The organism is Duganella flavida (assembly GCF_009857445.1).
Lineage (GTDB): Bacteria > Pseudomonadota > Gammaproteobacteria > Burkholderiales > Burkholderiaceae_D > Rugamonas > Rugamonas flavida.
The window spans coordinates 1-57,504 of sequence record NZ_WWCN01000005.1 but is presented as its reverse complement, the minus strand read 5'-3'; the positions used below and the strand labels follow the sequence as shown (position 1 = coordinate 57,504).

The 57,504-nt window shown below is 59.7% G+C and carries 51 protein-coding genes; 39 read left to right on the top strand and 12 right to left on the bottom strand.

The window, feature by feature from the left end; genetic code table 11:
• Nucleotides 1-42: 42 nt before the first annotated feature.
• The gene (locus GTP46_RS09015; protein WP_161006301.1) at nucleotides 43-2,403 is read right to left on the bottom strand and encodes a Tex family protein; all 2,361 of its coding nucleotides are present in this window, start codon (nucleotides 2,401-2,403) and stop codon (nucleotides 43-45) included.
• Between the two features lie 185 nt (nucleotides 2,404-2,588).
• Between GTP46_RS09015 and GTP46_RS09010 the strand changes: the two genes are divergently transcribed.
• From GTP46_RS09010 to tatC, 30 genes are all read left to right on the top strand, one after another.
• A complete protein-coding gene (locus GTP46_RS09010; RefSeq protein WP_161006300.1) occupies nucleotides 2,589-5,717 on the top strand; it encodes a DEAD/DEAH box helicase in 3,129 nt (1,042 codons plus the stop codon).
• Nucleotides 5,718-5,720: 3 nt separating this feature from the next.
• Complete coding sequence (locus GTP46_RS09005) at nucleotides 5,721-6,860, top strand: PAS domain-containing sensor histidine kinase (RefSeq protein WP_161006299.1); 1,140 nt, start codon at nucleotides 5,721-5,723, stop codon at nucleotides 6,858-6,860.
• A 50-nt stretch (nucleotides 6,861-6,910) separates the two neighbouring features.
• Nucleotides 6,911-7,591 (top strand): response regulator transcription factor, encoded by a 681-nt coding sequence (locus GTP46_RS09000; protein WP_008443102.1) that lies wholly within the window; start codon nucleotides 6,911-6,913, stop codon nucleotides 7,589-7,591.
• Between the two features lie 174 nt (nucleotides 7,592-7,765).
• Entirely contained in the window at nucleotides 7,766-8,458 is a 693-nt protein-coding gene (locus GTP46_RS08995; protein WP_161006298.1) for a transposase, read from the top strand.
• 225 nt (nucleotides 8,459-8,683) lie between these two features.
• Nucleotides 8,684-13,408, top strand: a complete 4,725-nt coding sequence (locus tag GTP46_RS08990) for a glutamate synthase-related protein (protein WP_161006297.1) — start codon at nucleotides 8,684-8,686, stop codon at nucleotides 13,406-13,408.
• 27 nt (nucleotides 13,409-13,435) lie between these two features.
• Nucleotides 13,436-14,899: a glutamate synthase subunit beta gene (locus GTP46_RS08985; protein ID WP_161006296.1), complete on the top strand. Its 1,464-nt coding sequence runs from the start codon at nucleotides 13,436-13,438 to the stop codon at nucleotides 14,897-14,899.
• Nucleotides 14,900-15,144: 245 nt separating this feature from the next.
• Complete coding sequence (locus tag GTP46_RS08980; protein WP_161006295.1) at nucleotides 15,145-15,960, top strand: ABC transporter ATP-binding protein; 816 nt, start codon at nucleotides 15,145-15,147, stop codon at nucleotides 15,958-15,960.
• Nucleotides 15,957-16,742, top strand: a complete 786-nt coding sequence (gene mlaE, locus GTP46_RS08975; RefSeq protein ID WP_161006294.1) for a lipid asymmetry maintenance ABC transporter permease subunit MlaE — start codon at nucleotides 15,957-15,959, stop codon at nucleotides 16,740-16,742. Before GTP46_RS08980 ends, mlaE begins: the two co-directional genes overlap by 4 nt.
• A gap of 25 nt (nucleotides 16,743-16,767) precedes the next feature.
• On the top strand, nucleotides 16,768-17,238 hold the full coding sequence (gene mlaD / locus GTP46_RS08970) for an outer membrane lipid asymmetry maintenance protein MlaD (protein ID WP_161006293.1): 471 nt from the start codon (nucleotides 16,768-16,770) through the stop codon (nucleotides 17,236-17,238).
• On the top strand, nucleotides 17,235-18,038 hold the full coding sequence (locus tag GTP46_RS08965) for an MlaA family lipoprotein (protein ID WP_161006292.1): 804 nt from the start codon (nucleotides 17,235-17,237) through the stop codon (nucleotides 18,036-18,038). The genes mlaD and GTP46_RS08965 overlap by 4 nt, the downstream gene beginning before the upstream one ends.
• Nucleotides 18,039-18,071: 33 nt before the next feature.
• Nucleotides 18,072-18,716, top strand: a complete 645-nt coding sequence (locus GTP46_RS08960; protein WP_161006291.1) for an MlaC/ttg2D family ABC transporter substrate-binding protein — start codon at nucleotides 18,072-18,074, stop codon at nucleotides 18,714-18,716.
• An 8-nt stretch (nucleotides 18,717-18,724) separates the two neighbouring features.
• Nucleotides 18,725-19,144 carry an STAS domain-containing protein gene (locus GTP46_RS08955; protein ID WP_161006290.1) on the top strand — a complete coding sequence of 140 codons (420 nt, stop codon included), beginning with the start codon at nucleotides 18,725-18,727 and terminating at the stop codon, nucleotides 19,142-19,144.
• Nucleotides 19,145-19,315: 171 nt separating this feature from the next.
• Nucleotides 19,316-20,230 carry an ABC transporter ATP-binding protein gene (locus GTP46_RS08950; RefSeq protein WP_161006289.1) on the top strand — a complete coding sequence of 305 codons (915 nt, stop codon included), beginning with the start codon at nucleotides 19,316-19,318 and terminating at the stop codon, nucleotides 20,228-20,230.
• Entirely contained in the window at nucleotides 20,227-20,994 is a 768-nt protein-coding gene (locus GTP46_RS08945; RefSeq protein WP_161006288.1) for an ABC transporter permease, read from the top strand. Before GTP46_RS08950 ends, GTP46_RS08945 begins: the two co-directional genes overlap by 4 nt.
• Before the next feature lie 15 nt (nucleotides 20,995-21,009).
• The gene (locus GTP46_RS08940; RefSeq protein WP_161006287.1) at nucleotides 21,010-21,246 is read left to right on the top strand and encodes a BolA family protein; all 237 of its coding nucleotides are present in this window, start codon (nucleotides 21,010-21,012) and stop codon (nucleotides 21,244-21,246) included.
• A gap of 2 nt (nucleotides 21,247-21,248) precedes the next feature.
• Nucleotides 21,249-22,499, top strand: coding sequence for a UDP-N-acetylglucosamine 1-carboxyvinyltransferase (gene murA / locus GTP46_RS08935; RefSeq protein WP_161006286.1), 1,251 nt, complete (start codon nucleotides 21,249-21,251; stop codon nucleotides 22,497-22,499).
• A gap of 3 nt (nucleotides 22,500-22,502) precedes the next feature.
• Nucleotides 22,503-23,168 (top strand): ATP phosphoribosyltransferase, encoded by a 666-nt coding sequence (gene hisG / locus GTP46_RS08930; protein ID WP_161006285.1) that lies wholly within the window; start codon nucleotides 22,503-22,505, stop codon nucleotides 23,166-23,168.
• Nucleotides 23,165-24,472 (top strand): histidinol dehydrogenase, encoded by a 1,308-nt coding sequence (gene hisD, locus GTP46_RS08925; protein ID WP_202414209.1) that lies wholly within the window; start codon nucleotides 23,165-23,167, stop codon nucleotides 24,470-24,472. Before hisG ends, hisD begins: the two co-directional genes overlap by 4 nt.
• Nucleotides 24,469-25,287, top strand: coding sequence for a DNA-methyltransferase (locus tag GTP46_RS08920; RefSeq protein ID WP_161006284.1), 819 nt, complete (start codon nucleotides 24,469-24,471; stop codon nucleotides 25,285-25,287). Before hisD ends, GTP46_RS08920 begins: the two co-directional genes overlap by 4 nt.
• Before the next feature lie 13 nt (nucleotides 25,288-25,300).
• Nucleotides 25,301-26,395, top strand: coding sequence for a histidinol-phosphate transaminase (gene hisC, locus GTP46_RS08915; protein ID WP_161006283.1), 1,095 nt, complete (start codon nucleotides 25,301-25,303; stop codon nucleotides 26,393-26,395).
• An 18-nt stretch (nucleotides 26,396-26,413) separates the two neighbouring features.
• Nucleotides 26,414-27,004: an imidazoleglycerol-phosphate dehydratase HisB gene (hisB, locus tag GTP46_RS08910; RefSeq protein ID WP_161006282.1), complete on the top strand. Its 591-nt coding sequence runs from the start codon at nucleotides 26,414-26,416 to the stop codon at nucleotides 27,002-27,004.
• A gap of 19 nt (nucleotides 27,005-27,023) precedes the next feature.
• Nucleotides 27,024-27,662 carry an imidazole glycerol phosphate synthase subunit HisH gene (gene hisH / locus GTP46_RS08905; protein ID WP_161006281.1) on the top strand — a complete coding sequence of 213 codons (639 nt, stop codon included), beginning with the start codon at nucleotides 27,024-27,026 and terminating at the stop codon, nucleotides 27,660-27,662.
• Between the two features lie 31 nt (nucleotides 27,663-27,693).
• Nucleotides 27,694-28,482 carry a 1-(5-phosphoribosyl)-5-[(5-phosphoribosylamino)methylideneamino]imidazole-4-carboxamide isomerase gene (gene hisA, locus GTP46_RS08900; protein ID WP_161006280.1) on the top strand — a complete coding sequence of 263 codons (789 nt, stop codon included), beginning with the start codon at nucleotides 27,694-27,696 and terminating at the stop codon, nucleotides 28,480-28,482.
• A 9-nt stretch (nucleotides 28,483-28,491) separates the two neighbouring features.
• A complete protein-coding gene (hisF, locus tag GTP46_RS08895; protein ID WP_161006279.1) occupies nucleotides 28,492-29,253 on the top strand; it encodes an imidazole glycerol phosphate synthase subunit HisF in 762 nt (253 codons plus the stop codon).
• An 11-nt stretch (nucleotides 29,254-29,264) separates the two neighbouring features.
• Nucleotides 29,265-29,693, top strand: a complete 429-nt coding sequence (gene hisI / locus GTP46_RS08890; RefSeq protein ID WP_092281005.1) for a phosphoribosyl-AMP cyclohydrolase — start codon at nucleotides 29,265-29,267, stop codon at nucleotides 29,691-29,693.
• Nucleotides 29,690-30,031, top strand: a complete 342-nt coding sequence (locus tag GTP46_RS08885; RefSeq protein WP_161006278.1) for a phosphoribosyl-ATP diphosphatase — start codon at nucleotides 29,690-29,692, stop codon at nucleotides 30,029-30,031. Before hisI ends, GTP46_RS08885 begins: the two co-directional genes overlap by 4 nt.
• Before the next feature lie 20 nt (nucleotides 30,032-30,051).
• Nucleotides 30,052-30,420, top strand: coding sequence for a histidine triad nucleotide-binding protein (locus tag GTP46_RS08880; protein ID WP_161006277.1), 369 nt, complete (start codon nucleotides 30,052-30,054; stop codon nucleotides 30,418-30,420).
• A gap of 81 nt (nucleotides 30,421-30,501) precedes the next feature.
• A complete protein-coding gene (tatA, locus tag GTP46_RS08875) occupies nucleotides 30,502-30,705 on the top strand; it encodes a Sec-independent protein translocase subunit TatA (protein WP_072783665.1) in 204 nt (67 codons plus the stop codon).
• A 25-nt stretch (nucleotides 30,706-30,730) separates the two neighbouring features.
• Nucleotides 30,731-31,228 (top strand): Sec-independent protein translocase protein TatB, encoded by a 498-nt coding sequence (gene tatB / locus GTP46_RS08870; protein ID WP_161006276.1) that lies wholly within the window; start codon nucleotides 30,731-30,733, stop codon nucleotides 31,226-31,228.
• On the top strand, nucleotides 31,229-31,984 hold the full coding sequence (gene tatC / locus GTP46_RS08865; RefSeq protein ID WP_161006275.1) for a twin-arginine translocase subunit TatC: 756 nt from the start codon (nucleotides 31,229-31,231) through the stop codon (nucleotides 31,982-31,984).
• Between the two features lie 11 nt (nucleotides 31,985-31,995).
• Here the strand turns inward: tatC and GTP46_RS08860 are convergent, their stop codons facing one another.
• From GTP46_RS08860 to GTP46_RS08845, 4 genes are all read right to left on the bottom strand, one after another.
• Nucleotides 31,996-32,238 carry a DUF1640 domain-containing protein gene (locus GTP46_RS08860; RefSeq protein WP_161006274.1) on the bottom strand — a complete coding sequence of 81 codons (243 nt, stop codon included), beginning with the start codon at nucleotides 32,236-32,238 and terminating at the stop codon, nucleotides 31,996-31,998.
• A 103-nt stretch (nucleotides 32,239-32,341) separates the two neighbouring features.
• Nucleotides 32,342-34,261: a DUF885 domain-containing protein gene (locus tag GTP46_RS08855; protein WP_161006582.1), complete on the bottom strand. Its 1,920-nt coding sequence runs from the start codon at nucleotides 34,259-34,261 to the stop codon at nucleotides 32,342-32,344.
• Nucleotides 34,262-34,348: 87 nt separating this feature from the next.
• Nucleotides 34,349-38,506: a DEAD/DEAH box helicase gene (locus GTP46_RS08850; protein WP_161006273.1), complete on the bottom strand. Its 4,158-nt coding sequence runs from the start codon at nucleotides 38,504-38,506 to the stop codon at nucleotides 34,349-34,351.
• Nucleotides 38,503-40,431, bottom strand: a complete 1,929-nt coding sequence (locus GTP46_RS08845; protein WP_161006272.1) for a S9 family peptidase — start codon at nucleotides 40,429-40,431, stop codon at nucleotides 38,503-38,505. Before GTP46_RS08845 ends, GTP46_RS08850 begins: the two co-directional genes overlap by 4 nt.
• 151 nt (nucleotides 40,432-40,582) lie before the next feature.
• Between GTP46_RS08845 and GTP46_RS08840 the strand changes: the two genes are divergently transcribed.
• The 3 genes from GTP46_RS08840 (at nucleotide 40,583) to GTP46_RS08830 (ending at nucleotide 45,545) form a co-directional block, all read left to right on the top strand.
• Nucleotides 40,583-41,659 (top strand): DUF4351 domain-containing protein, encoded by a 1,077-nt coding sequence (locus tag GTP46_RS08840; protein ID WP_161006271.1) that lies wholly within the window; start codon nucleotides 40,583-40,585, stop codon nucleotides 41,657-41,659.
• A gap of 60 nt (nucleotides 41,660-41,719) precedes the next feature.
• Entirely contained in the window at nucleotides 41,720-42,793 is a 1,074-nt protein-coding gene (gene hemE / locus GTP46_RS08835; RefSeq protein WP_161006270.1) for a uroporphyrinogen decarboxylase, read from the top strand.
• A 736-nt stretch (nucleotides 42,794-43,529) separates the two neighbouring features.
• Entirely contained in the window at nucleotides 43,530-45,545 is a 2,016-nt protein-coding gene (locus GTP46_RS08830) for a primosomal protein N' (RefSeq protein ID WP_161006269.1), read from the top strand.
• Here the strand turns inward: GTP46_RS08830 and GTP46_RS08825 are convergent.
• Nucleotides 45,542-46,432: an ArgP/LysG family DNA-binding transcriptional regulator gene (locus GTP46_RS08825; protein WP_161006268.1), complete on the bottom strand. Its 891-nt coding sequence runs from the start codon at nucleotides 46,430-46,432 to the stop codon at nucleotides 45,542-45,544. The two genes, GTP46_RS08830 and GTP46_RS08825, sit on opposite strands and share 4 nt — an antisense overlap.
• 97 nt (nucleotides 46,433-46,529) lie before the next feature.
• Here GTP46_RS08825 and GTP46_RS08820 point away from each other — a divergent pair, with 97 nt between their 5' ends.
• Together GTP46_RS08820 and GTP46_RS08815 are read left to right on the top strand one after the other, a co-directional pair.
• A complete protein-coding gene (locus tag GTP46_RS08820; RefSeq protein ID WP_161006267.1) occupies nucleotides 46,530-47,972 on the top strand; it encodes a dihydrolipoyl dehydrogenase in 1,443 nt (480 codons plus the stop codon).
• A 69-nt stretch (nucleotides 47,973-48,041) separates the two neighbouring features.
• Nucleotides 48,042-49,175 (top strand): HD-GYP domain-containing protein, encoded by a 1,134-nt coding sequence (locus GTP46_RS08815; protein WP_229258866.1) that lies wholly within the window; start codon nucleotides 48,042-48,044, stop codon nucleotides 49,173-49,175.
• Here GTP46_RS08815 and GTP46_RS08810 read toward each other — a convergent pair.
• Nucleotides 49,172-49,654 (bottom strand): SRPBCC family protein, encoded by a 483-nt coding sequence (locus GTP46_RS08810; protein ID WP_161006266.1) that lies wholly within the window; start codon nucleotides 49,652-49,654, stop codon nucleotides 49,172-49,174. The two genes, GTP46_RS08815 and GTP46_RS08810, sit on opposite strands and share 4 nt — an antisense overlap.
• Nucleotides 49,655-49,774: 120 nt before the next feature.
• Between GTP46_RS08810 and GTP46_RS08805 the strand changes: the two genes are divergently transcribed.
• Entirely contained in the window at nucleotides 49,775-51,853 is a 2,079-nt protein-coding gene (locus GTP46_RS08805) for a UvrD-helicase domain-containing protein (protein WP_161006265.1), read from the top strand.
• Nucleotides 51,850-52,059 carry a SlyX family protein gene (locus GTP46_RS08800; protein WP_161006264.1) on the top strand — a complete coding sequence of 70 codons (210 nt, stop codon included), beginning with the start codon at nucleotides 51,850-51,852 and terminating at the stop codon, nucleotides 52,057-52,059. The genes GTP46_RS08805 and GTP46_RS08800 overlap by 4 nt, the downstream gene beginning before the upstream one ends.
• Here GTP46_RS08800 and GTP46_RS08795 read toward each other — a convergent pair whose 3' ends face one another.
• Nucleotides 52,060-52,527 carry a heme-degrading domain-containing protein gene (locus GTP46_RS08795; RefSeq protein ID WP_161006263.1) on the bottom strand — a complete coding sequence of 156 codons (468 nt, stop codon included), beginning with the start codon at nucleotides 52,525-52,527 and terminating at the stop codon, nucleotides 52,060-52,062.
• 82 nt (nucleotides 52,528-52,609) lie between these two features.
• Between GTP46_RS08795 and GTP46_RS08790 the strand changes: the two genes are divergently transcribed.
• On the top strand, nucleotides 52,610-53,773 hold the full coding sequence (locus GTP46_RS08790) for a GGDEF domain-containing protein (protein WP_161006262.1): 1,164 nt from the start codon (nucleotides 52,610-52,612) through the stop codon (nucleotides 53,771-53,773).
• Nucleotides 53,774-53,780: 7 nt separating this feature from the next.
• Nucleotides 53,781-54,260, top strand: coding sequence for a hypothetical protein (locus GTP46_RS08785; protein WP_161006261.1), 480 nt, complete (start codon nucleotides 53,781-53,783; stop codon nucleotides 54,258-54,260).
• Between the two features lie 342 nt (nucleotides 54,261-54,602).
• Here the strand turns inward: GTP46_RS08785 and GTP46_RS08780 are convergent, their stop codons facing one another.
• The 4 genes from GTP46_RS08780 to GTP46_RS08765 all read right to left on the bottom strand — a co-directional run bounded on the left by GTP46_RS08780 (nucleotide 54,603) and on the right by GTP46_RS08765 (nucleotide 57,276).
• Nucleotides 54,603-55,091 carry a hypothetical protein gene (locus tag GTP46_RS08780; RefSeq protein ID WP_161006260.1) on the bottom strand — a complete coding sequence of 163 codons (489 nt, stop codon included), beginning with the start codon at nucleotides 55,089-55,091 and terminating at the stop codon, nucleotides 54,603-54,605.
• Nucleotides 55,092-55,115: 24 nt separating this feature from the next.
• Nucleotides 55,116-55,772, bottom strand: coding sequence for a DUF6624 domain-containing protein (locus GTP46_RS08775; RefSeq protein ID WP_161006259.1), 657 nt, complete (start codon nucleotides 55,770-55,772; stop codon nucleotides 55,116-55,118).
• Nucleotides 55,773-56,297: 525 nt separating this feature from the next.
• The gene (gene yidD / locus GTP46_RS30300; RefSeq protein WP_161006258.1) at nucleotides 56,298-56,807 is read right to left on the bottom strand and encodes a membrane protein insertion efficiency factor YidD; all 510 of its coding nucleotides are present in this window, start codon (nucleotides 56,805-56,807) and stop codon (nucleotides 56,298-56,300) included.
• A gap of 190 nt (nucleotides 56,808-56,997) precedes the next feature.
• Nucleotides 56,998-57,276, bottom strand: coding sequence for a hypothetical protein (locus GTP46_RS08765; RefSeq protein WP_161006257.1), 279 nt, complete (start codon nucleotides 57,274-57,276; stop codon nucleotides 56,998-57,000).
• Between the last annotated feature and the right edge of the window lie 228 nt (nucleotides 57,277-57,504).

Genomic DNA, 57,504 nt, shown 5'->3' with positions numbered 1-57,504 from the left:
GGAATACCGGCATTTTATAAGAAAATGCCGGTGCTCGTTATTTTACCCCCGCAGCTTGGCGAAGGCTGCGGCCATACTGCCGCCGATGGCCGGCTCGCGGGTCTGCTGCCGCTGTTGCTCCTTCTGCTGCTGGCCCATGGCGCGGCGGTCGTTACGGTCACCGCGCTGCTGCGGCTGCGAACCGGCTTGCGGCGCGCTGTCGGTCAGGCGCATGGTCAGGGCGATGCGCTTGCGCTTTTCATCTACTTCCAGCACTTTCACTTTCACCACCTGGCCGGCTTTCACCACCGAGTGCGGATCTTTGACGAAGGTGTTGGACAGGGCCGAGATGTGGACCAGGCCATCCTGGTGCACACCGATGTCGACGAAGGCGCCGAAGGCGGCCACGTTGGTCACCACGCCTTCCAGGATCATGTCCGGACGCAGGTCCTTGATTTCTTCCACGCCCTCTTTGAAGGTGGCGGTGGTGAATTCAGGACGCGGGTCGCGGCCCGGCTTTTCCAGTTCCTTCAGGATGTCGGTGATGGTCGGCACGCCGAACTTGTCGTCGGCGTACTTGGCCGGCTGCAGGGTCTTGATCAGCGCGGTTTCACCGATGACGGCCTTGATATCCTTCTTGATGTCGCCCAGGATTTTTTCGACCAGCGGGTAGGATTCCGGGTGGACTGCCGAGGCATCCAGCGGATTTTCGCCGCCCATCACGCGCAGGAAGCCGGCGGCTTGTTCGAAAGTCTTGTCGCCCAGGCGCGGCACGGATTTCAGTCCGGCGCGCGAGGTGAACGCGCCCTTCAGGTCGCGGTAGGTGACGATGGCCTGCGCCACCGACGATGACAGGCCGGACACGCGCGCCAGCAGCGGCGCCGAAGCGGTGTTCACGTCAACGCCGACCGCATTCACGCAATCCTCAACTACAGCATCCAGTGTGCGCGCCAGCTGTGTCTGCGAGACGTCGTGCTGGTACTGGCCGACGCCGATGGATTTCGGATCAATCTTCACCAGCTCGGCCAGCGGATCCTGCAAACGGCGCGCAATCGACACCGCACCACGCAGTGATACGTCCATATCCGGCAGCTCTTTCGAGGCGAATTCGGAGGCCGAGTACACCGACGCGCCGGCCTCGGATACCACGATCTTGCTCATTTTCTGCTCAGGGAAGCGCTTGAGCAGGTCTTGCGCCAGCTTGTCGGTCTCGCGCGAGGCAGTGCCGTTGCCGATCGAAATCAGCGACACATTGTGCTTCATGACCAGCTTGCCCAAGGTGTGCAGCGAACCTTCCCAGTCGTTTTTCGGCTGGTGTGGATAAATCACTGCGGTATCCACAACCTTGCCGGTGGCATCCACCACCGCCACTTTGACGCCGGTGCGCAGGCCCGGGTCCAGGCCCATGGTGGCACGCTGGCCGGCCGGGGCTGCCAGCAACAAGGCTTTCAAATTGGTAGCGAATACATTGATGGCTTCCAGCTCGGATTTCTCGCGCAGCGCGCCCATCAGTTCGGTGTCCAGATGCATGAAGCTCTTCACGCGCCAGGTCCAGCGCGCGGTGTCGGATAGCCATTTATCAGCCGGGCGGCCAGCGCTCTTGATGCCGAAACGGGCGGCGATGCGGCTTTCGCACGGATTGTGCGGTGCGTCCCACTTTGGTTTTTCCGCTTCGGTGTCGAGGCGCAAGGCCACGTCCAGCACGCCTTCGCGGCGGCCACGCATCAGCGCCAGGGCACGGTGCGACGGCACGCTGGCCAGCGGCTCGGAATAATCGAAGTAATCGGCGAACTTTTCGCCTTCCTCTTGCTTACCTTCAATAACTTTGGACTCAACAATGCCATGCTCTTGCACATATTCACGCAGGGATTGCAGCAAGGTAGCGTCTTCAGCAAAGCGTTCCATCAGGATTTGGCGCGCGCCATCGAGCGCGGCCTTGGTGTCGGCCACGCCCGGATTGTTGCCGTCGGTGGTGGTGAAAGCTTCGCGCAGATAGTTGGCGGCTTCGGTTTCCGGGTTCAGTTCCGGATTGCCCAGCAGGCCGTCGGCCAGTGGCGCCAGGCCCGCTTCGATAGCGATCTGGGCCTTGGTGCGGCGTTTTTGCTTGTACGGCAGATATAAGTCTTCCAGACGGGTCTTGTCTTCTGCGTGCATGACAGCATCTAACAACTCTGGTGTCATCTTGTTTTGCTCGGTAATCGATGCCACGATACTGGCGCGGCGGTCTTCCAGCTCGCGCAGGTAGCGCAGGCGCTCTTCGAGCAGGCGCAGCTGGGTATCATCCAGGCCTCCGGTCGCCTCTTTACGATAGCGGGCGATGAAGGGCACGGTGGCACCTTCGTCCAACAGGGCGATGGCGGCGGCAACCTGGGCCGGTTTGGCGACCAGTTCGAGGGCAAGACGTTGTTCGATGGAAGGCAACATGATGGTGATTCCTAGACAGACAAGCCCGGAATAATACGACATTGGCCGCTCAAAAGGACGGCGAACGTGGCGAAGCCCACGCTGACGAACAGGTTTTAGAAGAATTACATGAACACGAACGCTTCAATGGCGGATAATATTGCCTGTTGCTGTTTTTGAACTATCTTTGACCAACAATGCGACCTATGGATCTTACCCGCGACGACGCCCCTGCCGCCCCTGCTGCTCCAGCACCGGCTCCAACACGCCCAGCGCCGCCTGCGAATCAATTGTCGTACGCCGTAGCCACCTGGCTGCAGCGTGTGGATGCAGCCGCGCACCCCAAAGCCAAGTTGACTCCGCCGCCGGTCGAAAATGACCCCAAGCAAACCCAATACAAACTGATTTATGTGATGGCGCCCACCAGCGGCGGCCGTCACGTGGCCTTATGCCTGTACAAAGCCCGCCTCCGTCCGAACGGCGATGTGGCGGCGGCCAGTCCGGTCAGCGAGGTATTTTCGCTGCTGTCGACGCCACCGACTTTCATGACGCAAGCCGACGAAGACCTGATCCGCTTCTTCGTCGCTATGCGCAGTGGCCAGAATTCCCAGACCGGCTCGGCCACCGAACCGCGTGGCAAGATCGGCGCGGCGCTGCTGAATATGCTGGCCGAGCAGGACAAATTGTTGTGGGCAAACTCCTGGGCCGACGTCGGCAACGGGCTGGTCTATCCGCTGAAAGGCGGCGTACTGCGCGAAGCCAACCTGGCATGGCGCGAAGAGGGCAAGGGCTTGCGTCTGGGCTGGCAGGTCGCACCGCCGCCAGGCGCCAAGCACATCGGCGCTGACCAGGTCGATTACATGTTGCCGACCGATCCGCCGTGGTACATCGATAACCTGTCGTGCGGCGTGCTGCAATTGAATCAGGGCGGCACGCAAATCCCGTTGGCGGACCTGCAAGCACTGGTAGCGCAAGCGCCGCTGCTGACCAACAACGACAAGATGCGCGTCTCGCAGCTGTTGCTGGCGCATGGCCTGCAAGGCCTGATGCCGCTGCCGCAACCGCTGCCGCAGCGCATCCGCGACGACGTCAAGCCGCGCCCGGTGCTGACGCTGGATGCTGCCATGCTGGCCGACGGCTCCCTGCAACGCTGGAACGATTTTGCCGTGCTGTCCTTCGATTACGACGGCGAGCGCGTGTCGTTCGACCCGTCGCAGCGCGTGGTGCGTCAGAAGGGTGACGTTACCGAGATCATCCAGCGCGACATCGGCGCTGAAGACGACGCATTGGCCACACTAACCGAGCGCCACTTCCTGGCGCCGAGCACGCTGCCGCTGAGCGCCGTCAAAGGCGGCTTGCTGTTGCCGACCCAGGCTGAATGGCTGCGCTTTGCGCGCGACGGCATCAGTGCACTGAAAGACGCCGGTTGGAAGATCGAAAAAACCGTCAAGTACCGTTTCGACACGCAGGAAGTTGGCGACTGGTACGCGGAAGTGGAAGAAGACGAGGCCGATGGCGGCCGCGCCTGGTTCAACCTGGAACTGGGCATCATGGTCAATCAGGAGCGGGTACCGCTGCTGCCGGTGCTGGTGCAGCTGATCCGTAACGCGCCGAATGATTTCAATCCAAAAGTCATCGCCAACCACGGCGAGGAAGACCAGATGCTGGCCAATCTGGCCGACGGCACCCGCGTCGCCCTCCCATGGGGCCGCGTGCGCCCTATCTTGAACACCTTGGGCGAGTTGTATTTCAGCGACAAGATCAAGACCTCGCTGCGCATGGCCACGCTGGACGCGGCGCGCCTCGACGAGCTGGCCCGCAATGTGGAAATGCGCTGGACCGGCGGCGAAGAGCTGCGCGACATGGGCGCGCGCCTGAACCAGTTCGGCGCGGTGAAACGCGTCGCTACGCCGGCCGGCTTGCAAGCCACGCTGCGTGACTACCAGACCGATGGCCTGTCGTGGATGCAGTTCCTGCGTGAGTACGGCTTCGCCGGCATTCTCGCCGACGACATGGGACTCGGTAAAACCGTGCAAACACTGGCCCATATTCTCGTAGAAAAAGAAGCCGGCCGCCTGACCGCGCCAGCACTGGTGATTGCGCCAACTAGCCTGATGGGCAACTGGCAGGAAGAAGCCGCGCGCTTCGCCCCTGGCCTGAAAGTGCTGCTGTTGCAAGGCAAGGACCGCATAGGCCAGTTCGACCAGATCGACGAAGCCGACCTGGTGCTGACCACCTACGCCCTGCTGCCGCGCGACGAGGAAAAACTGCGCGAGCACGATTTCCACCTCGTGATTCTCGACGAATCGCACTACATCAAGAACACCCGCTCCAAGGCGGCTCAGAGCGCCGGCCTGCTGCGCGCGCGCCATCGCCTGTGCCTGTCCGGCACGCCGCTGGAAAACCACTTGGGCGAGCTGTGGTCGCAATTCCACTTCCTGTTGCCGGGCTTGCTTGGCGACGAGAAGGGCTTCAACACCGTGTTCCGTCATCCGATCGAACGCGCGGATGATCCACTGCGTCGCGCATTGCTGAACCGTCGCATCAAGCCTTTCCTGCTGCGCCGGACCAAGGACAATGTGGCGAAAGAGCTGCCGCCGAAAACCGAGATGGTGCGCAAGGTCGAACTGACCGGCGCCCAGCGCGACCTGTACGAAACCGTGCGTCTCGCCATGGACCAGAAAGTGCGCGAGGAAATCGACCGCAAGGGCGTGGCGCGCAGTCAGATCGTCATCCTGGAAGCGCTGCTCAAGCTGCGCCAGGTGTGCTGCGATCCGCGCTTGGTCAAGTCGACCACCAAGAAACAGCAAGCGGCTGGTTCGGCCAAGCTGACTGACCTGATGCAGATGGTGGAAGACCTGCTGGAAGAGAAGCGCAAAATCCTGGTGTTCTCGCAGTTCACCAGCATGCTGGAGTTGATCGAGGAAGAACTGGAGGCGCGCGACATCCCGTATGCGCTGCTGACCGGCGACACCAAGGACCGCAGCGCACAGGTGGCGGCCTTCCAGCAAGGCGCAGTGCCTATCTTCCTGATATCGCTGAAAGCCGGCGGCGTCGGCCTCAACCTGACGGCAGCTGACACGGTGATTCACTATGATCCATGGTGGAATCCGGCAGCGGAAAACCAGGCCACCGACCGGGCCTGGCGTATCGGGCAGGACAAACCGGTATTTGTGTATAAACTCATCGCTAAGGGCACGCTGGAAGAAAAGATCCAAGTCTTGCAGCAGAAAAAGTCCGATCTGGCGCAGTCCATCCTGGCGGAAGGCGAGTCGCAGAAAATGGCGCTCACGCAAGAGGACCTGCAACAAATCTTCGCACCTTTGGTGGAGTAATCAATGAGTGTATCGATAGCGGAACTCCAGGCAGCACTACAGCAATCCCAAGCCAACGAAGCCCGCTACCGGCTGCTGCTCGAACACAGCAGCGAAATCAGCTGGATGGCCGATTGCGCCACGCTTTCGCTGACTTGGTTGAGTCCAGCGGCCGAACGTCAGTTCGGCTACACGCTGGAAACGGCGCAGACGCTGGCTTCCAGCCTGCTCAAGGATTTGCAGGCGCGGCTCACGCGCTACGCCGAGGGCGATCTCAGCCGTCGTCGCTTGCTGCGTGAAACCGAGCTGGCCCATCGCGACGGCCACGCTGTGCCGGTGGAAATTGAATCAACATTGATCCTCGACGCGGCCGGCGTGCCGGCCACCGTGATCGGCGTGGTGCGCGATCTCAGCTCGCGCCGTGAGCTGGCGCAGCAGCAGAAAAAGTTCGCTTCCATGCTGTCGCACGAATTCCGTACGCCCTTGTCGACCATCGACGGCGCCGTGCAGCGGCTGGAAATGACCGGCGCCCACCATGACGAAGGCACGCGCAAGCGCTACCGCAAGATCCAGACCGCCGTCGACCGCATGCTGGCCATGCTGGACGAATACCTGTCGCCGGAGCGCATGGCCAGTATCGGCCGCGAGCGTCAGCCCAATGAAGTCAACCCATCCGTGCTGCTGCAAAGCGCGGCTGAACAGGCCCAGCGCCGCCGCAAGCAAATTACGGTGCAGACCACCGGCTTGCCGCAATGGATGCGCTGCGACCCGTCCGGCATGCGTTTGTGCCTCGACATCTTGCTGGACAATGCAATAAAGTACACAGGCGAGAATATTCCGATAGAATTGGTAGGAAGAATTGCCACGGAAGGTGGCGTCGAATTCCTGGTGCGCGATCACGGCGCCGGCATTCCGGAAGCGGAATTGCCGCATGTATTCGATAAAGCCTACCGTGGCAGCAACGCCGCAAGCGTGGCTGGATCCGGGCTCGGCCTGTACATGGCACGCTCGATCGCGGATGTCCACGGCGGCACAGTGAGCGCACGGAATGTTTCTGAAAGCGGCACGGAATTTCGGATTTGGTTGCCCGTGGCGGCCAATGCCGGGAAAAACCTTGCGCGAGAGGAAGGCAGCAGTGATAATTCCTTGGACGCAAGCTCATAGCAGGAGTGGCCTGAGCACGCTTGCGCACTAACCGATCGAATGGCGCATCAATGACGCAAATACTCATCGTGGAAGACAATCTCGACTACGCCGAAGAAATGGCGGAGTTCCTGACTGAACTTGAACACGAAGTACACATCACCAATAACGCCAGCGATATGTGGTCTGCACTCAGCCAGGGCAATGTTGGCGTGGTCGTGCTGGACCTTGGACTGCCGGACGAAGATGGCTTCAACGTCATCCCGCGCATGCGCCAGCTGTATCCACAAATCGGCCTGCTGGTGCTGACCGGCCGCGTGGCGTTCGACAACCGCATCCTCGGCTTGCGCCTCGGCGCCGACCATTACCTGACCAAGCCTATCAAATTCCCGGAATTGGCGGCGCACATTGAGGCGCTGGATCGCCGCGTTGGTCCGCAGGAAACGATACCGGCGCCGAGCAAGTGGACGCTCAAGGTCAGCGCCCGCCAGTTGGAGCTGCAGGGCATGGCGATTACCCTGACCGAGAAAGAGTGCAACTTCCTGCACTTGCTGACGATCAACACTCGTCCAGTACCGCGCCAGGTGATTGTGGCCGGCATCGGCGGCGATGATCCGGACGCCGGCCGCCGCGTCGACATGCTGGTCTACCGCCTGCGCAAGAAGGCTCGTACCGGCCTGGGCCAGGATCTGCCGCTGCGCAGCGCCTACGGCGAGGGCTACAGCCTGTCCGCCAGCTTCAATTTATCGTAGTGTCGTTCCCGCGCAGGCGGGAACCTATGCTGAGTATGGATTCCCGCTTCCGCGGGAATGACGGTATATAGGGACAGAGCCAGCGCGATTTTCTGTCTTGCGAATTTAATCGGGGACAGAGTCAAGCAACAAGGGTAGAATCGGGCTTCCGATCTACCCTTTTTTGTTATTTGTATGGCACGCCTGCCCCGCTTAATCGTTCCCCACCAGCCGCACCACGTCATTCAGACCGGCGCCAACAACCAGGACGTCTTCCTCGACGCCGAAGATTATCAGACCTTTCTCGGCTGGCTGCGCACCGCCGCCAAAACCTACAAAGTGGCGGTCCACTGCTACGTTTTGATGCCAAATCACCTGCATTTACTGGTTACGCCGACCGACGACACTGGTCTCGGTCAGATGATGCAGTGGGTCGGCCGCTATTACGTGCCCTATTTCAACCAAAAGTATTCCCGCAGTGGAACTTTGTGGAACGGACGCTACAAAACCTCGCTGATCGATGCCGATGCGTACTTTATGTTGTGCAGCCGTTACATTGAATTCAACCCGGTACGCAACGGCATGGTGGCGCGCGCCGAGGACTACCCGTGGTCCAGCTATTGTCACCACGCCGGCATCCGCCCGGACGGGTTGGTGACTGACCACGCCAAGGTTTGGGAGCTGGGTAACACGCCATTCCAGCGTGAAGCGGCCTATAGCGCGCTTTCCCAGCCGACGTTGAGCGCCGAGGAAATCACTTTAATCGGCAAATCCCTACTCAAAGGCTGGCCGCTGGGCTCGCAACAGTTCCAGACCGCCCTGCAGAACAAGGTAAAACGCCAGGTTTTACCGGCAAAACGCGGCCGGCCATTCAAAATAAAGTTATAACCCGGGGTCAGGTCCTCCATTTCTACACGAGCTCGGCCATTACGGCAGTTATGGCCGAGCTCGTGTAGAAATGGAGGACCTGACCCCGGATTTACTCTGTCCCCAATTAAAAAAATAAGCTTCTGAGGAAAATTTAATTCGACTCCGACCCTAATTGTTCTTGTTGAGGTTTACGCTGCATTGCACTAATCTTGGCCTTCGAGCCAATTAGTCCGGAGTTTAGCCATGAAAGCCCAAGGTCTTTACGATCCTTCCAATGAACACGATGCCTGCGGCGTCGGTTTCGTCGCCCACATCAAGGGCAACAAGAGTCACTCGATTGTGGAACAGGGTCTGCTGATCTTGAAGAACCTCGATCACCGGGGTGCGGTAGGTGCCGACCCGTTGATGGGTGATGGCGCTGGTATCCTGATCCAGATCCCGGACCAGTACTACCGTGACGAAATGGCCAAGCAAGGCGTGGAACTGCCGCCGCCAGGCGAATACGGCGTCGGCATGGTGTTCCTGCCGAAAGAAAACGCATCGCGCATCGCCTGCGAACAGGAAATCGAGCGCGCCGTGCGCGCCGAAGGCCAGATCGTGCTGGGCTGGCGCAATGTGCCGGTCGACCTCGACATGCCGATGTCGCCGACCGTGCGCGCCAAAGAACCAGTCATCCGCCAGATCTTCATCGGCCGTGGCGCCGACATCATGGTGACCGACGCGCTGGAACGTAAGCTGTACGTGATCCGCAAATCGTCGGGCCACGCCATCCAGGCGCTGAAACTGATCCACGGCAAAGAATTCTTCGTGGCCTCGCTGTCGGCCCGTACCATCGTCTACAAAGGCCTGCTGCTGGCGGACCAGGTTGGCGTGTACTACAAAGACCTGCAAGACGCGCGCTGCGTGTCGGCGCTGGCGCTGGTGCACCAACGCTTCTCGACCAACACCTTCCCGGAATGGCCGCTGGCCCACCCGTACCGCCTGCTGGCGCACAACGGCGAGATCAACACCGTGCGCGGCAACTTCAACTGGATGCGCGCCCGCGAAGGCGTGATGAAATCGGCCGTGCTGGGCGAAGACCTGCAAAAGCTGTTCCCGCTGATCTACGAAGGCCAGTCGGACACCGCCTGCTTCGACAACGCGCTGGAACTGCTGCTGATGGCAGGCTACCCAATCGCCCAGGCGATGATGATGATGGTGCCGGAAGCCTGGGAAAACCACGGCACGATGGACGACAACCGCCGCGCCTTCTACGAGTACCACGCAGCCATGATGGAACCGTGGGACGGCCCTGCCGCCCTGGCCTTCACCGACGGCCGCTACATCGGCGGTACGCTGGACAGGAACGGTTTGCGGCCTGCGCGTTATATCGTCACCGACGACGACCTGGTGGTGATGGCGTCGGAATCTGGCGTGCTGCCGATTCCGGAATCGAAAATCATCCAGAAATGGCGTCTGCAGCCAGGCAAGATGTTCCTGATCGATCTGGAAGCCGGCCGCATCATCGACGACAAAGAGCTGAAAGACACCTACGCCAACGCCAAGCCATACAAGGCATGGATTAACGCGGTGCGCATCAAGCTGAACGAAATCAAGCTGAGCGAAAGCCAGCTGGCGCACAACCGTGCCAAGGACAAGCCTGCCGCCGGCGAAAAAGCCGTGCCATCGCTGCTGGACCGTCAGCAAGCTTTCGGCTACACCCAGGAAGACCTGAAATTCTTGATGGCGCCGATGGCTGCCTCGGGCGAAGAAGCTACCGGCTCGATGGGTAACGACTCGCCGCTGGCCGTCATGTCCAACAAGCTGAAGCCGCTGTACAGCTACTTCAAGCAGTTGTTCGCGCAGGTGACCAACCCGCCGATCGACCCGATCCGCGAAGCGATGGTGATGTCGCTGGTATCGTTCATCGGTCCTAAGCCTAACCTGCTGGACACCAACAACGTCAACCCGCCAATGCGTCTCGAAGTGTCGCAGCCTATCCTGGGCTTCGACGACATGGAGCGTCTGCGCAATATCAGCCAGCACACCGGCGGCAAGTTCAAATCGTACGAGCTGGGCATCTGCTACCCGCTGGCCTGGGGCAAGGAAGGCGTTGAAGCCTGCCTGGCGTCGCTGTGCGCGGAAGCCGTGGACGCGGTTAAATCCGGCCACAACATCCTGATCGTGTCGGACCGTTCGATCGGCCCGGACCGCGTGGCGATCCCAGCCCTGCTGGCGACCTCGACCATCCACCAGCACCTGGTCAGCAAAGGCCTGCGCGCCTCGACCGGCCTGGTGGTGGAAACCGGCTCGGCCCGCGAAACCCACCACTTCGCGCTGCTGGCAGGTTACGGCGCGGAAGGCATCCACCCGTACCTGGCAATGGAAACCCTGGTGGAAATGGCCGCCGGCATGCCGGGCGACCTGTCGGCTGAAAAAGCTATCTACAACTTCACCAAGGCCATCGGCAAGGGCCTGATGAAGGTGATGTCGAAGATGGGTATCTCGACTTATATGTCCTACTGCGGCGCGCAGATCTTTGAAGCTATCGGCCTGAACAAGTCGCTGGTGGACAAATACTTCAAGGGCACTGCCTCCAACGTGGAAGGCATCGGTGTGTTTGAAGTGGCGGAAGAAGCGCTGCGCCTGCACAACCTGGCCTTCGGCAACGACCCAGTGCTGGCCAACCATCTGGACGCCGGCGGCGAATACGCCTTCCGTGTGCGCGGTGAAGACCACCTGTGGACTCCGGATGCGATCGCCAAGCTGCAACACTCGACCCGCTCGAACAACTTCTCGAGCTATAAAGAGTACGCACAAATCATCAACGACCAGAGCAAGCGTCACCTGACCTTGCGCGGCCTGTTCGAGTTCAAGATTGATCCGACCAAGGCGATTCCGCTGGATGAAGTTGAGCCAGCCAAGGAAATCGTCAAGCGTTTCGCTACCGGCGCCATGTCGATGGGCTCGATCTCGACCGAAGCCCACGCTACGCTGGCAGTGGCGATGAACCGCATCGGCGGCAAATCGAACACCGGCGAAGGCGGCGAAGATCCATCGCGCTACACCATGGAACTGAAAGGAATCAAGATCAAGCAGGGCGAGACTATGGCTTCGGTCATGGGTAAAGAGCAGATGGTGGTCGATATTCCTCTGCAGGAAGGCGACTCGCTGCGTTCGCGCATCAAGCAGGTGGCGTCCGGCCGTTTCGGCGTGACCGCTGCTTATCTGAACTCGGCCGACCAGATCCAGATCAAGATGGCCCAAGGTGCCAAACCGGGCGAAGGCGGCCAGCTGCCAGGCCACAAAGTGTCGGAATACATCGCCACCCTGCGCTTCTCGGTGCCGGGCGTGGGCCTGATTTCGCCGCCACCGCACCACGATATTTACTCGATTGAAGATCTGGCGCAGCTGATCCACGACCTGAAGAACGCCAATCCGCGTGCTTCGATCTCGGTCAAGCTGGTGTCGGAAGTTGGTATCGGTACCGTGGCTGCTGGTGTGACCAAGGCAAAAGCCGATCACGTGGTGGTGGCAGGCCATGACGGCGGCACCGGCGCATCGCCGTTGTCCTCGGTCAAGCACGCCGGCACCCCTTGGGAGCTGGGCCTGGCTGAAACCCAACAGACGCTGGTGCTGAACGGCCTGCGTAGCCGTATCCGCGTCCAGGCCGATGGCCAGATGCGTACCGGTCGCGACGTGGTGATCGCCGCCCTGCTGGGCGCTGATGAAATCGGCTTCGCTACCGCGCCGCTGGTGGTGGAAGGCTGCATCATGATGCGTAAATGCCACCTGAACACCTGCCCGGTCGGCGTTGCGACTCAGGATCCGGTGCTGCGCGCTAAGTTCTCGGGCAAGCCCGAGTACGTTGTGAACTACTTCTTCTTCGTCGCTGAAGAAGCGCGTCAGCTGATGGCGCAACTGGGCATCCGCACCTATGACGAGCTGATCGGCCGTGTTGACCTGCTGGACAAATCCAAGGCGATCTCGCACTGGAAAGCCAAGGGTCTGGACTTCAGCAACATCTTCTACCAGCCGGAAGTACCGAACGGCGATTCCGTCTACCACACCATGGAACAGGATCACGGCCTCGACAAGGCACTGGACCACAAGCTGATTGCGCAAGCCAAAGCGGCGCTGGAAAAAGGCGAGCGCGTGTCCTTCATCTCGCCGGTGAAGAACTTGAACCGCACCGTGGGCACCATGCTGTCGGGCGAAGTGGCCAAGCGCTACGGTCACGCCGGCCTGCCGGACGACACCATCCATATCCAGCTGCAAGGCACGGCCGGCCAGTCGGCTTGCGCCTTCCTGGCACATGGCATCACCATCGACTTGGTTGGCGAGGGTAACGACTATGTCGGCAAGGGCTTGTCGGGCGGCCGCATCATCGTGCGTCCGAATACCGAGTTCCGCGGCTGGGCAGTGAACAACATCATCATCGGTAACACGGTGCTGTACGGCGCGATTTCCGGTGAAGCCTTCTTCAACGGCGTGGCCGGCGAGCGTTTCGCAGTGCGTAACTCGGGCGCCACCACCATCGTTGAAGGCACCGGCGACCACGGTTGCGAATACATGACCGGCGGCACGGTCGTCGTGCTGGGCAACACCGGCCGTAACTTCGCGGCGGGTATGTCGGGCGGTATCGCCTACGTGTACGATCCGGACGGCGATTTCGAATCGCGCTGCAACACTTCGATGGTGTCGCTGGAGCCGGTGCTGACCACCAAAGAGCAGGAAGCGCAGAGCGCAACCTGGCATATCCAACACAAGGATATCGGCCGCGAGTCGGACGAAGTGATCCTGAAGCGTTTGATTGAGCGTCATTTCAAGCACACCGGCAGCACCCGTGCCCGCCTGTTGCTCGATAACTGGGCCGAGAGCCGTGGCAAGTTCGTCAAAGTATTCCCTAGCGAATACAAACGCGCACTGGCCGAAATGGCCGAAGACGTGGCGAACGAAGCCGCTTCCGTACAGCCTATCGCTGCTTGATCGAACAGAATATATTAAGGAACTATCGTGGGTAAAATCACCGGCTTCATGGAATTCCAGCGTCAGGAAGAAGGCTATCTGCCGCCAGCGACGCGCCTGAAAAACTACGCGGAATTCGTCATTCCGCTGACGAACGAGCAAGCCAAGGTACAGGGCGCACGCTGCATGGATTGCGGCATCCCGTTCTGCAACAACGGCTGCCCGGTCAACAACATCATCCCGGACTGGAACGATCTGGTTTATCGCGGCAACTACCGCGAGGCGCTGGACACCCTGCACTCGACCAACAATTTCCCGGAATTCACCGGCCGCATCTGCCCGGCGCCGTGCGAGGCTGCCTGTACTTTGGGCATCCACGAACTGCCAGTCGGCATCAAGTCGATCGAGCACAAGATCATCGACGAAGGCTGGGAGCACGGCTGGGTGGTGCCGCAACCTGCGGCCAAACAGAGTGGCAAGAAAGTTGCCGTGGTTGGTTCCGGTCCAGCCGGCCTGGCCGCAGCCCAGCAGCTGGCGCGCGCTGGCCACGCTGTGACCGTGTTTGAAAAATCCGACCGCGTCGGCGGCCTGCTGCGCTACGGTATTCCAGACTTCAAGATGGAAAAGTCGCACATCGACCGCCGCGTCAAGCAGATGGAAGCTGAAGGCGTGACCTTCCGCACCAGCGTGTTGATCGGCAAGGACTTCCCGGCCAACGTCAACAACTGGGCCAAGGAAACCATCTTCCCTGAAGACCTGCAGAAGGAATTCGACGCCGTCGTACTGGCTGGCGGTGCAGAAGCGCCGCGCGACCTGCTGGTGCCAGGCCGCGAGCTGAAAGGCGTGCATTTCGCCATGGACTTCCTGCCGCAGCAAAACAAGGTCAACGCCGGCGACAAGCTGAAAGACCAGATCAAAGCCACCGGCAAGCACGTGGTGGTGATCGGCGGCGGCGATACCGGCTCCGACTGCGTGGGCACCTCCAATCGCCACGGCGCCGCCTCGGTAACCCAGTTTGAACTGATGCCTATTCCGCCGGAGCAAGAGAACAAGCCGCTGGTCTGGCCATACTGGCCGACCAAGCTGCGCACCTCGTCCTCGCACGACGAAGGCTGCAGCCGTGACTGGGCGGTCGCCACCAAGCGCCTGGAAGGCAAGGGCGGCAAAGTTGAAAAACTGATCGCCTGCCGCGTCGAATGGAAAGACGGCAAGATGAGCGAAGTGCCGAACTCGGAATTCGAAATGAAAGCCGACCTGGTATTCCTGGCCATGGGCTTTGTGTCGCCAGTCGCCAACATCCTGGACGCATTCGCAGTAGATAAAGATGCACGCGGCAATGCCAAAGCCACCACGGATGGCGAAGGCTGCTACAAAACTTCCGCAGCCAAGGTGTTTGCTGCCGGCGACATGCGCCGCGGCCAATCCCTGGTGGTGTGGGCGATCCGCGAAGGCCGCCAGTGCGCGCGCGCGGTCGATGAGTTCCTGATGGGCAGTTCCGAGTTGCCGCGTTAAGCTCAACACACGGTAACCAGGCTCGGCCTGGCTCCCTGCCGGGTACGGATGGGCGATCCCCAGCCGTACCCGGTTTTTTTTTGAAAGTACCGTTTGCTGCACTGCATGAATGTAACAATTAGTGCTTGGTGTAAATTACTGACTTTGGGTTCAGTAGTGTTGTATTATCTGCTACTCAACGCCTCTCCCGGGGGCGTCTCCTGCAGAGATTGACCTTTCTGCACTACAATACGGCATTCCAAAAAATGAGTTCAGTCGTGGCTAATCTAGTCGAAATCCGTGATTTACACTTCACCTATGGCAAGCGCGCGATCCTGTCGGGCTTGAACATGGACTTCCCGCGCGGGAAGGTGATTGCGATCATGGGTGGCTCCGGTAGCGGCAAGACCACCGTGCTGCGCCTGATCGGCGGCCAGCTGCGTCCGCAGAAAGGCCATGTCAAGGTCCAGGGCCAGGTGGTGCACAAGCTGAATACCGCCGGCTTGTATCTGTTGCGTCGCAAAATGGGCATGCTGTTCCAGCATGGCGCCCTGTTCACCGACCTCAGCGTATTTGAAAATGTCGCCTTCCCGCTGCGTGAGCACACCGATTTGCCGGAAGAGCTGATCCGTAACCTGGTGCTGATGAAGCTGCAAGCCGTGGGCCTGCGCAATGCCGCCAAGCTGAAACCGGGCGAGATCTCGGGCGGCATGGCGCGCCGCGTGGCGCTGGCACGCTCGATCGCGCTGGACCCCGAACTGATTATGTATGACGAGCCGTTCGCCGGCCTGGACCCGATCTCGATGGGCGTGACCGCCAACCTGATCCGTAACCTGAATACGGCGCTGGGCTCGACCACGGTATTGGTGTCGCACGACGTCAAGGAGAGCTTCGCCATCGCCGACTATGTTTATTTCCTGTCGCAAGGCAAGATTGTTGCGAGCGGCACGCCGGCTGAGATGCTGGTGTCGACCGACCCGTATGTGAAGCAGTTCGTCAACGCGGAAGCGGACGGCCCGGTGCCGTTCCACTATCCAGGCAAGTCCCTGGCCGAGGATCTGGGCCTGGGAGTGCAAGTATGAGTCTGAAGAATTGGTTGTCCAAGCTGGGCGCGCCCCTGCGCGATTATGTTGAAAGCATCGGTTTCGGCGCCCGTACTTTTGGCTCCATGCTGGGCCTGTCGCCGGGCTTGCTGAAGCGCCCGCGCCTGGTAATTGAGCAGCTGCATTTCATCGGCAATTACTCGATGCTGATCATCACCCTTTCCGGCCTGTTCGTCGGCATGGTGCTGGGCCTGCAGGGTTATTACACGCTGAATAAGTACGGCGCCGAGCAGTCGCTGGGCTTGCTGGTGGCGCTGGGCCTGACCCGCGAACTGGGCCCGGTGATCACCGCGCTGCTGTTTGCCGGCCGCGCCGGTACCTCGCTGACCGCCGAAATCGGCCTGATGAAGGCTGGCGAGCAGCTGTCCGCCATGGAAATGATGGCCGTGAATCCGATCCAGCGTGTGCTGGCGCCGCGTTTCTGGGCCGGCGCCCTGTCGGTGCCGCTGCTGGCGTCTGTCTTCAGCGCGGTTGGCGTGCTGGGTGGCTGGCTGGTTGGCGTACAGCTGATCGGCGTCGATGACGGTGCGTTCTGGTCGCAGATGCAGGGCGGCGTCGACATCTACAAAGATATTTTCAACGGCTTTGCCAAGAGCGTGGTGTTCGGTATTGCGATCACTTTCATCGCCCTGTACCAGGGCTACGAAGCGCAGCCGACCCCGGAAGACGTGGCGCGCGCCACCACCCGCACGGTCGTGATCTCGTCGCTGATGATCTGGTGGCTGGACTTCATGATGACGGCGCTGATGTTCAGCAAATAAAAGATAAAGAAACTGAGGAATAATTATGCAACGTAAATCTCTGGATGTCTGGGTTGGTCTGTTCATCGTTGTCGGCGTAGTATCCCTGATGTTCCTGGCGCTCAAGGCCGGCAATATGGGCTCGCTGTCCTTCGGCAAGTCCTACGCGATCACCGCCAAGTTCGACAATATCGGCAGCCTGCGCCCGCAAGCGGCGGTCAAGGCCTCCGGTGTGGTGGTCGGCCGTGTGGGAGAGATCAAGTTTGATGACAAGAGCTATCAGGCACTGGTAACCTTGAACATGGAAGAAGGTTACAAATTCCCTAAAGACAGTTCGGCCAAAATCCTGACCGCTGGCTTGCTGGGCGAACAATACGTCGGCATCGAAGCCGGCGGCGACACTAATAATCTGGCGGCCGGCGACAAGATCGCCCGTACGCAATCGGCAGCCGTGCTGGAAGACCTGATCAACCAGTTCATCTACAGCAAGGCCGCAGACGGAAAGGACGAAAAATGATGGGTTCCACCAAATTGCGCCAAACCGCGCTGGCGCTGGGCGTCACCGCCCTGCTGGCCGGCTGTGCCGGTCCTAACCCGCGCGACCCGTACGAAGGCTTCAACCGCGCCATGTTTGATTTCAACGACACGGTCGATACCTACGCGCTGAAACCGGTGGCCACGGCGTATAAAAACGTCACCCCAGGCTTTGTGCAAACGGGTGTCGGCAACTTCTTCGGCAATCTGGGCGACGCTTGGAGCGCCATTAACAACTTGCTGCAAGGCAAGGGTGAAGATGGCATGTCGGACGTCGCCCGCTTTGCGCTGAACACCACGTTCGGTATCGCCGGCCTGTTCGACATCGCTTCCGAAGCCGGCCTGCAAAAGCACAAGGAAGATTTCGGCCAGACCCTGGGCGTATGGGGCGTGCCATCCGGTCCCTACGTGATGCTGCCGCTGCTGGGCCCGTCGACCCTGCGCGACACCGCCGCCCTGCCGGTCGACATCACCGGCGACATCTGGCGCTACAAAGAACCGATTTACATCCGCAACACCGGTACTGCCCTGCGTGTGGTCGACCAACGCGCCAGCCTGCTGGATGCCTCCACGCTGCTGGAAGATGCTGCGCTGGATCGCTATGAATTCATCCGCGACGGCTTCCTGCAGCGCCGCGAAAGCCAGATTCATCCGGACACCGACGATATGCCGCGCAAGCGTAAAAAAGATGACGATTCGGAAAGTTCCGCACCCGTGTCATCCGAATCGGCCCCAAAAGAGTTAAACTCCGGCACACCGGCTGCAAAACCAGACAGCCAGTGAGACCCGAAGAACCACTCATAAGGCATACAAAAGATGAACTTCATTAAAAAATTTATCGCTTTAGCAACTGTCGCCGTAGCGGTTAGCGCTCACGCCGCCGTGCCTGCCAACGAGGCGCCGGACGCGCTGGTGAAACGCATCAGCCAGGACGTGATCGATACCGCCAAGACCGACAAGGCGATCCAGGCCGGCGACACCAAGAAGGTGATCGATCTGGTGGAAAGCAAGATCCTGCCATACGTGGATTTCCAGCGCATGACCGCGCTGGCCGCCGGCCGCTTCTGGCGCGATGCTACTCCGGAGCAGCAAAAAGCTCTGACCGAACAGTTCCGTTCGCTGCTGGTGTTCACCTACTCGGGCGCGCTGTCGCAGATCAAGAACGAAACCGTGGAATTCAAGCCGCTGCGCGCTGATCCAACCGACACCGAAGTGGAAGTGCGTTCGCAGGTCAACATGAGCCGCGGCGAACCGATCCCGCTGAACTACCGCGTTGCCAAGGGCCCACAAGGCTGGAAGATTTACGACATCAACGTGCTGGGTGCCTGGCTGGTGGAAACCTACAAAGGCACTTTCGCGTCGGAAATCTCGAAAGGCGGCATGGACGGCCTGATCAAGGCGCTGACCGAGAAAAACAAAAAACTCGCCAGCAAGCCACTGAAAACCAACGCACCGAAGTAATACACGCCATGAACGCCGTTACTGAACCCATCGACAACCTGCAGTCGCTCACGTCCCTGACCGTGCTCAACGCCACCGCGGCGCTGGAGCGCGGCTATGCCGCCATTCAGGCCGGCCAGACCGCGTTCGACCTGCGCCATGTGTTGACGGTGGATTCGGTGGCGGTGTCGGTGATGCTGTCGTGGCAGCGCGCTGCGCAAGCCAAGGGCATCAAGCTGGAACTGAAAAACCTGCCACCGGCGCTGCAAAGCCTGACCAAGCTGTACGGTGTGTGCTCGCTGCTGTTCCCGACTGACGTCAAGCTCGACTCGGAAGGCGTTGCGTACCGCAATCCGGCGCTCGACGAATTTTCACCGGTGAAAGCACCGGAATCGGTCTTCAGCAAGAAGACCCAGGTTGGCGACGACTCCGCCCACCATCACCATTGACCCCCGCCCCACTCCGCCGCTCGCAGTAATAACTGCGTAAATCCCCGGTCCGGCTCGGACCGATTGAATTTCCAATATAATTGAACGTTGCCACAGCCGAAGAGCCGTGGCGTTCCGCAGCATCTTCCCGCGCGCCGGCTTTGCCGCCGCAACCTTATAGATAAGTCAAGAATGACAGCGATCCAAATTAGCAATGTCGAGAAGCGCTACAAGTCGCTCCAGGCACTAGGCGGCGTGTCCCTCACCATTGAAGAGGGCGAATTTTTCGGCCTGCTGGGCCCGAACGGCGCCGGCAAAACCACGTTGATTTCCACCATTGCCGGCCTGATTCGTCCGGACGCCGGTTCGGTCAAGATCCACGGCCACGACGTGGTCAGCGATTTCCGCGCCGCCCGCAAGAAGCTGGGCGTGGTGCCGCAGGAACTGGTGTTCGACCCGTTCTTCACCGTGCGCGAAACGCTGCGCTTGCAATCGGGCTACTTTGGCCTGAAAAACAACGACGCGTGGATCGACGAGGTGATGCACAACCTCGACCTGACCAACAAGGCCGACACCAATATGCGCGCCCTGTCCGGCGGCATGAAGCGCCGCGTGCTGGTGGCGCAGGCGCTGGTGCACAAGCCGCCCGTGATCGTGCTCGATGAGCCGACCGCCGGCGTCGACGTGGAACTGCGCCAGACGCTGTGGAAGTTCATCTCGCGCCTCAATCGCGAAGGCCACACCGTGGTGCTGACCACCCACTACCTGGAAGAAGCGCAGGCCATGTGCAAGCGCGTGGCCATGCTCAAACTGGGCAAGGTGGTGGCACTGGATAGCATGGCGTCGCTGATCCGCCGCATCTCCGGTTCGCAGCTGATCGTGAACCTGACGCACGGCGATATTTCGGATGACCTGCGCCATCTGGTCACGCATCCGGAAGCGTCGGAGCAAGGCAAGAAGTACAGCCTGCGCATCAATGAATACGCTGAAGTCGAACAAATCCTGAAACGCCTGCGCGAGTCGGGCGCCGTGATCGACGAAATGCAACTGCAACAAGCGGATCTGGAAGATATCTTCATCCAGATCATGGAAAAAGGTACCGTATGAACTTCATCTCCGCCGGCTTCCGTACCCTGGTCTTCAAGGAGACCCTGCGCTTCTGGAAAGTAGCAACGCAAACCATCGCCGCGCCTATCCTGACCGCCATGCTGTACCTGCTGATTTTCGGCCACGTGCTGGAAGGGCGCGTCAACGTTTACGATGGCGTCAGCTACACCTCGTTCCTGATCCCGGGCCTGGTGATGATGAGCGTTTTGCAGAACGCTTTCGCCAATTCGTCGTCCTCGCTGATCCAGTCCAAGATCACTGGCAACCTGGTGTTCGTGCTGCTGACGCCTTTGTCGCACTGGGAGATTTTCTCGGCCTATGTGATCGCCGCTATGGTGCGCGGCATCGTGGTGGGCTGCGGCGTGTTCTTCGTGACCGCGTGGTTTGCCCACATGTCGTTTGCCGCGCCGCTGTGGATCCTGGTGTTTGCGCTGCTGGGCGCCGCCATCCTCGGCACCATGGGTTTGATCGCCGGCATCTGGGCTGAGAAGTTCGACCAGCTGGCCGCGTTCCAGAACTTCCTGATCGTGCCGCTGACCTTCCTGGCCGGCGTGTTCTATTCGATCCATTCGCTGCCGCCGGTATGGCAGGCAGTCTCGCATTTGAATCCGTTTTTCTACATGATCGACGGCTTCCGTTACGGCTTCTTCGGCCAGTCCGACGTCAATCCGCTGGTGAGCGTGGCCATTGTTTCGGCCTTCCTCGTCGTGCTGGCGTTCCTGGCGATTCGTTTGCTGCGCAGCGGATATCGTCTGCGCCACTAATTAGGGAATTTAAAAATGGCTACCACTCCAGAACTGATCCACGGCTATATCTCGGCCGGTCTCGAATGCACCCACCTCGAAGTGGAGGGCGATGGCCAGCACTTCCAGGCCGTCATTGTGTCGCCTGCGTTTGCAGGCAAGCGTCCAATCCAGCGCCACCAGCTGGTGTACGCTGCGCTGGGCGACCGCATGCGCGAAGAAATCCACGCACTGTCGATGAAAACCCTCACCCCTGATGAATACCAAGGATAAGCATGGACAAGCTTCTGATTCAAGGCGGTAACCGCCTGCAAGGCGACATCACCATCTCCGGCGCGAAGAATGCTGCACTGCCTATCCTGTGCGCAGGCCTGCTCACCGCCGGCGACGTCGAGCTGTCCAACGTGCCGCACCTGCACGACGTATCGACCATCCTGAAACTGCTGGGCGAGACCGGCCTGAAGGTCACCCAAGACGGCGACAAAGTTACGCTGAATGGCAGCGCCATCACCAAGCTGGAAGCACCGTACGATCTGGTGAAGACCATGCGTGCGTCGATTCTGGTACTGGGCCCGCTGCTGGCGCGCTTCGGCGAAGCCAAGGTCTCGCTGCCGGGCGGCTGCGCGATTGGTTCGCGTCCTGTCGACCAGCACATCAAGGGCCTGCAAGCGCTGGGCGCTGACATCACCGTTGAAGGTGGCTACATTTACGCCAAGTGCGCCAAGCTGAAAGGCGCACGCATCGTCACCGACATGATCACCGTGACCGGCACCGAGAACTTGCTGATGGCCGCCACCCTGGCCGAAGGTGAAACCGTGCTGGAAAACGCCGCCTGCGAGCCTGAAGTGACCGACCTGGCACACCTGCTGGTGGCGATGGGCGCCAAGATCGAAGGCATCGGCACCAACCGCCTGGTGATTCAAGGCGTGAGCGAACTGCATGGCGCCAAACACGCCGTGATTTCGGACCGTATCGAAGCCGCGACCTTCCTGTGCGCCGTTGCGGCCACCGGTGGCGATATCACCATCCGCAACACCCGCGTCGATATCATGGATGCTGCGTTGGACAAGCTGCGCGAGATCGGTCTGCAACTGACCATCGGCGACACCTGGATCCGCGCGCAGATGGACAAGCGTCCGCACGCCGTGACCTTCCGCACCACCGAATACCCTGGCTTCCCGACCGACATGCAAGCGCAATTCATGGCGGTGAACACCATCGCCGAAGGCGCCAGCCGCGTGACGGAAACCATTTTTGAAAACCGCTTCATGCACGTCCAGGAGATGAACCGCCTGGGTGCGCAAATTGAAACCGATGGCAACACCGCCTTTATCAAAGGCGTGGAACAGCTGGTTGGTGCGCCTGTTATGGCGACCGACTTGCGTGCATCTGCTTCGCTGGTGATCGCTGGCCTGGCTGCGCGCGGTGAAACGCTGATCGACCGCATCTATCACCTGGACCGCGGCTACGACCAGATGGAAGTCAAACTCTCCGCCGTAGGCGCTAACATCAAGCGAATCAAATAAATCATGAGCTCTTTCCAAGCCGACTCCCAGCAGCTGATTCTTGCGCTGTCGAAGGGCCGCATTTTCGAAGACACCATGCCGTTGCTGGAAGCAGCCGGCATCACCGTCACCGAAAATCCGGAAACTTCGCGCAAGCTGATCCTGCCGACCAATGACCCGAATGTGCGCGTGCTGATCGTGCGCGCCACCGACGTGCCGACCTATGTGCAGCATGGCGCGGCGGACTTCGGGGTGGCTGGCAAGGATGTGCTGCTGGAGCACGGCGGCGAAGGACTGTACCAGCCGATCGACCTGCGTATCGCCGAGTGCCGCATGTCAGTCGCGGTGCGCAACGGTTTCGATTACGAGACTGCGGTGCGTCAAGGTGCGCGCCTGCGCGTGGCCACCAAGTTCGTCGAGACCGCGCGCGCGCACTTCGCCAAGAAGGGCGTGCACGTTGACCTGATCAAGCTGTATGGCTCGATGGAGTTGGCGCCGCTGGTCGGCCTGTCGGACGCGATTGTCGACGTGGTCAGCACCGGCGGCACGCTGCGCGCCAACGATCTGAAAGAGGTCGAGGCCATCATGGATATTTCGTCGCGCCTGATCGTGAATCAAGCTGCACTGAAGATGAAACGCGAGCGCCTGCAACCGATTATCGAAGCATTTGAACGCGCATCCAAAAAATGATTACCAAGCTCGATTCCAGCCAGGCCGATTTCAAACAACGTCTGGACACCCTGTTGGCTTTTGAAGCCAGCACTGACGATGCTATCGAAGGCGCGGTCGGCAAAATCCTCGCTGACGTGAAAGCACGTGGCGACGCCGCCGTCCTCGAATACACCAATCGCTTCGACCGTATTCCAAACGGCGGTGCCACCAGCATGGCAGCGCTGGATGTCTCGCAAGAAGAACTGCAAGCCGCACTGGCCGCCATTCCCGACGCACAGCGCAAGGCATTGGAAGTCGCCGCAGACCGCGTGCGCGTATTTCACGAACGCCAGAAGCAGGAACTGAACGGCTTCACCTACACCGAAGCCGATGGCACGGTGCTGGGTCAGCGCGTAACGCCGCTGGACCGTGTGGGCATCTACGTCCCGGGCGGTAAAGCTGCCTACCCATCGTCGGTGCTGATGAACGCGATTCCTGCGCACGTCGCCGGCGTCGAAGAAATCATCATGGTGGTGCCAACGCCGGACGGCGTGAAGAACCAGATGGTGTTTGCCGCTGCCGCCATCGCTGGCGTGACCCGCGTGATCACCATCGGTGGCGCGCAAGCCGTGGCCGCACTGGCTTACGGCACCGAGACCATTCAAGCCGTCGATAAAATCGTCGGTCCTGGCAACGCCTACGTGGCGTCGGCCAAGCGCCGCGTGTTCGGCACCGTCGGCATCGACATGATTGCCGGCCCGTCGGAAATCCTGATCGTCTGCGACGGCACCACCGATCCTGACTGGGTGGCGATGGACCTGTTCTCGCAAGCAGAGCACGACGAGCTGGCGCAAGCCATCCTGCTGTGCCCTGATGCAGATTACATCGCGCAAGTGGAAGCCAGCATCGCCAAACTGCTGCCAACCATGCCGCGCCAGGAAGTGATCAAGACTTCGCTGGGCGATCGCGGTGCGCTGATCAAAGTGCGCGATATGGATGAAGCCTGCGCCATTGCCAATAGCATCGCCGCCGAACACCTGGAAATCTCCGCCGTCGAGCCGCAGCAATGGGCCGACAAGATCCGCCACGCCGGCGCCATGTTCCTCGGCCGCTTCTCGTCCGAATCGCTGGGCGACTACTGCTGCGGTCCGAATCACGTGCTGCCAACCTCGCGCACCGCGCGCTTCTCGTCGCCGCTGGGCGTGTACGATTTCCAGAAACGTTCGTCCATCATTCACGTCAGCGAAGCCGGCGCGCAAACGCTGGGCAAGGTCGCGGCGGAACTGGCTTACGGTGAAGGCTTGCAGGCACACGCCCGCAGCGCGGAGCTGCGCCTCAAATGAGTGATTGGCTTAATCAGGTCTTCTGTGAGGATGCGCTGGCCGGTTTGGCGCGCATCCCCGATGGTTCTATCGACCTGATTTTGACCGACCCACCGTACAACTTGGGCAAAGACTACGGCAATGCCTCGGACCAGCAGTCGGTAGACGACTACCTGCTCTGGACCGAGCAGTGGATAGACGCCGCCCTGCCCAAGCTGAAGCCGAATGGCAGCTTGTACATTTTCCTGACCTGGCGTTTTTCGCCGGAGATTTTCGTCATGCTGAAAAAGCGTATGACGATGATGAACGAAATTATCTGGGATCGCCGCGTGCCGTCGATGGGCGGTAGCGTGCGCAGTTACTCGTCGGTGCATGACACCATCGGTTTCTTCGTCGGCCGCAAGGATTACTACTTCGACCTCGACGCCGTGCGCATTCCCTACGATGCCGAGACCAAGAAAGCCCGCACGCGTTCCATCTTCATCGGCGCGAAATGGCTGGAAGTGGGCTACAACCCGAAAGATTTGTGGAGCGTATCGCGCCTGCACCGTGAGCATCCGGAGCGCGCCGATCATCCCACGCAAAAGCCGCTGGAGATTATCGAGCGCATGGTCAAGGCCTCGTGCCCGCCGGACGGCGTGGTGCTCGACCTGTTCATGGGCAGCGGCACCACGGCCATTGCTGCCAAGCGTACCGGCCGCAATTACGTGGGCTTCGAACTGAATCCAGATTATTGCGCGATCATCGCCGAACGTCTGGCGATGCCCGAAGTACCGGCGCCGCCGCCTAAGAAAAAGCCCGTGCCGCGGGCCAAGCGAAGTTTAGTCAACTCATAGGAGCTTAAGTAAGATGTCCCCCATCGATCTGCTGGTTAACAGCACCATCCGCCCCGACGTAAGAGCTGTAGCCAGCTACCACGTCGCTGATGCGAGTGGTTTCATCAAGTTGGATGCGATGGAGAACCCTTACCACCTGCCGCATCATCTGCGGGAGGACCTGGCCCAGCGCCTGGCCGACGTGGCGCTGAACCGCTACCCGGCCGCCGCCTACAGCACCATCAAGCAGCGCATCATCGACAAGCTGGGCGTACCGGCCGGCTATGACGTCATTCTCGGCAACGGCTCGGATGAACTGATCTCCATCCTGTGCATGGCCTGCGCCATGCAGGACCGCCGCGCCACCGTGGTCGCGCCGACGCCGTCGTTCGTGATGTACCAGCGCTCGGCGCAATTCGCCGGCATGGATTACGTTGGCGTGCCTTTGAAAGCAGACCTCACGCTCGACCTGCCGGCCATGCTGGACGCCATCGCCAAACACAAGCCGGCGCTGGTGTTCCTTTCGTACCCGAACAACCCAACCGGTAACTTGTTCACGGAAGAAGATATCGTCGCCATCATCAAGGCGCTCGATGGTTTCGGCCTGGCCGTAGTGGACGAGGCTTACGAGCCATTCGCCCAGCAGACCTTTATGAATCGCCTGCCTGAATTTCCGAATCTGGTGGTGATGCGCACCGTGTCCAAGCTGGGACTGGCCGGCATACGCCTCGGCTACATGTCGGCAGCCCCGCAATTGCTGGCCGAATTCGATAAAGTGCGGCCTCCATACAACATCAACGTGTTGACCCAGGTTGCGGCCGAATTCGCGCTCGACCACGTGGAGGTGCTGAACCAGCAGGCAGCCGCGTTACGCGCCGCACGCGCCGATCTGACGGCTGCATTGGCCGTCATGCCGGGCGTGGAGGTATTTCCGTCGGCGGCGAATTTTATCTTGATTCGCGTGCCCGATTCCGACGCCAGCCACGCAAAACTGCTGTCTCACAAGGTATTAATTAAAAATGTGAGTAAAATGCATAGTGTGCTGGCAAACTGTTTACGCATTACCGTTAGCACTCCGGAAGAAAATTCCACCTTCCTCGATGCCTTCGCCGCATCGCAGGCAGCCTGACACCATCGCGAGCTTTTCATGAACCGCACCGCAGAAATCATCCGCAACACCAACGAGACGCAAGTCCGCGTATCCATCAACCTGGACGGCACCGGCAAACAGAAACTGAATACCGGCGTGCCTTTCCTCGATCACATGCTGGACCAGATCGCCCGCCACGGCCTGTTCGACCTCGACGTCGAAGCGACTGGCGATATCCATATCGACAATCACCACACGGTAGAAGACGTCGGCATCACGCTGGGCATGGCAGTGGCCAAGGCCATCGGCGACCGCAAGGGCATTGTCCGCTACGGCCACTCCTACGTCCCGCTGGACGAAGCGCTGTCGCGCGTGGTGCTGGATTTCTCGGGCCGCCCAGGCATCGAATATCACATCCCGTTCACGCGCGCGATGATCGGCACCTTCGACGTTGACCTGACGCTGGAATTCTTCCGCGGCTTCGTCAACCACGCGCTGGTGACCCTGCACATCGACAACCTGCGTGGCACCAACGCCCACCACCAGTGCGAGACCGTGTTCAAGGCCTTCGGCCGCGCGCTGCGCATGGCGTCCGAGCTGGACCCACGCGCTGCCGGCACCATCCCGTCGACCAAGGGCACCCTGTAACGGGTTGATAAAAAACGTTATGAAAAAAATCGTAGTAGTTGATTACGGCATGGGTAATCTGCGCTCGGTTGCGCAGGCCCTGCGCGCCGTGGCGCCGGAAGCCAATGTGCTGATCTCCGGCGAAGTGGCCGACATCGAATCGGCCGACCGCATCGTGCTGCCTGGTCAGGGCGCAATGCCGGACTGCATGCGCAGCTTGCGCGAGTCCGGCGTGCAGGAAGCCTTGCTAGCCGCCTCGAAAACCAAGCCGCTGATGGGTGTGTGCATCGGTGAGCAAATGCTGTTTGACGTCAGCGAGGAAGGCAATGCTGCCGGCCTCGGCCTGTTGCCGGGCAAGGTGGTGCGCTTCCAGCTGGATGGCCAGCTGCAGGAAGACGGCTCGCGTTTCAAAGTCCCGCAAATGGGCTGGAACCAAGTCCAGCAAACGGCGTCTCATCCGATGTGGCAGGATATTCCGGACAACGCCTATTTCTACTTCGTGCACAGCTATTTCGCCCAGCCGGAGCAGTTGGCGCACACTGTCGGCCAAACTGTCTACGGTGCGCCGTTCAGTTGTGCCGTGGCCCGTGATAATATTTTTGCGACCCAGTTCCATCCGGAGAAAAGCGCCGCGACCGGACTGCAGTTGTACAAGAACTTTGTCCACTGGAACCCTTGATTTCTTTTTTTAATTTTTAACTTAAACCATCATGCTGCTCATTCCTGCTATCGACCTCAAAGACGGTCACTGCGTTCGCTTGAAACAAGGCGATATGGAACTCGCCACCGTATTTTCCGAAGATCCGGCCGAGATGGCCCTGCATTGGCTGAAGCAAGGCGCGCGCCGCCTGCACCTGGTTGACTTGAACGGCGCTTTCGCCGGCAAGCCAAAGAACGAGGCTGCCATCAAGTCCATCCTGAAAGCGGTGCAAGACTTCGCGGAAGAAAACGACATTGAAGAAATCCCGGTACAGCTGGGCGGCGGTATCCGCGACCTCGACACCATCGAGCGCTACCTGGACGCCGGCATCACCTACGTCATCATCGGCACCGCTGCGGTGAAAGAGCCGGGCTTCCTGCACGATGCATGCGGCGCCTTCCCTGGCCACATCATCGTTGGCCTGGACGCCAAGGACGGCAAGGTTGCGACCGACGGCTGGAGCAAAATGTCAGGCCACGAAGTGATCGACCTGGCCAAGAAATTTGAAGCCTACGGCGTGGAATCGATCATTTACACCGACATCGGCCGCGACGGCATGATGGGTGGCGTGAACATCGAAGCCACCGTCAAGCTGGCGCAAGCCGTGAAGATCCCGGTGATCGCTTCGGGCGGCCTGCACAACCTGGCCGACGTGGAAGCCCTGTGCGCAGTGCAGGACGAAGGCATCGAGGGCGTGATCTGCGGCCGTTCGATTTACGAAGGCACCATCGACCTGGCATCGGCGCAAGAACGCGCCGATGAGCTGAGCGGTGACCTGGCCGAAGAAGACGAAGCTTAAGAGTAACCCATGCTAGCTAAACGCATCATCCCCTGCCTCGACGTGACCGATGGCCGCGTCGTCAAAGGCGTCAACTTCACCGAGCTGCGCGATGCCGGCGATCCGGTGGAAATCGCGCGCCGCTACGACGAGCAGGGCGCCGATGAACTGACCTTCCTCGACATCACCGCCACCAGCGATAACCGCGGCCTGATCCTCGACATCATCGAAGCGGTGGCGTCGCAGGTCTTCATTCCGCTGACCGTGGGCGGCGGCGTGCGCGAGGTGGCCGATGTGCGCCGCCTGCTGAACGCCGGCGCGGACAAGGTCAGCATGAACTCGTCGGCGGTGTCGAATCCGCAGCTGGTGTTCGATGCTTCGCAAAAGCACGGTTCGCAGTGCATCGTGGTGGCGATCGACGCCAAGCAGGTATCGCCGGGCAAGTGGGAAGTGTTCACCCACGGCGGCCGCAAGGCCACCGGCATTGACGCCATCGAGTGGGCCAAGAAAATGGAACAGCTGGGCGCCGGCGAAATCCTGCTAACCAGCATGGACAAGGACGGCACCAAGTCCGGCTTCGACCTGGGCCTGACGCGCGGTGTGTCCGACGCTATCAGCATTCCGGTGATCGCTTCCGGTGGCGTGGGCGGCCTGCAAGACCTGGCCGACGGCGTCAAGCTGGGCAAGGCCGACGCGGTGCTGGCAGCCAGCATTTTCCACTACGGCCAGCACACGGTGCAGGAAGCCAAGCGTTTCATGGCACAACAGGGCATTCCGATGCGCCTGGTTTAAGAGAATAAAAAATGAGTACTCCAAGCATCCAGCCGAAGGCGGCCTGGTTGAAAAAAATTAAGTGGGACGAGCACGGCCTGGTGCCGGTCATCGCCCAGGAAGCGGGCAGCAACGATGTGCTGATGTTCGCCTGGATGAACCGCGAGGCGCTGGCCAAGACGGTGGAGCTGGGTGAAGCCGTCTACTGGAGCCGCTCGCGCAAAAAGCTGTGGCACAAGGGCGAAGAGTCCGGCCACACGCAGAAGGTGCTGGAAATCCGCCTCGACTGCGATGAAGACGTGGTGCTGCTGAAAATCGAGCAGGCTGGCGGCATTGCTTGCCATACCGGCCGCCACTCCTGCTTCTTCCAGAAGTTTGAAGGAGACGAGCACGAAGGCGACTGGCAGAACACCGAGCCGGTGCTGAAAGATCCCAACGACATTTACAAGGCAGGCAAATGAGCACCATTCTTGACCGCCTGGCCGACGTGATCGAATCGCGCAAGCCGGCCAATGGCGGCGATCCCGCCACCTCCTACACCTCCAAGCTGTTTGCCAAGGGCGACGACGCCATCCTGAAAAAGATCGGTGAGGAAGCCACTGAAACCGTGATGGCCGCCAAGGATGCGCGCGCCGGCGGCGACAGCGGCAAGGTGCTGTACGAAGTGGCCGACTTGTGGTTCCATACGCTGGTGCTGCTGGCCCAGTTCGACCTGAAACCGCAGCAAGTGCTCAATGAACTGGCGCGCCGCGAGGGCGTGTCCGGCATCGAGGAAAAAGCATCCCGTAAAGATGCGTAAAGAATAATCGGAGCCATCGAGTGGAAAACTGCATTTTTTGCAAAATAGCCGAAAAGAAAATCCCTTCGACCACCGTGTACGAAGATGACGACCTACTGGCTTTCAAGGACATCAATCCTGCCGCGCCGGTGCACCTGCTGGTGATTCCGAAAAAGCACTTCGGCACCCTGCAGGACGCTGCTGGCGAGCCTGAACTGCTGGGCAAGATGTTGGCCTTGGCCCCTCGCTTGGCAGAAGAATCCGGCTGCGCGGTCGGCTATGATGCCGACGGCAAGCCGACGCTCGGTTACAAGACGCTGATTAACAGTGGGCCGGATGGCGGGCAGGAGGTGTACCATTTACACCTGCACGTGATCGGCGGCGCGCATCCGTGGCGCGGCCAGCGCTAGGTCACTACATTTACCGGAGGCACTGCGCTTCGCTTATACTGTGGCAGCAGTCCTGGAATCAAACGAATTTAGGGGAATATGATGGGTTCTTTTAGTATTTGGCACTGGCTGATCGTTCTGGTGATCGTCATGCTGGTTTTCGGCACCAAGAAACTGGGTAATATGGGTTCGGACATCGGCAAGGCCGTCAAAGGTTTCAAGGATGGCGTGAAAGGTGCGGACGAAGACAAGCCAGCCGCTCCGGCACCGGGTACCATCGACGTCGACACGAAAGAGAAGAAGTAAGCATTCGCTTACGTAATCACTTCTTATGATCGATCTCGGTCTTACCAAACTTGCTGTCATCGGCGTGGTTGCGCTGGTCGTCATCGGTCCTGAAAAGCTGCCCAAGGTGGCGCGCATGGCCGGGACTTTGTATGGCCGCGCCCAGCGCTACCTGAACGAGGTGAAATCCGAGGTCTCGCGCGAAATCGAGCTGGAAGAGCTGCGCAACCTGCAAAAAGATGTGCAGGATGCTGCCCAGGCCATCAAGTCGGACGTGGAAAATTCGATTTCGCAGAACATGTCGGAAGTGGAAAGTGCTTTCAACGACAGCACACCTGCTTACGAATCGGTTTCGTTCAACAACGTCACCACGGAAGATGTGTCGCGCAAGGCGCGCGAGTTCCGCCGCAAGAAGCTGGTGCGCAACTCGGCCATTCCCAACTGGTACAAGCAGCGCCACGGCGGCAAGCTGCACGTGACCTCGGGCGCGGCGCGGGTAGCGCGCTTCCGTCCGCGCGGCCCTACCACTAGCTCCTTCTTTTAAATGACCACACCAAACCCGGGCGAAGAGACCTTTATCTCTCACCTGATCGAACTGCGTGACCGCCTGGTCAAGGCCTCGATCGGCATTGCGCTGATGTGCATCGGCCTGATGATCTGGCCTGGGCCTTCGCGTATTTACGACATCATCGCCGAGCCGATGATCCGCTCGCTTCCAGTGGGCTCGAAGATGATCGCCACCGGCGTGATTTCGCCGTTCCTGGTACCGATGAAGGTGACCTTGGTGATTGCCATCATTCTGGCTTTGCCTTGGGTGCTGTACCAGCTGTGGGCGTTTGTGGCGCCGGGCTTGTACGCGCATGAGAAGCGCTTGATTGCACCGCTGGTGATTTCGTCATCGCTGCTGTTCATGTCCGGCGTGGCGTTCTGCTACTTCCTGGTGTTTGGCCGGGTGTTCCAGTTCATTGCCGAGTTCTCGCCGACGTCGATTGCGGTGATGCCGGATATCGAAAACTACCTGGATTTCGTGATGTCGATGTGCCTGGCGTTTGGCGCGACGTTTGAAGTGCCGGTAGTGGTGGTGATTTTGGTGCGCATGGGCCTGGTGAGTGTGGCCAAGCTGAAAGAGATCCGCCCTTACGCCATCGTCGGCGCCTTCGTGATTGCCGCAATTGTCACGCCGCCGGATGCCGTCTCAATGTTCTCGCTGGCGATCCCGATGTGTCTGCTGTTCGAACTGGGCCTGCTGGTCGCCCCAATGTTCGTCCGCCTCTCCACCGCTCCAGAAGAAAAAGCCTGACCGGCCAAGTCCTACTTCGGAGCGCTTAGATCCTGCTGAAGTGACTCCACTTTGAGTCTCAGCATGTCGAGGTCATGCTTGATGCTTTCTAAGCGAGCAGGAAAGTCGGTCTTAGGGACCAGCGCATCGCACTGCGCTGATAGCGCTTGGGATAGCACTTCATTTAAGGACCGGGCTTGCGCGACAGCATGCTCATATGGCACGCCTGCATCAGTTAATTTCTTAACATAGCTGAGTGTATCGAACATGGCCATGATTTTGATACCTCCTCGATATGAGAGTATCAGAGAACGGCTGTGAGGCAGCCGTTCTCCATCGTATCGAATCACATGCCCATCGCTTTGAGCGAGCGCAGGATTACTGCGTCATCAAGCCCTTGATGACGCGCACTGGGGCGCTGCCGTAGCTGAGGAATTGTTCGTGGAATTCCTTCAGGTTGAACTTGGCGCCCAGTTGCTGTTTGCGCTGCTCGCGTAATTCCATGATCTCGCTGTAGCCGCTGAAGTAGCTGGTCAGCTGCACCGACGATACTTGCACGCGGTGCCATTTCTCCACCGCCTCGCTGCGCGTCTGGAAGGCCTGGCGCGTCAGCAGATCAATTGCCTGCTCTTCCGTCATGCCCAGCACGTGCACGCTGTAGTCGAGGATGGTGTTGGTCACGCTGCGCAAGTTCCACTTCGAGTACATCAGCCACATCTCCGGCGCGTTGTCGCCGTAGCCGGACTCCAGCATCATGCGCTCGCCATAGACCGCCCAACCTTCCACCATCGCGCCATTGCCGAAGATCGACTTCACGATCGATGGCGAACGGTTGGCGTACACCAGCTGCGCGTAGTGGCCCGGAATCGCTTCGTGAATATTCAGGATTTGCAGAATCCAGTAGTTGTACTCGCGCAGGCTGCTCTCGGCCGCTTCCGCCGTGGCGCCATCAAGCGGCGTCACGTTGTAGAAAGTGCGGTCTTGCGGACGATACGGCCCCGGTGCATCGATGCTGGCGCCTGCCACACCTGCGGCATAGGCCGGTGTCGCGCGCACTTCCAGCGGCTTCTTCGGATCCAGGGTCAGCAGGTTATGGCTGATCACCCAATCCTGCAGCGTTGGAATCTGGCGTTTGATCTCGTTGACGAAATCCTCGCGCGCCACATGGCGTGCCGACAGCTTGTCGATCACCATGCCGATCTTGGCAAAGCGGTCGGTAGGCTTGGCGGTGCTACCCATGGTCTTGTCCCACAGTTCATCGGAAAGCTTGTCCATATTGGCCAGCAGCTCTTCGCGCGTGGCCAGCGCCTTTTGATAGGTCTGCTCGGCGGTGCTGGCCGACTGGATATCGTAGGCAAACTTTTGCTCGTACAGCTCTTTGCCGAGGCGGAAGCTGCGACGGCCCTTGGTGTCCATCTGCTTGTCCATCTCGGTCAGGAAAGCGACGTAGCCATCCACCGCGTTCAGCGCCGCATTCACGCGCTGGGTGAATTGCTGCTTTTCCAGCGGCGTCAGGATGGACGCTTGCGCTGCCTTGTCCACTTCGGTCAGCAGAGTCTGCACGCCCGGCGCTTGCTTGATCGCCAGACGGGTGTGCTCGCGGGTTGGATTAACGATGTTGGCGCGCGCCGCATCGTAGTAAGCCGGAATGCTGGCAATGCGCTTGAGCAGCGTGCGCAGGCGTTGCGGCTGGGCAGCGTATTCGGTGTTCAGGATCAGGTCGAGCGGGCCGGCGACGTTGTAGCTGGCTGGATTCCATTCCCACTCGCGCAGCGTAGTCAGGCGGAAGCGGTCGCTATCGAGCTTGTTGATCAGCAGGCCGAGGTCGGTGCGCTGCTTGGACGACAGCTTGCTGGCATTGACGGCGGTGAACTTGCCTTTCCACTCGCCGATGAAGGCCAGCTCTTTTTCCTGCTCGGCCTTGTCGAACACGGTCAGCGTGGCGGCGGTGTCGTACTTGCCGGCGTAGATCGCGCTTTCCGAATCGATGCGCCACAGGGCGTTGAGGAACTGGTTGCTCAGGTTGTCGAACTGGCGGTCTTGCCAGCGTTCGGATGCGACTTTCAGCGCAGGCACGGCGGCCGCTGCGGCAACGACCTTGGTCTTGCCGGAGGTTTTAGCCGTGGCCTTGCCTTTGCTGGCCTTGGTCGCGCTTTTGCCGGACTTGGTGCTTTTGGACTTGCTCGAAGTGGTGCTGGCCTTGGCGCTGCTTTTCTTGTGGTGGTGCGTGGTGGCGCCGGCTGGCGCGGCGGCGAGGGCGGCCATCAGCGCAGCCAAAGCAAATTTTGTCTTAATCATCATATACAGCCTTGTATCAGAAGCGGTGGAGATTATCACTAATCGGCCCGCTTGAGAGCGTTCGATACAAGCCGACTTATTCTGGTTTTATTTTTTTAAGCCTTCTTGCAGCATCGCTAACATTTCGCCGGCCGACATGCGGCCGCTGACATCGCTGCCCTCGAGCAGGCTGTCGGCCAGATCGCGCTTGTGCTGGTGCAGGTCGACGATGCCTTCCTCGATAGTGTGGCGCGCAACGAGACGGTAAATGGTCACCGGCCGCAATTGGCCCATGCGGTGGGCGCGGTCCGATGCCTGGTCTTCCACCGCCGGATTCCACCACGGGTCCATGTGGATCACGTAGTCGGCGGCGGTGAGGTTGATGCCGACGCCGCCCGCTTTCAGCGAAATCAGGAACACATCGCCCTCGCCGGCCTGGAAGGCATCGACGCGCTTTTTGCGCTCGGCCATCGGGGTCGAACCGTCGAGGTATTGGTAGCTGACGCCTTGCGCGTCCAGATGCTCGCGGATCAGCGACAGGTGGTCGACGAACTGGCTGAACACCAGCACCTTGTGCTTGTTGTCCAACAGGTTTTCCAGCAGGTGCGCGAAGGCCGACAGCTTGCTGCTGGCTAGCTTGAGTTCCGGCGCAATCAGGTTCGGATTGCAGCAGGCGCGGCGCAGCTTCATGATCTCGGCCAGGATCTGGATCGATTTCTTCTCGGCCGGGCCTTCCACCTTTTCGAGATTTTCCAGCGCGGCGCGGCGCAGCGATTCGTACAGCGCCGTTTCGTCAGCCGATAGGTCCACTTCCAGCGTGATCTCGGTGCGCGACGGCAGCTCGGTCAGCACCTGTGACTTGGTGCGGCGCAGGATGAAGGGATGGATCAAACGGCGCAGGCGCTTGCGCGCGCCGAGTTCGGCGCGATGGTCCTGCGGCTTTTCAATCGGCGCGGCGAAGCGCAGGTTGAATTGCTCGATGCTGCCCAGCAGGCCGGGATTGATAAAGCGGAACAGGTTCCACAACTCGCCGAGATGGTTCTCCAGCGGCGTGCCGGTGACGGCGATGCGGAACTCGCCCTTCAGCGCCATCACGGCAGCAGAGCGCTTGGTGGCGCTGTTCTTGATGGCCTGCGCTTCATCCAGCACGATGGTGTTCCACTGCACTTTCGCAAACAGCTCAGACTCCAGTTGCAGCAGGCCGTAGCTGGTCACCACCACGTCGTAGGCGTGCAGGTTGCCGAGCATTGCGGCGCGGTCGCCGGAGCCGAACAGCTGCATGTTGAGGGTCGGCGCAAAGCGCGCAGCTTCGCTCATCCAGTTCATGCAGACCGAAGTCGGCGCGATCACCAGCGTAGGGCCTTGCGGTGCACGCGACAGCATCAGCGCCAGTGCTTGCAGCGTTTTGCCGAGGCCCATGTCATCGGCCAGGCAAGCACCCACGCCCCAATGCGCAAGGCGCGACAGCCAGTTGTAGCCTTCCACCTGATAATCGCGCAGCTCCGCTTGCAGGGTGCTTGGCAGTTCAGGCGTGTAGGTCTCCTGCTCCAGCATGCGCGACAGGTGTTCCTTCCATAGCTTGTCCGATTTGAGGCCACCAACATCATCCGCCAGTTCTTCCAGCGCAAACGAGGCTAGTGGATGCAGGCGGATGCCGTCCTTGGTGATCTCACCGTAGGCTTGCACCTCTTGCAGGCGGCGATACAGTTCATCGGTCAGCGCCATGTAGCGGTTCTCACCCAGCTCCACGAAGCGGCCATGGCTCTTCTCCATCATTTGCAGCAGCGTGCGCAGGTCAATGACTTTGCCCTCGTCCACTTGCAGTTCGCCGCTGGCGGCAAACCAGTCCTTGTTGCTCTTGATGGCGAGGCGCAGCTGTTTGGTCTCGACCTTGTTGGTCACGCGGAAGCTCTCGCCTTCCGGCCACGCGATGACGATGCTGGCCGGGTCCAGTTCCTGCAGTTCCACCAGCAGTTGCAGACAGAGGGCCGGTTGGCCCAGCAGCCATTCGCCGTGATCCTGTTCGGCCGATTCCAGCACCGGGCACTTGGCGATCAAATCGCGTTCGGCATCGCGTTCATCGATCAATTTGCGGCGCGTTTGTACCGGCTTGCCACCGATGTCGGCGATCACGCTGTCGGCGCCATCGCCCGGCTTGTAATAAGCGCCGTTGACCAGCGGGCGTACCAGGATTTGCATCTTCAGTCCGTGCTGGTAAGGCAGCAGGTGCAGGTGCAAGCGCATGTCGGCTTCCATTTGCTCCATGTCCGGCGCGGCGCCGCCGATATCGGATTGCACCGTCACCATTGACGAAATGGCGCTGATGGCTGACAGCACCTGCTGCTCCGCATGCGACGGCACGTTGAGCGCATCACCGACGATGGCGGCGATCTTGCGGTGTTCCTCGAGGATGTTCACCACGCGCAGGCGCGTCGGCGTTTCCTTGGTGATGACTACTGAGGAATTATCGTCCGGGATCGGCGGTTGCAAACGCAGTTCGAGGTTGCCCGGGCTGCGCTTGACCAGCAGTTCCGGCTCGCCGGCCAGCATTTCCACGCGCATGTCCGGCAGGTCGGACCAGAACAGCAGCGGGTGGCCGACCAGGGATGGTGCGGCGCGCTGTGGATCGATCTCGTAAGTGAGGCCGGTGGACTGGTAGCCGCGATGCGCCACGGTGATGGCTTCCGCTGCGCGGATATCCTGCGGCGTGAGGAAGTTGAACTGTTCGGATTCAAAGCGCAGACGCTTCAGACCAACGGCGCGGCCCTTGCTCCACAAGCCGCGTGCATCGCGCTTTTGCTCGACCGGCGAAATGTCGGTCAGGCCGTTGCGGTTGTCGTAGGTGAGCAGCCATACGAGGCGCGTGCTGCCTGCAGTATCGGCGGTTGTCGGCTGCTGCAGGTTGATGAGTGCCGTGAGCTGGCGTTGCCAGCCTTCCTGCCGCTCGAACCACGTAGTCATGTCGGGGAATCCGAGGCGCGAGCGCAGCGCCTGCGCATGGACCTGCATCTCATTGTCGCCCAATTGGCCGAGCAGCGCGGCGGCCTGGCCGGCGATGAACAGGTAGCCAGCGCGTTCGGCGCTCTTCACCAGATCCTGCAACTGCTCTTTGCGTTCCTGCAGTTGCGGCAGCGATAGCCAAAAGTAAAGCAGGAACTGGAACATCTGCGTTTGCAGGCCCGGCTCCCACGGCAGCGCGGAGACGGTATCGACTTGCATCACGCCGGCGCGGATCTGGCGCAGCAGATCAATCATTTGGTGCACCGAGCTGTCGTGATTCTTCGGCAGTTTGACGGCGATTTCAAGATAGGATTCCGCCGCTTTCAAATGACGCGGATCGCCGCTGCGTAGCGCCGACAGCAGATACAGGTTGCCACCCATGCCCGCAAACAGCTGCTTGCGCTTGCCCGTATCGCGGCGCAAGGTTTTCAACGCCACGTCAAAGCCGACGATGGCGGCGCTGCCCGCGCCGCGCAGCAGCACCACGATGCTGGCGAGGTACTGGCTTTGCGCGCCGGTGGTGCGTTCGAGGTAGCGCTTGGCGTCATCGAGGCGGCCGCACAGCAGCGCGTCTTCCGCCATCGCCATGCGCAATTCGCCGTTGATGTCGCCGTGACGACGCTGCATGTGCATCTCGCAGTATTCGCGCAGCACGGGTGTGGTGTACGGCTCTTGCTGGGCGTGCTGCATCAGCACTGCCAGTATGTCATCTTGCAGCAGTGGGCTGACCAACGCGATCATGCCCGCTTCGAACGGCTTGCCGAAGATATCGACAATCGGATGCAACTGCGCGGCTTCGTAGCTGCCAAGGCAGAATGCCAGCACCGACTGGATCTGCTGTGGACCATGGCCGCGCAGAAGGCCCATGCGCAGGCGCGCCATGCCGGCGCGGTAGCTGCGCGGTTCCATGCTGTTCCAGGTCTGGCGCATCGGCACCAGTTCAGCGTAGGCCGCGCACAGGTCTTCCATCGCGTGGGTGCCGATGGCGGAGCGGATTGCCGGCCAGCGCAGTTTCGGATTACAGATAAAGCCGCGTCCCGTCACCACGCTGATGAAAGCCAGCCGTTCAAGCTTGGACATGGCGTCGTCCAGCGTGGAGACTGTGTATTGCTTGCCGTCGTCGTTGTATTCGATGCGCGCGTGGTGCAGGTGATCAAGGATGGCGGTGCGGCCCATAGGCTCGCCGACCAGCGCAAGCAGCGCCAGTATCGCTTTTTCGTTGTGAGGCAGCGCGTCGAATTCAGCGAGCAGCTTGGGATCGGTCATGCGTGGTTCAGCTTAAAGATGTTTTGATAGAAGTTCAGTTCCGCTTCCAGCGTGCGGATGATGTTTTCGGCCTTGCGGAAGCCGTGGCCTTCGCCTTCCAGTTCCACGTATTCGACCGGGATGCCGCGCTTCTTCAGGGCGTCGACCATCATTTGCGATTGCTGTGGCGGTACTACTTTGTCGTCCAGCCCCTGGAAGAAGATCATGGGGCGTGACAGCTTGTCGGTATGGTTGATCGGTGAGCGTTGGGCGTAGACGGCGTCCGCCTGTGCTTTCGGCGCGATCAGGTATTCGTTGTAGTGCGACTCGAATTTGTGCGAGTCCTGATCCAGGCCTTTCAGGTCGGAGACGCCGTAGTAGCTGGCGCCGGCCTTGAAGACATTGTGGAAGGTCAGTGCACACAGGGTGGTGAGGCCGCCGGCGCTGCTGCCGCGGATGATCAGGCGGTCGGCGTCGGCCAGGCCGCGTTCGGCCAGCGCCGTGGCGCCGTTGACGCAGTCTTCCACATCGACGATGCCCCATTGGCCTTTGAGCAGATCGCGGTAGGCGCGGCCAAAGCCGGTGCTGCCGCCGTAGTTAACATCGAGGACGCCGAAGCCGCGGCTGGTCCAGTACTGGGTTTTCAGGTTCAGCGTGTTGACCGTCATGCCGGTTGGGCCGCCGTGGCCGATCACGATGACAGGCGGCTTGCTGCCTTCCGGCGCTTGCACGTCGCCGTTGCGCGGTGGGTAGTAGAAGGCGTGCGCGGTGCGGCCGTTGCTTGGGTAGCTGATGCTGGTTGGGACGGAGAGGTTGGCTTCTTCCGGCAGGTCTTCAATTGATTGCGCGAGGATTTCCACGCCTTCTTCGGTGAAGTCGATGCGCGCCAATTCCATTGGAATGGTCGGGCCGCCGGCCAGCATGGCGATGTAGCCGCTAGCCACGCGCAGTTCGCGGATTTCTTCGTAAGGGTTGGCGATGCATTCCAGCTTGCCGCTGCCCGGCAGCAGGCGCGCCAGGCGGCTCACGCCCTTGTCGATGTAGGTGCAGATGATTTCGCTGGCCGAGCGGAAGCCGTACATGCTATTGCCGAAAGTCCAGTGCGGGGTGGCGAATTCGGCTTCCATCGGGCACAGACCTTCGGTGCGCTGGCGGTCACGGCACAGACGGTACAGATTCCACCAGCCGCTGCGGTCGGAGACGAAGTGCAGCAGGTTGTCGGGCGACCATTCGGGCTGGCAGATGGATTCCTCGGCGCCGCCGGCGATGCGTTTAGGCGTGGAGAGCGTGCCGTCGTCGTTAAAATCGGCTAACCAGAGAGTGGTGCCTTGCCATGGCATGGACGGATGGTCCCAGCTTAGCCAGGCCAGCGAACGGCCATCCGGCGACACGCGCGGCGACGAATAAAAATCCGCACCCTGCACCAGTACCGTCTCGACGCCCGCCGCCGCGCCCGCGCCAAGGCTGATCGCGCAGATCGTGTTGGTTGGCTGCGCGTGCTCGTCGTCCCCGTGCAGCTCGCGCACGGCGATCAGGCGCTGACGGTCGCGGTTCATGGCGAAATCGGCGAAGCGCTGCTTGCCGGCCTGCGTCACCTGCACCGGCGCCTCGCCGGCAATCATCTGGTAGACGCAGTTGTCCTTGAAATGGGTGAAATACACCGTCTCGCCATCCACCGCATAGGCGCCGCCGCCATACTCGTGCACCCGTGAGCGCACATTGAACGGCGCCGGAGTCAATTCCCCGGTATTCACACCATGAAAACGCAATAGCGTATTACGCCCCGCTTCCGCCGCCCGGCCGGCCAGCCAGAAAATATCACTGCCATCAGCCCCGCCCAGCATCAGCGACGACAACGGCGTCGCCCCGGCCGCCACGCGCGCTGCGCTGATAGTCGATGGCCAAGCGCCAAACGGGGCAATAGTGGCAGGTACGTGAGAGGTCATGAAAGCGGCTCCAGAAAGGGTCGTTGCGCAGTGCTAGGCATGATAGAGAAAGGCCAGCGAAAAAAAAAGCTTCTTCGCAGGTTTCCGGGAATCCGGTAGTACTTTGCATTTTGTCATATGGCAGTGCATGACCTTGCCGCAGACTGGGTAGATGCTCAATACCGCTCCGCCTGCTCGTTACGATTTGCCCTGGAAAGCCGCGTTGTCGCATGCTTTACGCCCCTTCATGGACTTTTACTTTCCCGACTTCAGCGCGCGTATCGACTGGCGGCAGCGACCACGTTTTCGCGATAAGGAACTGGCGCGGAGCGGCTTTGGCGCCAAGCCGGACCTGATGGTGGCCGACAAGTTGGTCGAAGTGTGCCTGCACGAGGGCGGTGGGCGGCGAGTGCTGATCCACATCGAAATTCAGGCGCAGCGCGACACCTTGCTGGGACGGCGCATGCGGGATTATCACGATCGCATCAGTGAGGCGTATGGCTTGCCCGTAGTCAGCCTGGCGTTGCTGGCGGACGAGCACCCGCATTGGCGTCCGAAAGGCTTCCATCAGCGATTACACAATACGGTGACGGATTTCTCCTTTGGCACCGCCAAGCTGCTCGATTTTGCTGCCGATATCCGTGCGCTGGAAGCTTCGCGCAATCCGATTGCCTGGGTCACGCTGGCTCATGCGCGCACGCAGCAAGCGCATCATGACCCGGACAAACTCTACGCGGCCAAGCTGCACTTGACTGAATTACTGTTCCTGCATCGCTGGGGCCAGAAGCGCATAATCGTATTATTCAACGTGATTAATTGGATGATGGCCTTGCCTGAGCCGTATGAGCGTCGCTACAGACACGTCATGGACCGATGGGAAAAGGAGCGCGGTATGAAAAAACTGTACAACTCATTCGAGCAAATGATCATCAATGACGCCATCAACGTTGGGCTAGAGCGTGGACTGGAGCAAGGTTTGGAGCGAGGTCTGGAAAAAGGTTTGGAACAAGGTCTGGAAAAAGGTCTGGAAAAAGGTCTGGAGCAAGGTTTGGAAAAAGGTCTGGAACAAGGTCTGGAGAGGGGACGTAGGGAAGGGGCGGTCGTGTTATTGGAGAGGCTACTTGTACAGCGCTTCGGACCGCTGCCTCAAACTGTCCACAAGAAACTGGCCAAGGCCAGTTTGTCACAGCTGGAGGCCTGGAGCGACGCGCTCGCAGCGGCGCAGTCACTGAAGCAAGTTTTGGGATAGTCGATTTGAAAATCGCGCGGGATGCGATAATAGCTCCTTTGATCGTTTATATTGCCTTCCATGCCACAATTTGCTCCGCTCAAGAATGACACCTTCCTGCGCGCGTTGTTGCGCCAGCCGACTGACTACACCCCTGTGTGGCTGATGCGCCAGGCTGGAAGGTATCTGCCTGAATACCGCGCCACCCGCGCCAAAGCCGGTTCGTTCATGGGCCTGGCCACCAATCCCGACTATGCCACCGAAGTCACCATCCAGCCGCTGGACCGTTTCCCGCTGGACGCGGCCATCCTGTTCTCCGACATTCTGACGGTGCCGGACGCCATGGGCCTGGGCCTGCACTTTGTCGAAGGCGAAGGTCCGAAATTTGAGCGCCCGCTGAAAACCGAGGCCGATGTGCTGGCCCTGCGTGAACCGGAACCCGGCTCGCTGGACTATGTGTTCAACGCCGTCACCCAGATCCGCACTGAACTGAATGGCCGCGTGCCGCTGATCGGCTTCTCCGGCAGCCCGTGGACGCTGGCCTGCTACATGGTGGAAGGCGAAGGCTCGCGCGAGTTCCACAACATCAAGAAGATGCTGTACAACCGTCCGGACCTGATGCACCGCATTCTGGAGGTCAACGCCAAGTCGGTAGCCGACTACCTGAACGCCCAGATCGACGCCGGCGCACAAGCCGTGATGATCTTCGATTCGTGGGGCGGCGCACTGGCTGACGGTGCTTACCAGCAGTTCTCGCTTAAATACATGCAGCAAGTGGTGTCCTTGCTGAAGCGCGAGAAAGACGGCGTGAAGATTCCTGCCATCGTGTTCACCAAGGGCGGCGGCCACTGGGTCGAGGAAATCGCCGCCATCGGCGCTGATGCGCTGGGGCTGGACTGGACCGCCAACCTGAGCAAGGTACGCGCGCTGGTGGGCGATAAAGTCGCGCTGCAAGGCAATCTGGACCCGGCCATCCTGTTCGCCAGCCCGGATCAGATCACTGCCGAAGTCCACAAGGTGCTGGACGCCTTCGGCAAGGGCAACGGTCACGTATTCAATCTTGGCCACGGTATTTCGCAGTTCACCCCGCCGGAGAGCGTGGCGGCGATGGTGGCAGCGGTTCATAGCTACAGCAAGGCGCAGCGCGCTTCCTGAGCTGATTCAGCGTAAATGGGGCACGCTGCAGTACAGGGCGTGCCCTTTTTCATTGGTGCAAACGGACTAGTCATAGCCACTTATACACAAAATTTTTTGCTGTAGAAATAATAGGCAGCTAGTTTTCGTTAGCCCCGGAGGGTCACGTAAGTAATTGATTTTGAAAGATTATTTGTGTGGCTCATAGTGCAACATTTAGCAAGCCGTAAACGTTACATCAGCGCTTTGTGTAGTTTATTTCTTCATTTTCCACAAAGTTATCCACACAAACTGTGGATAAAAAATAAAATGACTTAGTAAACCGTGACTTAGCCATAATATTGCTATTTCGCCTGAGATTTATGTTGCGTTGCACGATTTTTAGGCAAAAATAGCAGGCTTACCAAGCTAGTTATCAAAGCACAAAGCTTGGTCTGCGCATAAGTATAAAATTCGGCGTTCTTGTGCTATGCAATATGCTGAATAAAGCCCCAAAAAGTGCTTGATTTCGCCAAAAAAAGCATCCTAAATACTTCACTTATGCACAGCTGAAGGCGAGCGATGGCGATTTTGGCTCTCCTATGAAGCATTTTCCAAGTGTCTGATTTTAAAGAGAAAAAATTTTGATTTTTTGCCCGGTTTCAGATGATATCCACATGCATGTCAGTGCTTTCCGGGCATTAAGTTTTCATTGTCCACAAAGTTATCCACAGAAACTGTGGATACATACAGCATCGGGATTTTTGCAAGGTGCAGCATGAATAATCCACGCCCTTGCTACCTGCAAATTGCGATCGATACGCCGCTCAATGCAGTCTTTGACTATCGTTGGCAGTGCGAGGACGACCAGCGCCCGCACATCGGCCAACTGGCGCTGATTTCTTTTGCGCGCCGCGAGGTCGTCGGTTTGATCGTCGGCGTGGCCGATGAGTCCGATGTGCCGGTGGATAAGTTGAAAGATGCGCTGGCCGTGCGCAGCCAGCTGTCGCCGCTGTCGGCCAAGTGGCTGGCGCTGGCCGGCTTTGCGGCCGATTACTACCAGCGCCCGCTGGGCGAGGTGGCACTGCCCGGCCTGCCGAAGAACCTGCGCGTACTGACCACGGTGGCGCTGGAGCGCGCCATCAAGAAGCTGGCCAAGCTGGAGGTGCTGCACGATCCGACGCCAGCCAATCCGCCGGCACTGAACGCCTCGCAGCAGCAGGCGGCGGATGCCATCGGTGGTGCGCAGGGTTTCAAACCTTCGCTGCTGTACGGCGTGACCGGCAGCGGCAAGACCGAGGTCTATCTGCAAGCCTGCGCGCAGGTGCTGGCGCGCGAGCCGGATGGCCAAATCCTGATCCTGGTGCCCGAGATTAACCTGACGCCGCAATTGGAGGGCAATATCCGCGCGCGCTTCCCCGGCGTGATGCTGGCGACTTTGCACAGCAGCCTGTCCGAGGGCGAGCGCATGCTGCATTGGCTGGCGGCGCACGAGGGCAAGGCGCGCATCGTGCTGGGCACGCGGCTGGCGATCCTGTCGTCGCTGCCGCACCTGAAGCTGATCGTCATCGACGAGGAGCACGATCCTTCATACAAGCAGCAGGAAGGCTTGCGCTACTCGGCGCGCGACCTCGCCGTGTGGCGCGCCTGGCAGCTGCAGATTCCGATCGTACTGGGTTCCGCCACACCGTCGCTGGAGAGCTGGCATCACGCGCAATCGGGCCGCTACCGCAAGCTGGAGCTGCGCGAGCGCGCCGTGAAGAACGCCGTGCTGCCGACAGTGAAGCTGATCGATATGGAGCGCGACAAGCCAAATGATGGCCTCACGTCCCAGTTAATCGCGGCGATCAAGCAGCGCATGGAGCGCGGTGAGCAGTCGCTGTTGTTCCTCAATCGCCGTGGTTATGCGCCGGTGATTTGCTGCGAGTCGTGCGGCTGGATCAGCGAGTGCACGCGCTGCACCTCGTTCATGGTGCTGCATCGCCCGGAGCATCGGCTGCGCTGCCACCATTGCAGCCTTGAGATGCGCATCCCGCGCCACTGCCCGACTTGCGGCAATGTCGATTTGCAGCCGCTGGGTCGCGGCACGCAGCGCGTGGAGGAAGGCCTGCAGGCCATGTTCCCCGAAGCGCGCGTGCTGCGCATTGACGCCGACTCCACGCGCAAAAAGGGTAGCGCACAGGAGGCCTTCGATACGGTGCACCGGGGCGAGGTGGATATCCTGATTGGCACGCAGATGGTCGCCAAGGGGCACGACTTCAAGAAGCTGACGCTGGTCGGCATCCTGAATCCTGACACGGCGCTGTTCTCGCAAGACTATCGCGCCAGTGAGCGCCTGTTTGCGCAGCTGATGCAGGTGGCCGGCCGCGCCGGACGGGCAGGCATTCCGAGTGAGGTGTTGATCCAGACGCGCTATCCGCAGCATCCGCTGTACGGCGCCGTGGTCCATCACGATTACGATCACTTTGCGACGGCCTTGCTGGAAGAGCGCGAGCAGGCCGCTTTGCCGCCCTATCTATATCAAGCCTTGCTGAGGGCCGAAGCACGCGAGCTGGCGACGGCGATTGAGTTCCTCAACATGGCGCGCGATTGCATGGAGCACCCGGGCATCACCATCAACGATCCGATCCCGATGACCATGACGCGCGTGCATAACGTGGACCGCGCGCAGTTGCTGGTGGAGTCGCCGTCACGCCCGGCGTTGCAGGCCTTCCTGAAAGAGTGGGTGCACACGCTGCGCGAGATGAAGAGCCGCGTGAAGTGGTCGCTGGAAGTCGATCCGCTCGATATTTAGGCCGGCAGCAAAAAGCGCCGCGCCGTCGCGACGATTTGTTCGGACAGCGCGCGCGTGAACGGCGTGTCCAGATTCCAGGCATGCCAGTTCAGCGCCACATCGACGTAATGACCGGGCGCCAAGTCGACCAGCCGCTCCTCGGCCAGCGCCGCCGATACCTGCTGCAGCGGCATCAGTCCATACGCCAGGCTGCCAAACATGCACTCGCTGGTGGCCGCCGACAGCGGCAGCGTGTGATGCGGATACGCGCCGCGCCAACCCAGCACCTGCTGCAGGAAGCCGTCCATCATGTCGCGGTCACTGACCACGGCCGGCGCCAGCTGCACCGCATCGGCGATAAATCCGTCGCCGAACCAGTGATTGGCAAACGCCCTGGTCGCCACGCACACGTAGCGCATGCGGCCTAGCGGCGTGACTTGCGGCCCGTTGGCCTGGGCTTCCTGCGAACCGGTCGCTACGCAAGCAAACACGCTACCCTCGCGCATCAGATGCAGCGCCATCTCGGTGGTGGCCTGCTGCACATTCAACTGGCAGCGCGGCGGTGCCAGCAGCGGCTGCAAACCGAGCGGGAACCAGGTGGCGAGGCTGGCCGCATCCACCGCCAGCGAAATCTCCGGCATGCTGACCTTGTTACCCAAGTCGATATCGAGCGACGCCTCCATCAGCTTGACGTTACGGTGGTGGGACACCAGCCGCTGGCCCAGCCCGGTCGGCACGGCCGGCTGGCCGCGCACAATCAGCAGGCGGCCGGCCGCATCTTCCAGCGCCTTGATGCGCTGCGAGACAGCAGACTGGCTGATGCCGAGCGCCAAAGCAGCTTTCTCGAAGCTGCCTTGGCTGACCACGGCATCCAGCACGGCCAGCGCCCGGTAGTCCAGATTGTCCATAAGTCAGACTTATAAAAATTAAAAACGATAAGTGATACTAATACCGTTTTGCTGCAAAGTAAAACGCAAAACGCAGTTCGGAGTAGACTTGTTCACCATGAAAACTCTCCACACCGAAGTCGCCGTCATCGGCGCAGGCACGGCTGGCATGACCGGCTATCGCGCCGCCAAGGCGGGCGGCAAGCGGACGTTGCTGATTGAGAGCAATGTCTATGGCACCACCTGCGCGCGGGTAGGCTGCATGCCCAGCAAGCTTCTCATTTCTGCGGCAGACGCGGCGCACATGCTGCAGGCGGCGTCCGGCTTCGGCGTGCACGCGGGCGAGGTGCATATCGACGGCAAGGCGGTGATGGCGCGCGTGCGCAGCGAACGGGACCGTTTCGTCGGCTTCGTGGTCGAGAGTGTGGAAGGCTACCCGGCCGAGGACAAGGTTCACGGCCATGCCCGCTTCCTCAGTCCGACCCAGCTGCAAATCGACGACCACACGCTGGTGCAGGCCGAACGGTTCGTGATCGCCACCGGCTCCACACCCATCGTGCCGGATGAGTGGCGCGCCGCCGGTCCGCGCGTGATCACCAGCGACGAGGTGTTTTACTGGGATGACTTGCCGCAATCCGTGGCCGTAGCCGGCACCGGCGTAATCGGGCTGGAGCTGGGGCAGGCGTTGCACCGGCTGGGCGTGCGCGTGACCATCTTCGGCCGTGGCGGTAGCGTCGCCCAGCTGTCCGATCCGGACGTTCTGGATGTCGCCCGCAGCGCCATGCAGGATGAGCTGGACGTGCGTTTCAAAACCAAGGTGGTGAAGGTGGAGCAGCACGGCGAAGGCTTGCTGGTCACCAGTGAAAATACCAACGGCCAGCAGCAGACCGAGCATTTCGACTACCTGCTGTCGGCCATCGGCCGCCGCCCGAATGTCCATCAGCTGGGAATGGAAAACACCGGTCTGCAGCGCGATCATCATGGCATTCCTGTTTATGACAAACAGACGATGCAATGCGGCGATAGCGCCATCTTCATCGCCGGCGACGCTAACGACGAGCGCCCGCAATTGCCGGAAGCTGCCGATCACGGCCGCATTGCCGGCGACAACGCGGCGCGCTATCCGGACGTAAAGCCAGGCCTGCGCCGTACGCCGCTGGCGATCACTTTCACCGAACCGCAGATCGCCACCATGGGCCTCAGCTACAACGAGCTGTGCGCCTCGTACGCTGGCCGTTTTGCGGTCGGCAAGGTGTCGTTTGAAAACCAGGGCCGCAGCCGCGTGATGCTGCAAAACAAAGGCATGCTGCGCGTCTACGCCGAGCACCAGACCGGCCGCTTCCTCGGCGCCGAAATGATCGGCCCGCGCGCGGAAAACATCGGCCACCTGTTGTCCTGGGCAGTGCAGGCCGGGCTGACGGTGGACGCCATGCTGGACATGCCGTTCTATCACCCGGTGGTGGAAGAAGGCGTGCGCACCGCGCTGCGCGACCTCGCCCACAAGCTTGAACATGAACCGGCGCAGGACTGTCCTTGCGTCGATTGCACGCCAGCGCCGTGAATTATGATTCTTTAATCAACGATACAAAAAACTCACACATTCCCACGTGAAAAGCCGTATGCTGGTGGGATGAACATACGCAAAGTGACAGCTGCCGACTTGAAGTTGGGCATGCTGCTGCCGTGGGACGTCTACGGTGAAAATGGCGCTTTGCTGATTCGCAAGGGACACCAGATTGCCAGTGCTAACCAGATCGATTACCTGATTGAGCGCGGCGTATTTGAAGATGGTCAGCCGCCCTCGGTGCTGGCCGATCCGCCGTCCGTGCTGCGCAAGCTGAATGCAGCCTATCTCGAACTGCACACGCTGCTGCAAGCGGCGGCGCAGGGTGTCGCTCCGCCCGATTTCCGCCGCAGGCTGGATGAGATCGCCCTGCTGGTGCACGCCGCCATTGACCTCAATGTGGACATCGCCACTGCCAGCATCCTGCACAACCAGGACCAGGCGCCGTACGCGGCGCGCCACAGCGTCAACACGGCGATGGTGGCAGTGCTGCTGGCGCGCGCCCGCCAGCGCTCGCGCAACGACGTCATGACCGTCACGCTCGCTGCACTGACCATGAACACCGGCATGATCGAGCATCACGCACGCTGGCACGACAGCAGCGCCGTGCTGGACTCGGCCGACCATGCGCGCAAGCTGGCGCATCCGGAGCGCAGCGTGCAGCTGCTGCGCGCAGCCGGTGTCAACGATGAGGCGTGGCTGAACTGCGTACTGCACCATCACGAAAATGAAGACGGCACCGGCTACCCGCACGGCAAGGTCGGTGCCCAGATTCCGCTGCTGTCCAAGCTGGTGGCGCTGGCCGACCGTTACTGCGCCCGCGTCTCGGAGCGCACCTACCGGCCAACGCTGGCGGCGCACGCCGCGCTGCGCGACATGCTGATGGAAGCGCGCACCACGCTGGACACGCATCTGGTGTCGCTGGTGATCCGTGAGCTGGGTATCTACCCGATCGGCAGCTATGTGCGCATGATGAATGGCGAGGTGGGCGTGGTGGCGCGGCGCGGCCTGCAATCGACCACGCCGCATGTGGAGTCGGTGATCGGGCCGCGCGGCGCGCCGCTGGAAGTGTTCCTGCAGCGCGATACCCGCAACGAACTGTACGCCATCCGCGAAGTGCTGAGCAATGCCCAAGTTGCCGCGCTGGAGGCCCCGCCGCTGCGCATGTCGCAGGTGTGGGGCCGGGCGGCGGTGGTTTAGTTCAGCAGCGCGTCCAAACGGCCTTGCTGCGCCAGTTCGCGCAGCATGCCGATGGTGTCGATGTCCGATTCGACGTAAGCCGAGCGGCGGAATTCATCGTACATGGCATTGGCTTCGTCGGTAGCGGCATCGTGGCTGTCTTCGTACTGGAAGCGCACGAACAGCGTGTCTTCGGTCGGCTGCTCGATGGTCATGGTCAGGCTGGACTCGGCGATATCCTGCTGCGCCGCCACGCGGTAGCGCACGCTGCGCATCGGTTCCAGTTCCACGCGGTCTTCCACCACCAGTTCACCGTAGCGCAGGCGACGGCGGAAGCCGTTCTCGCTGCGCTGGTCGATAGTGCTTTCGTCCAGATGCGGCACGAACAGCTTGGGCGACTCGGCGCGCAGCACCAGGCCGCGCCACACTTGCTGTACGGAGAGGGCGTCAATCAGCGGATTGAGCGGGTCGTTGACTTCGATTAAATGTTCAAATTTCATGATTGCAACCAATGTAAGGTTAGGCGAGACGCCCCGAATCCCCGCATGGTAACGCAAATGACACAAACGCTACATGCGGCAGGTCAGTAGCAGTCCCTGCGACTGATACAATGTGGGGCTATGTCCTCCAAAGTTCCAGTATTCGGCCTTAATCTGCCGCAAAGCCAGGCTGTCACCTACCTCGATGGTCCATGCCTCGTGCTGGCCGGCGCCGGCTCGGGCAAAACGCGCGTAATTACGCAGAAAATCGCCCACCTGATCGAGGACCGTGGCTATGACCCGCGCACCATCGCCGCGCTGACCTTCACCAACAAGGCGGCGCTGGAGATGCAGGAACGTATCGCCAAGCTGCTCAAGCAGCCGAAACAGGCCAAGCAGCTGACCGTGTCCACCTTCCACTCGCTGGGCGTGCGCATCTTGCGCCAGGAGTGTAATGAGCTGGGCTTGAAGGACCGCTTCTCCATCATGGATAGCGACGATTGCGGCTCGCTGGTCCAGGACATGGCACTGACCACCGACAAGCAGGTGGTGCGGCGCATTCAAACCGACATTTCACTGTGGAAGAACGGACTGGTTGATCCAGTGCGAGCGCTGAGCCAGGCCAAGGATGAGGACGAGGCGCAATCGGCGCGCGTCTACGCCAGCTATGTGGCCACGTTGTCGGCCTACCAGGCAGTGGACTTCGACGATTTGATCCGCCTGCCGGTGGAGCTGTTCCGTGACCACGAAAAAGTGCGCGACAAGTGGCAGCGCCGCTTGCGCTACCTGCTGATGGATGAATACCAGGACACCAACACCTGCCAGTACGAACTGGTCAAGCTGCTGGTGACTGGCGTCGGCAAGAAACCGATGTTCACCGCCGTGGGCGATGACGACCAAGCGATTTACGCGTGGCGCGGTGCGTCGGTGGAAAACCTGAAAACTCTGCAGACCGACTTCCCTGATCTGCAAGTCATCAAGCTGGAGCAGAACTACCGTTCGACCACCCGCATCCTGCAGGCGGCCAACTCGGTGATCGGCAACAATCCCAAGCTGTTTGAAAAATCGCTGTGGTCGGAGCACGGCCTCGGTGAGCCGATCCAGGTCACCTCGATGCCGACCGATGATGCGGAAGCCGACCAGGTGGCGATGCTGATCTCGGTCGACCATTTCACGCGCAAGAACAAGTGGTCCGATTACGCGATTCTGTATCGCGGCAATCACCAGGCGCGGATTATCGAGCAGGCATTGCGCAAGGAGCGCATTCCGTACACCATTTCCGGTGGCCAGTCCTTCTTCGACAAGGCGGAAATCAAGGACATCATCAGCTACCTGCGCCTGCTGGCGAACACCGACGACGACCCGGCGTTTATTCGTTCCGTGACCACGCCGCGCCGTGGCGTCGGCCAGTCGACGCTGGAAACGCTGGGCACCTTCTCGGCGCAGTGGAACTGCTCGCTGTTCGAGGCCGTGTTCAAGGGCGGCATCGAAGCCTTGCTGCCGGACCGCCAGCTGAATCCGCTGCGCGACTTCTGCAACTTCATCAACAACCTTGAATCGCGCGCCAGCCGTCCGGGGCCTTCGGGCAGCGGCGACAACGCGGCGCAGGTGCTGGATGACATGCTGGAAGCGATAAACTATGAAAACTATTTATACGATATGTTTGACGAGCGCGCGGCCCAGAGCAAGTGGCAGAACGTGCTGGAATTCGTCAACTGGCTGAAGGACCGTGGGCGCGGCGGCAAGGACCGCGATGGCGATGAAAAAAACGTACTGGAACTGACCCAGATGGTGGCCCTGATGTCCATGCTGGAAGGTCAGGACGAAGATCCGGATGCAGTGCGCATGTCCACGCTGCACGCATCGAAAGGGCTGGAATATCCGCACGTGTTTTTGGTCGGCTGCGAGGAAGGCATCCTGCCGCACAAGGGCGATGCCGACGCGCCGGCCGAATCGATCGCAGCGCGAGTGCAGGAAGAACGGCGCCTGATGTACGTCGGCATCACACGTGCACAGCGCACGCTGCACATCACGTGGTGCAAGAAACGCAAGCGCGCGGGCGAGCAGGTGCACTGCGATCCATCGCGCTTTATCAAAGAAATGAAGTTGGACGAGGGCACTGCGCCGCCGATGGAGTCCGAAGTGCTGACGCCGAAAGAACGCCTGGCGCGCATGAAGGAACTGCTGGCCACGCCCAAGCCCGACAAGGAACAACCATGACCACCACCGAAGACCGCTTCATCAACCTCGAAATCAAACTGGCTTACGCCGAAGACATGGTGGACTCGCTGAGCCAGCGCATCCACGAGCAGCAACAGCAGATCGACAAGCTGGAGCAAATGTGCGCAGCGCTAGTCCAGCACGTGCGCAACGCGTCCCAGAACAACGGCGGCCAACTCCCGCACGAGCGCCCGCCGCATTACTGATCAAACCAGTACGGCGCGCAGAGCTTCCACCGCCAGCGCGTGGTCCTCAGCCTGGCGCAGGCCGGAGACGGTGACGGTGCCGATGATGCCGGTGCCACGCAGGGTGATCGGGAAGGCGCCGCCATTGGCTGCGTGGTCTTTTGGATCGAGGTACTTGATGTCTTCAAACACCACGCCGCGATGCTTGTGGTCGATGCCGACGTAGAACGAGCAGCGGCCAAAACGCGCCACTACATTGTTCTTGCGGCGGATCCAGTCGGCCTGGTCGGCTGACGCGCCTTGCATGGCGTGATGGAACAGCACCTTGCTGTTGACGGTGATATTGATCGTGATGATCTTGTTGCCAGCCTTGGCCAAATCAACCAGTTTCAAGCCCAGTGCCAGTGCGGTATCGCTGCTGAAGGCGGTAAATTGCAAATCCTTTTCCTGCTGTGCCAGCGTGTCGAGCAGTTCCGCGTAGTTTTCCATGTGTTGCTTCCTGTGATAGAGAGTTGCCAAGCAAGAGTGTAGCCGAGATATACTAGTTTCTCCGCCTCCAATCTGCCGCCCTATGCATATTGACGTCGCCTCTCTGCTGATCGCCATGACACTGAACCTGCTGACGATGGCAGTGGCGCTGCTCGCGGTGATGGGCAAGGTCAATGCGGCTGCGCGCAGGGCGCAGCTGGGTATCGTATTGCAAGCGCTCGGCTGGGTGCTGCTATTTAGTTCCGGACTGGCGCCGCCCGGCGGCTGGGCCGACCGCCTGCTGTCAACGCTGGCGATGGCTGGCATCTCCAGCGGCCTGGCCTTCAGCGCATGTGCCTTCGACCTGTGGTGCGGGCGCGTCGACGTGGCCCGGGCGCCGGGCGTGATCGCGCTGGTGATGACGGCCGGCTACTGCATCGGTTTCGACCACTACGCCTTCCGCGTCGGCTGGGCCAATGGCTTGCTGGCCTTGCAGCTGGCGCTGGTGGCCTTGACGCTGTGCCGCCAGCCACTGCTGCCGGTGGGACGCTGGCGCTGGCTGATGGTGATCTCGCTGCTGGTGCAACTGGCGGTGACCGCCTCGCGCGGCGTGCTGGGGGTGTTCTACACCGAGCTCTTCCCCAACTTCTTTGCGCCGCATCCGGCCAATGTGCTGTTTGCGCTGGCTGCCAACGTGACGGTGGTAATGTCGATGGTGGCCATCCTGCTGGCGCACCGCGAGGAAGCCGCGCGCGAGCTGGAATGGCTGGCCAGCACTGATGGCCTCACCGATGCGCTGAACCGGCGTGCATGGCAGGCGCAAGCGGCCGAGTTTGTGGCCGAAGCGGCGCACCTGCAGCAGCCGCTGTGCGTGATGCTGCTGGAGCTTGATCACTTCAAGGACATCAACGACACCCACGGCCACGAGGCCGGCGACCGGGCCCTCAAGCTATTTGTGCAGGGCATGCGGGAAGTGGGCCGCGAGCGCAACCTGATATGCCGCTACGGCGGCGAAGAATTCTGCGTCCTCAAGCGCGGCGCCAGCCTGGACATGATGCGCGCCTACGACGCACGGCTGCGCCTGTGGCTGCTGGAAGCAGGGCCGCGCGAGCTGGGCGTACCGCTCAGCTACAGCGCCGGCATCGCCATCCTGCTCGATCCACGCGACACAGTGGAAGCCATGCTGCGCCGCGCTGACTCGATGCTCTACAGCGCTAAAATGTTGGGCCGCAACCTGACATTGGACGAGCAGGCGCTGGAAACTTAGGAGAACTATGAAAATCAAGAAACCATTTATGCTGGCAGCGCTGCTAGTAACAGGCGCGGCGCACGCGGCGACGCCGCAGGACGCCAATATGTTCTTCTGCGCCCGCGCGGCCATGTTCGCAGAGAGCTACACCGAAAGACTGGATGCCCAAAAATCCCGGCAGGAGAGCCTTGCCGGCGCGGTGGCGGACTTGAACGTGGTGTTCAAACAGCCCGTCGATGAAGGCACGCTGAAGCTGCTGATGCCGTGGGCCGCGATGGCCGACAAGCTACCCGGCTACAAGCCCTATACCAAAGGCAGCTATGTCGCGGTATCCTGCATGGCAGCGCTGAACGACGCCGTCTTTGTGCCATTCCAGAAACCGGAAATTCCTCCCATCGTTCGCAACTTCCTCGACGCCTGTGAGGCGAAGGGAGCGCGCGAGGCAGTCGGGCAATGCATCAAAGGCGGCTTCACCTCGCTGCCGCTGGAAAAACTGGATAAATAAAGGACGAGTATGGGCAAGGGCAGGCTGGAAGCATTCAGCGATGGCGTCATCGCAATTATCATCACAAGTACTATCCCCCCCTAAACTACATAGTTTTTCACGTTTTCGTTTATCTCTCGCATAAGGACTGGGCGCGCAACGCGAAATGTAACTATGTGTTTATACATAGATCTACATAGTTTAGGGGGGCGATGACCTACAGCCAATGGATCTGGGGCGGCATTATGCTGGTAGGTGTCAGAGATGAGAGTATTCTGCCGATAATAGAGTAATCCGGCTGGCGGGTTCCGCCCCATCTCGGACCTTCAAAGTAATAAAGGAATACAATTTCACTGGTAGGCATTAGCAACCACACGAGCCTGTGGCAGAGAAAAATTTTGTACCCTTGAGTGCCTGGACTCGCACCTTTGCGTAATACCCAACAATCTCGCAGTCATTTTTTTCGTCGCATATATTTCGATGAGTACACCAAAGAGTGACGTTTTCTTCTCCATCCTTTAACTTAAAAGTCGTTGTGTGTATTTTTCCTTGAAATGGACCGTCTCGAGAAGGCCGCTCCTCTTCAACGCTAAACTTCCTAAGCTCTCCATCAATACGAATTCTAGCTTTCTCTTCGTCATCGGCATCCCACTTCAAAAAAGTGCGTAGCCCGTCCCTCTCTTCTTTCATTGCCTCCCCAGTGGGAAACTCAAACCTGCAACCGCAACTAGGTTCGGCTTCGGCTATTCGGAGAATTTCAATTTTTGGCGAATCTCCCGCGACGGCTAATTGCGGAAAAGCGCAAAAGATAAAAATTGCATAGAAATTTTTAATTTGAACGATGTACTTCATGAGCTAGCCTACTTGATAATGATCTTAGAGTTCTTCTGCTTCCTTCTGTTGTTTTTTACCATGATTACAGTCTGATGGAATAAATCGTTTACGACCTTCCTCTAAGTATTCCGCCAAGCTCTGCAGGCCAAGGGCGCGACGACGCTGGTCTACTGCTGCGATACTATCGACTGGTCGTGCTTCCAAATTACAGCGGTCACTCAACATGAACTGCGTTCCATATTCCTGAGGCCGCCCCTCTGCTGTCGCGATGCGGTCAGACAAGTACGCCAAATCCTGCGCCGACGCATTGCCGTTTTTAAAAGCTACTTCGAGCAAGTCTCTAGCATAATGCTGGAATGCTATATCGCTGTCTGCGTGTTGCGATAGCAACCACGCATTGTGGCTTCCTTCCTTGTTCGTTGGCCAACCACATGTGGAAATGATTTCCTTAAGTTCCAGTATATTAGAAGCATCAATCGCTTGCCAACGCTTTTGCAAATCCTCATTAATAATGTTGGATGTGGATTTACCTTGAGATTTTAGTTCCCACTCTTCTCGTATCTGTTGGTCCTTACTGACCATTTCCTTTAGCCGCCCGAAAGATGCGTGACAATCAATGGCCGCGAAAGTATCGGTATGCCAAATCAAGGAAATTAAAATTAAAATTACATATCTATTAAATATGAAAAATTTGGTCATCGTAATTCAAATAAAAAGTGAATTTTGATACTTGGGATGTATTCAGGCTCGAAAAATTCCGCTGATTCAATAATATGCAAAGTCTGCTACTGGCCGTATGCCGTCTCGGTAATTTCATCCATGATAATCAATATCGCCGCAGGTAGGATCAATATCCTTAACGTGGTCAACTGGCGGCGATTGGAAGAGTGGGACGTGCTCACGTGCTAAGTACCAGGTTAGGTAAGCACCGAATATTGGCACAAGCAAGATAAGAGTTGCTTGTGCCCACCGTTGCGTGGGCTCGTAAAATGGCGAGGCCAATACCTTTCGCACGGCGATTGCGTCTAGGGCAAGCGTCACCACAGCGAGCGCTAGGAGAATCCATCCGGTTGAAGTAAGTGTGCTCATATCTTTCTTGAAGGACAGCTTTTGGCCGAACACGCCACAGGCCGGTTAGGATAACAGCTTGCTCATCTGCAAAACTCACCAATTTCCACGCCAGGCCAGCGCCGCCCCGTCGGGACATTTTCTAACGGTAATTAACTACGACGCCGGCGGATCGGTGGGGGTATTCGCCTCGCGCAGGAGTCGGCTACGCCGCCTGACGGCTTCCTCGTTGTCTGGAGTACCCTCGCGATAGCTAGAGGCCGCGCCGCCGCGAGCAGGCCAATCGCAGCTGCATCCGGAGCAGCCGTCCAGGATTTTCAAGAATTCGTGGCACGACCAATTGGAACCGCCGAGTGGAGTATCGCAACCAGAGGCATGGCAACCACCGGTATCGCAACCACCACAGTCGATATAGCCAGATTGCCATTGCATCCGCATCCCCATCGACCGCGAACCCTTTGCAATTCGATTCGCCATTCCGCATCGCGCAAGCCGACGGTCCAGAACGAAAAGTCCATCCCAAACCCCAAAGCGCCGGATTGCGCGATAGCCGAGCTCCGAACAGCTAGCGTCGCTCGTGTAAGCGGCGTAAGCGCAGCAAAAGCCTTTATGTGGCGAAATGTTCCGTTGATAGAACTTAATTGCGGTAAGGGCCAGTGCTTTCATTTGCTCCTTATACTACAAAATCACCAAGTTCTTTAAGGAATCGTATGGGCGGAAGCGCAGGCTGTCAATTGCCGAATATACGTCTCTAGCATTAGTGACCAGAATCGCAAAGACGTCATTGGATTCAAAGTTTTCAACAAAAAACTCATTTTTTACACTCGTCTGACCGGCGGCTACTGGCCGAACTCGGTCAGCAATCTTCTGGGATAAGTTTTTGATCGATTATCCAGACTCCGTCAGCGCGAGAGACGCCGAAATAATTCATAGCGACAATTTGCGCTTCCAAACATGCTTCCTGTGATTTCTCAAACTTTATTAAACCGATTTCTAATTCTTTAAATGATGATCCCCCCTCAACCAAGCGAATTACGGCTGAGAAAAAACCGTCCTCGCGCACCTTCGCGTAGGTTTCAATCTTCGTAATTCCATTGTTGGAGATTGCTGATGGGCCGCGCTTGTAGTCATCCATGCCGTTTCTATCCTTTGTATTTTAATTGAAGTAGCTAAAGGAAAATCGTCCGCTTCTGGCCGAGAACGGTCCTTTAAAACTCTAACTCATCTAGCCGTCCGTGTCAGATTAATCATCATTACACTGATTTTAGTTATATTTGAAATCATAGGCATATTTTTTTGGAAAAACAACTATCTCATTGTTATCATCCACATAGCGCAGATAGACGTGATTTATGTCATCCTC

Bases quoted from the DNA above. Each gene is read 5' to 3' on its own strand.
- hisH (WP_161006281.1), top strand. From the start codon at position 27,024: ATGAAAAAAATCGTAGTAGTTGATTACGGCATGGGTAATCTGCGCTCG.
- GTP46_RS08805 (WP_161006265.1), top strand. From the start codon at position 49,775: ATGTCCTCCAAAGTTCCAGTATTCGGCCTTAATCTGCCGCAAAGCCAG.
- GTP46_RS08960 (WP_161006291.1), top strand. From the start codon at position 18,072: ATGAACTTCATTAAAAAATTTATCGCTTTAGCAACTGTCGCCGTAGCG.
- GTP46_RS08860 (WP_161006274.1), bottom strand. From the start codon at position 32,238: ATGGCCATGTTCGATACACTCAGCTATGTTAAGAAATTAACTGATGCA.
- GTP46_RS09000 (WP_008443102.1), top strand. From the start codon at position 6,911: ATGACGCAAATACTCATCGTGGAAGACAATCTCGACTACGCCGAAGAA.
- GTP46_RS08790 (WP_161006262.1), top strand. From the start codon at position 52,610: ATGCATATTGACGTCGCCTCTCTGCTGATCGCCATGACACTGAACCTG.
- hisB (WP_161006282.1), top strand. From the start codon at position 26,414: ATGAACCGCACCGCAGAAATCATCCGCAACACCAACGAGACGCAAGTC.
- GTP46_RS08810 (WP_161006266.1), bottom strand. From the start codon at position 49,654: ATGAAATTTGAACATTTAATCGAAGTCAACGACCCGCTCAATCCGCTG.
- GTP46_RS08995 (WP_161006298.1), top strand. From the start codon at position 7,766: ATGGCACGCCTGCCCCGCTTAATCGTTCCCCACCAGCCGCACCACGTC.
- GTP46_RS08885 (WP_161006278.1), top strand. From the start codon at position 29,690: ATGAGCACCATTCTTGACCGCCTGGCCGACGTGATCGAATCGCGCAAG.
- GTP46_RS08945 (WP_161006288.1), top strand. From the start codon at position 20,227: ATGAACTTCATCTCCGCCGGCTTCCGTACCCTGGTCTTCAAGGAGACC.
- GTP46_RS09015 (WP_161006301.1), bottom strand. From the start codon at position 2,403: ATGTTGCCTTCCATCGAACAACGTCTTGCCCTCGAACTGGTCGCCAAA.
- GTP46_RS08780 (WP_161006260.1), bottom strand. From the start codon at position 55,091: ATGAAGTACATCGTTCAAATTAAAAATTTCTATGCAATTTTTATCTTT.
- GTP46_RS09005 (WP_161006299.1), top strand. From the start codon at position 5,721: ATGAGTGTATCGATAGCGGAACTCCAGGCAGCACTACAGCAATCCCAA.
- GTP46_RS08855 (WP_161006582.1), bottom strand. From the start codon at position 34,261: ATGATTAAGACAAAATTTGCTTTGGCTGCGCTGATGGCCGCCCTCGCC.
- GTP46_RS08830 (WP_161006269.1), top strand. From the start codon at position 43,530: ATGAATAATCCACGCCCTTGCTACCTGCAAATTGCGATCGATACGCCG.
- GTP46_RS08765 (WP_161006257.1), bottom strand. From the start codon at position 57,276: ATGGATGACTACAAGCGCGGCCCATCAGCAATCTCCAACAATGGAATT.
- GTP46_RS09010 (WP_161006300.1), top strand. From the start codon at position 2,589: ATGGATCTTACCCGCGACGACGCCCCTGCCGCCCCTGCTGCTCCAGCA.
- GTP46_RS08840 (WP_161006271.1), top strand. From the start codon at position 40,583: ATGCTCAATACCGCTCCGCCTGCTCGTTACGATTTGCCCTGGAAAGCC.
- GTP46_RS08815 (WP_229258866.1), top strand. From the start codon at position 48,042: ATGAACATACGCAAAGTGACAGCTGCCGACTTGAAGTTGGGCATGCTG.
- GTP46_RS08965 (WP_161006292.1), top strand. From the start codon at position 17,235: ATGATGGGTTCCACCAAATTGCGCCAAACCGCGCTGGCGCTGGGCGTC.
- hisF (WP_161006279.1), top strand. From the start codon at position 28,492: ATGCTAGCTAAACGCATCATCCCCTGCCTCGACGTGACCGATGGCCGC.
- hisC (WP_161006283.1), top strand. From the start codon at position 25,301: ATGTCCCCCATCGATCTGCTGGTTAACAGCACCATCCGCCCCGACGTA.
- mlaE (WP_161006294.1), top strand. From the start codon at position 15,957: ATGAGTCTGAAGAATTGGTTGTCCAAGCTGGGCGCGCCCCTGCGCGAT.
- hisA (WP_161006280.1), top strand. From the start codon at position 27,694: ATGCTGCTCATTCCTGCTATCGACCTCAAAGACGGTCACTGCGTTCGC.
- GTP46_RS08990 (WP_161006297.1), top strand. From the start codon at position 8,684: ATGAAAGCCCAAGGTCTTTACGATCCTTCCAATGAACACGATGCCTGC.
- mlaD (WP_161006293.1), top strand. From the start codon at position 16,768: ATGCAACGTAAATCTCTGGATGTCTGGGTTGGTCTGTTCATCGTTGTC.
- tatA (WP_072783665.1), top strand. From the start codon at position 30,502: ATGGGTTCTTTTAGTATTTGGCACTGGCTGATCGTTCTGGTGATCGTC.
- GTP46_RS08940 (WP_161006287.1), top strand. From the start codon at position 21,010: ATGGCTACCACTCCAGAACTGATCCACGGCTATATCTCGGCCGGTCTC.
- GTP46_RS08950 (WP_161006289.1), top strand. From the start codon at position 19,316: ATGACAGCGATCCAAATTAGCAATGTCGAGAAGCGCTACAAGTCGCTC.
- hisG (WP_161006285.1), top strand. From the start codon at position 22,503: ATGAGCTCTTTCCAAGCCGACTCCCAGCAGCTGATTCTTGCGCTGTCG.
- yidD (WP_161006258.1), bottom strand. From the start codon at position 56,807: ATGAAAGCACTGGCCCTTACCGCAATTAAGTTCTATCAACGGAACATT.
- GTP46_RS08820 (WP_161006267.1), top strand. From the start codon at position 46,530: ATGAAAACTCTCCACACCGAAGTCGCCGTCATCGGCGCAGGCACGGCT.
- hisD (WP_202414209.1), top strand. From the start codon at position 23,165: ATGATTACCAAGCTCGATTCCAGCCAGGCCGATTTCAAACAACGTCTG.
- GTP46_RS08800 (WP_161006264.1), top strand. From the start codon at position 51,850: ATGACCACCACCGAAGACCGCTTCATCAACCTCGAAATCAAACTGGCT.
- GTP46_RS08850 (WP_161006273.1), bottom strand. From the start codon at position 38,506: ATGACCGATCCCAAGCTGCTCGCTGAATTCGACGCGCTGCCTCACAAC.
- hisI (WP_092281005.1), top strand. From the start codon at position 29,265: ATGAGTACTCCAAGCATCCAGCCGAAGGCGGCCTGGTTGAAAAAAATT.
- tatC (WP_161006275.1), top strand. From the start codon at position 31,229: ATGACCACACCAAACCCGGGCGAAGAGACCTTTATCTCTCACCTGATC.
- murA (WP_161006286.1), top strand. From the start codon at position 21,249: ATGGACAAGCTTCTGATTCAAGGCGGTAACCGCCTGCAAGGCGACATC.
- GTP46_RS08775 (WP_161006259.1), bottom strand. From the start codon at position 55,772: ATGACCAAATTTTTCATATTTAATAGATATGTAATTTTAATTTTAATT.
- GTP46_RS08920 (WP_161006284.1), top strand. From the start codon at position 24,469: ATGAGTGATTGGCTTAATCAGGTCTTCTGTGAGGATGCGCTGGCCGGT.
- GTP46_RS08825 (WP_161006268.1), bottom strand. From the start codon at position 46,432: ATGGACAATCTGGACTACCGGGCGCTGGCCGTGCTGGATGCCGTGGTC.
- GTP46_RS08845 (WP_161006272.1), bottom strand. From the start codon at position 40,431: ATGACCTCTCACGTACCTGCCACTATTGCCCCGTTTGGCGCTTGGCCA.
- GTP46_RS08795 (WP_161006263.1), bottom strand. From the start codon at position 52,527: ATGGAAAACTACGCGGAACTGCTCGACACGCTGGCACAGCAGGAAAAG.
- GTP46_RS08785 (WP_161006261.1), top strand. From the start codon at position 53,781: ATGAAAATCAAGAAACCATTTATGCTGGCAGCGCTGCTAGTAACAGGC.
- GTP46_RS08980 (WP_161006295.1), top strand. From the start codon at position 15,145: ATGAGTTCAGTCGTGGCTAATCTAGTCGAAATCCGTGATTTACACTTC.
- GTP46_RS08955 (WP_161006290.1), top strand. From the start codon at position 18,725: ATGAACGCCGTTACTGAACCCATCGACAACCTGCAGTCGCTCACGTCC.
- tatB (WP_161006276.1), top strand. From the start codon at position 30,731: ATGATCGATCTCGGTCTTACCAAACTTGCTGTCATCGGCGTGGTTGCG.
- hemE (WP_161006270.1), top strand. From the start codon at position 41,720: ATGCCACAATTTGCTCCGCTCAAGAATGACACCTTCCTGCGCGCGTTG.